The sequence below is a fragment of the Veillonella sp. CHU740 genome (genome assembly GCF_003992055.1).
GTDB lineage: Bacteria > Bacillota > Negativicutes > Veillonellales > Veillonellaceae > F0422.
In genome coordinates this window covers 57,672-115,342 of sequence record NZ_RQVD01000001.1, presented here as the reverse complement: position 1 = coordinate 115,342, position 57,671 = coordinate 57,672, and the positions used below count along the sequence as shown (strand labels likewise).

The window sequence follows — 57,671 nt, the reverse complement described above, 5'->3', positions numbered from 1 at the left end:
GTCTTGGTGGGGCCTTTCACATTCTTGCAATTAGCAGATTTCAGAGGTAGCAAGGGCATCAACGATGTGGTGGACGACGTAATCGCAGCTTATGCGGACATATTCAAGGCGGCCAAGGAGGAAGGAGTATCCTGGATTCAGCTAGACGAGCCGTATTTGGTGTACGATCTTACCGAAGCGGACGTAGCATTGTTCAGCCGTATCTATGAAAGATTACTTCCACAAAAACAAGGCTTATACGTATTATTGCAAACCTACTTCGGAGATATCCGTGATGCCTATGAAGTAGTAACAGGTCTTGACTTTGACGGTATTGGTTTAGACTTTATCGAGGGCAAGCAAACAGAATCTTTACTGAAATCTTATGGATTCCCGAAAGGTAAACAGCTCTTTGCGGGCTTAGTAAATGGTAAAAATATTTGGCGTACCGACTATAAAAAAGTGTTGGCAAAGGTAGATGCATTAAAAGGAGCTGGCATCGATGTGGTGCTTAGCACATCCTGCTCCTTGCTACATGTGCCATATACGGTGGCGAACGAGCCGAAACTTTCACAAGAGGTATTACAACATTTTTCATTCGCCTATGAAAAACTAGGGGAATTGAAAGAAATCACCGACCTAGCAGAGCTTTCAGCGTATAGGTCTGAAGAAGCATTCCAAGCGAATCAAGCATTGTTTGCAAAGTCCGAACTTCGTACGGATGAAAGCGTGCAACAAGCAGTAGCAGCCTTGGTAGAAGAAGATTTCAACCGTCCACAAAATATCAAAGAACGTCAAGCGGCGCAAAAAATTATTTTTCAATTGCCATTGTTGCCGACCACAACGATTGGCTCCTTCCCACAAACAAAGGCCGTAAAAGAAAATCGAAAATTGTATCGTCAAGGTGAGATTTCTGAAACGGAATATCGTGCGAAAGCGAAAGAGTTCATCAAAGACTGCATCAAATTGCAAGAAGACATCGGTTTAGATGTACTAGTGCATGGCGAGTTCGAGCGCAATGACATGGTGGAATTTTTCGGGGAAAACTTAGATGGTTATGTGTTTACATCCAATGCGTGGGTACAGTCCTACGGCACACGTGGCGTAAAACCGCCAATCGTGTTCGGTGATATCAAACGAAAACAAGCAATCACCACGGATTATAATGCGTATGCTAGCAGCTTGACAGATAAACAAGTAAAAGGCATGTTGACAGGCCCTGTGACAATTTTGAATTGGTCCTTCCCTCGTGAAGACATTTCTACGAAAGAAATGATGTACCAAATCGGCTTGGCTATTCGTGAAGAAGTACTTGACCTAGAAGCGGCAGGTATTCGCATCATTCAAATCGATGAAGCGGCCCTTCGTGAAAAGTTGCCATTGCGCCGTGCGGACTGGTATAGCGATTACTTAGATTTTGCCATCAAAGCATTCCGTCTATGCCATGCGAAAGTGAAAGTGGAAACGCAAATTCATACGCATATGTGCTATAGCGAGTTTGAAGATATTATTTCTGAAATCGATGCCATGGATGCAGACGTGATTACCTTTGAAGCGTCACGATCCAAGCTGACATTGCTAGATGCCTTATTGGAAAATAACTTCCAAACCGAAGTAGGCCCTGGCGTATACGATATCCACTCTCCACGAGTACCAAGCGTAGAAGAAATCAAAGATGTGATACGCTTGATCGTTTCAAAAATCCCGGTAGAACATGTATGGATAAACCCAGATTGCGGACTCAAAACACGTGGCGAAACAGAAACAGTAGCTAGCTTACAACACATGGTACAAGCAGTACAAGAAATTCGAGCAGAGTTGCGCAAGTCATAAGACTATATTTTGTCAGGCTTATTAAAGATATTGACAATTCGCACAATGAAGATTAACATAAAGATACATAATAGTCGGTATAGAGACAGTAAACCTATACAAGCGGTCATAATGGAGACTGAAAAAATATTTAATCTAAAACAGAGGAACATCGGTAGTAATGCCGATGTTCCTCTGTTATTATTTTATCTCCAATAGAACTCATTTGAGAAACTATCGAAGAATCGTAGGTTGTAGATTTGATAAAATGCCTTTTCTGCAGCTGGTAATCTTACGCGGCTAATGGATAGTGGTTGATCAGGATGGAGATATGTAATTGGATAGCCTGTATTATTATTTAATAATAAGATTTCTGGTTTGTCGATATTGTAATAAAATCTGAGTGGGATGACTCTAGAAATTGCAGTATTACCTTTATGGGCATCTGGGACTACAGCAACATTAACAGCAATTTGGTAATAAGGTGGATTATATAACATGTTAACTACAGAGGTACTGTCATAATAATAGCCAGTTCCCATATGTCCGTCAATTAGTTTTAGATTTGTATCGCCGTTTAAATACGGAGGGTATATACTGGATGCAAGGGAAATACTAAAAGTTAATAGTAGTGTGCTAATTAACAAGGCTAGAACTCGAAATACTTTCATAAAATAAATTCTCCTTTTTTTAGATATACAGAGCCGGTTTGATGCACTAGTGTCGCTATAGATACTATATAGCTTATTTAATCTCCAATCGCTCCATGATACGACGCAACTGTTCTTGTACTTGTTGCATGTCGGCTTGTTGTTGCGCGATTTGTTCTTGTTGTTGTACTAATGTAACTAGCTGAGATTTGCTGTATGTCGCATAGGGGTTACTTTCACCGAACTTAAGGCTAAGGCCGGCGTTAAATAGACGTTCGCTGCCACCTAGATTGGTACTGAAAGAAACCATAGTTTTTTCGTTTGGTCGATAGAATGCACCTAGTGCCAGGGCGTGAGAACCGTGATAATTTCCATACCCAGCGGAGATATCCCATTTATCTTCGCTGTTGTAATCTTGCGGATGCAAAGCCGCAAGGGCAGCAGCGCTAGCTCCCATAGAATCAACACGACCGCCTAGACGATCTACAGAGGATTCTATACGTTTGAAAGCCTCAGGATTGGTAGCGATAGAAGATAAGTCTACGGTGCCAGTTACAGAATGGCCTGCTGTATCTGTTACGGTCAAAGACAATGTTTTATCCTGTAGTTGCAAGCCAGTGGTAGAAGTCACCAAGGTATCGTTACCATCTTGACTGTTTGCCGCTACCGCTTTTAGCTGTGCCACATTGACTGCATCTGTATCTTGAGTGCCAGCGGCTACGCCAGTGATTTGGCGAGTAAGTTGTTTGTCTGTATCGCCTACGGACACAGCACCTAAAGTAGATACCCATGTGTGGTCTGTCAGTTTTGAAGCCATTTTCGTAGCTGGGTCATAGCCTGCTGCACCTGCGGCTGTGTTGCTCACAGATTGACTACCGATAGCAACACCACCTGCAGTGGTTACATTTGAGTCAAAACCGATAGCAGTCGCTCGTGCCACATTGGTAGTCATGTCTTTGGCAGCGCCACCGATGAGGACACTTTCATTAGCGGTGGTCAAGGTCCGATGGTCCCCAAATAAGATGGAGGACGTAGTATCAGTGACTGTGTTTTCCGCACCAATCACAGATAGATGGCTGGCATTGGTTACAGTGTTTTTGTAACCATTTACCATGTTGTACTTGCTTGGCATAGATTTAGTACCTGTTACGGTGTTACCAACCCCGATAATTTGTGTATGTGAAGTATAATCGGCTGTATTAGCGCCACCGATGGCTAAGGTTGCGCCGCCCGCGCTTTTCGCAACCCCTTCTTGTAGCGCAGTTTGCATGTCTTTCACAGAGGCATATTTAGTATTATACGCAGAGGCGCTGAAATCGCCGATGGAATTTTCGATGCGGTTTCCAGCTCCCATAGTGATGGCACCATTACTATTTTTCACAGAGTTGGCTGTACCAGTGATCACATTGGCAACGCCAGAAGTAGAAGAACGACTAGACATAGATTCATTGGAGTTCAATGATCCCACCACAGTGGCGAAGGCATTTTTTGTCGCATTCGACAGGGTATCAAAGAATCCATTGGCATTGAACGGACTAGACTGCACATTATAGCTCCCCAAGGTAGTGGTAAAACCGCCACCTGTATAGGAGTTGGTGCCTACCGTAGTAGAGGCTACGCCAAACTGTTTGAGATTGTTTGCAGAGCTATCGCCAATCTTAATATCGTTCTTTTCTAGTGTATGGTCCCCAATTTCAATAGAACCCGTGCGAGCATAGGTATTAGCCCCCACAGCTATACCGGCTGGTAGATTTTTTAAGATTTCCACTTCATTTTTAATATCTCTGCCACTGAAAGTTTCTCCAAAGGATAAGATCCCTTCTTGCTTGCCGCCACCCATCATGACGGTGGCTTTAGGGCCTACCGTAATATTCGTGCTTGTGTTTTCAGCCATAGCATCGTACAGGACGCCCGTCGCACCATGTAATTCTATGTCTTTAGCTGATCCAGTTGCTTGGGCTTGGCTCCAGGGAAAGAATAGCATAGTGGATGCTAATAGGGCAGTAGCTGCCATAGTAGCTCTCATGGAATAGTGTTTGCGAATCATTTGTTTCTCAGTAGATATTTCTTTCATCATATCTCTCCCGTTTCTTTTTCTTACTGACTTATGATGGATACAGAAAACGTTGGATATACGCACCCCCTTTTGCGAATATCTGATGATGAGTTAGGGTACCATGCTATTTGCGTGCATGCGTGCATGTGTATGTGTACAGTATATCATATAATTGGGGGATTCTATAGAACGTTTTAGTTTCTAGTTTGAAAGAAAGTCTACTTGTTATGCTTGAGGTAAGGGGATAGTAGGATATCCTTTCACAGGTGAAGGTGTAGCTACCCTATTGTAAACGAGCTAGAATAGTTGGTAGGATTGCTACTTTGTTGATGTAGAATGATTCATAATTATAAAAATGATCAGAAGGTACGTTTAAAGTGTGAAAAAAGTAACAATATAATTGCATGTGAATGTATAGATTTGATATAATGAAAGCACTACTTTGTAGAATCTAGAACAATTATTAATTAGTAAATATGTACCCTAGGAAACATATTAGTGGTTCCTAAATTTGATATAATTTCGACTTGTTTTTGGTTTAAAAATAGGTTGAAATTTTTCAAATTGTAAAAATCACCAATTAGGTATATAATCGTGATTATGTGACGTCATTTTATCAAGAATAGAATGAGGTCTATTTGTCGTTTGTTCCGACTCAATACGTATGAAAGGTATAGGAGGTTATAAGTTATGTCGTAAGTGCAGTGAATGTTTATTTATAGGATTACGTAGGATAGTGAAAGAAAGCATAATAACATACATAAGCATTCAATAGTAGGCGGACGAGAGATAGTGAGTAAGATTTGCTCTGGTCGTAGTAGGACTTTCAAGGGTGAAAGCATGTAGTAGCATAGGGTGCTGTATATAGTGGAACGTAGTTAGAACGTGTGAATAGGAGCTAAAAACATAATGAATAAGATCTTTAAAGTTATTTGGAGCAAATCAAAACAATGCTATATCGTTGTTTCTGAAATGGCAAAAAATCACTCAGGGAAAAAGAAAATCGTCGTAGCAAGTATCTTGGCGGCTATGGCTGTGGGATCGGAGACAGCCGTTGTTGAGGTACAGGCGGGAGCCTTCGACGGTGGTCAAATAGGTTCTTATTATGCCACAGCGATAGGATATAAAGCGAATGCTTTTACAGATAGCTCAATAGCAATTGGCACATATAGCTATTCTAAAGGAACGCAAGTTCCAGGCGATGCTGGCTCGACTGTAGATCCTAGTATTGCCATAGGTAATAAAGCTCGTGCAGTGGGTAATTCAGCATTAGCAGTCGGGATGAATGCCACTGCAGATAATTCGTTTGGTGTGGCTGTCGGGCGTAATACAGAAGTGACAGGTGACTATGGTGTTGGTATTGGTTTTAAATCAAAAGCTGCACTGCATGGTATTGGCATTGGTGAACAAGCTCGTGCTTTGAAAGAAGGAGCTACTACATTAGGCGTTAGTTCCCGTGGGTATGGTAAAGGTGCCATTGCTATCGGTTGGCAGTCCCTAGCCGGTGCTGATGTATATACAGTAGGTGTACCAGGTAATGATATTAATAAAGATAGTGACAGCAAGATTAATGCCTATAATAACTGGGGCGATATGTCTGTGGGCTTGCGTGCTCTCGCAACAGGTGGTAATGCTACAGCTTTAGGTCGTAATGCAGCAGCTACAGCAACAAATGCCGTAGCTATCGGTGGTGGTAATGGTAATAGCTTTGATGATAATACAGAACGTACCCAAGCCACAGCTGAAAAAGCTACTGCCATTGGATATAACGCAATCGCATCTGGTAAAAGTTCTTCTGCTTTAGGTAACAAGGCATCTGCATCTGCAGAAAATGCAGCAGCTATTGGTACCAATACATCAGCTTCTGCGAAAGATACTTTTGCAGCAGGTTCAAGTGCCGCAGCTACTGCAGAAGGTGCTACAGCTGTAGGTAAGGCAGCAAAAGCTCAAAAAACTGATGCAACTGCCTTAGGCTCTGGAGCAACAGCATCAGAGGTTAATGCTACGGCTCTTGGTAAAGGTGCTACAGCATCAAAAGGAGATGCTACAGCCGTAGGTTCTGGTGCCAAAGCAACCGAAGTAAATGCAATAGCCATCGGTAAAGGCTCTGAAGCATCAAAAGGCAATGCTATTGCTATAGGTAAAGAAGCAGAGGCGTCGGAAGTTAGTTCCACTGCCATTGGTGAAGGTGCGACTGCAGAAAAAGCAAATTCCTTAGCTATAGGAAAAACCGCTACTTCCGGTGGTGAAAATGGCGTTGCTGTTGGTAATGATGCACAAGCGCAAGCGAAGGATGCTCTTGCTGTGGGGACTTCAACACGTGCTCAAGCTGAGAATGACAGCGTCTTTGGTCATGCCTCAACAGCAAGTGGTGGTGGTTCTACGGCCATTGGTTATTTAGTAAATACATCTGGTAACCAAGCCTTTGGCGCTGGCTCTAATACCACCGTATCAAAAGCAGCTGCAGTGGGCATTGGCTATAAAGTTACAGCTTCAGGAGATCGGGCTATTAGTATTGGTAACAATAATGGTAACACGAATACAGAAGCGACTCATGAGAAAGCTATAGCTATTGGTTCTGGTGCAAGGGCTAAGGGTAATTCATCTATCGCAATGGGTACTAATATTAGCGTTGAAAAAAATAATACAATGGCTATAGGTATGAATTTAACTGCTAATGAAAGTGCTGAAGGAAGCACTCTGATTGGTAATAACTCTACAACAAAAGGTAATCAATCTGTTTCCATTGGGGCGAATAATGAAACTGAAAAAGCCGCACAATACTCTACAGCCATTGGTTATGATGTAAGAGCGAAAGGTAAAAATGCCATTGCTATCGGTTCTAGTGATGAGACTACTAAAAAAGTAATTGCTGCATCTGAAAGTTCGATTGCGATTGGTACACAAGCACAAAGTAATAATGTAGCAGCCACTGCGATTGGTAAAGAAGCGTTAGCAGGAAATGTAGATGCCATTGCTATTGGTACATCTGCAGAGGGTAATGCAATCTCTACAACAGCGATTGGTAAAGGTGCAAAAGCTAAGAAAAATAATGCCATTGCACTAGGTACTGGAGCGATGGCAGAAGAGGTCACTACAATTGCTATCGGTAATGGGTCAAAGGCAACTAAAGAAAATGATAATGCGTTTGGTAATGGCAGCACAGCCAGTGGTGGTGGTTCTACGGCTATTGGTTACTTAGTCAATACAACTGGTAATCAAGCTTTTGGCGCTGGCTCCAATACGACTGTATCAGAAGCGGCTGCAGTAGGTATTGGTTATCAAGTTACAGCATCAGGAAATCGTTCCATTAGTATTGGTGCAGACTTTCAGGGTAAAAAGACTACGGCAAGTGCAGCCAATACGGTAGCTATGGGTGCAGGCACTCAAGCTAGTGCAACTAGTGCAGTAGCGATAGGAACTAATGCAAGTGCAGGGTTAGAACATTCCGTAGCACTTGGTGAAGGTTCTACTACCACATCAGATGATGGTACAGCTACGACTGGTTATTTGACAAATGAACCGGTAAGTAATAGCGGTAATGGTGTCATTGCGATTGGTAATAAACGTAATGATAAAAATGATACAGGAACTATACTGCGTCGAATTGTCGGCTTAGCTAGTGGTACGAATGACTATGATGCGGCGAATATCAAACAATTAAAAGCATTAGAATCCAACGAGCGCCATATCAAAGCAAAAACGGGAAATGTTGCCTATAAACCAGATGCTAATGGTACAATCACTCTAAATTACGTAAACGGTAAAGGAGAAGATGTTTCTGGTGAAACAGCTGAAATTACGGACGTAGCAAAAAAATCTGATGAATGGACATTGCGTACACAAGATGGAAATGCTACAGCAGTGGCTACACCGCAAACTGTGAATGGTTTGACGAAAAAAGCTGTTACTTTAAAAGCAGGTGATAACATTGCCATCGAAAACAGTAATGGTACGGTTACTATTAAAGCTAAGGATGTAGTGACTTCTATTACGAGCGGAAATAGCACAGCATTGACGGTGAATCTAAGTAACGGTGCTGTGACCATTACCCCTAATATTGCAAGCTCTGTAGGAGCCACTGGTGAAGATGGTAAACTGGTAACTTCTGGCATCGTGAAAACTGCCCTTGATAATAAAATTGATAAAACTGCAGAGATGCATATCAAAACTGGTGAGTATACAGTTGGTGCTGATGGCAAAGCATCTTTGGTTCAACAAAATGGTAATAACCAAGACCAAAGCACTCGTGTAGTAATTAAGGACATTGCGCAAAAATCTGTAGTAGATGGTATCAATACAACAGTGAATACCCATACGACACAGATTTCTAATCTTACTACTGCTGTGGGTGGAAAAGTTAGCCAGTCTGATTTTGATACTTTCAAAGGCAAAGCAATTACTTTCACAGGCGACGATAATGCTGGCGTAGCTCGTACATTAGACACGACGTTAACGGTGAAAGGCGGCGCTAATTACACATCTACCACAGCGAATACGAACATTCGTGTTGAAAAAGATGGTACTAATGGGGCCAATGGGTTGCTTGTTAAATTATCTGACAAGTTATCTGGTATGAAAGAAATCGCTGGTAATGGTTCAGACAATTTAGTTATCAAAAATGGCACGAATACAGTGACTATTACACCAGGCAAAACTGGCGACAATGGTACCGTTAACTTTGGCGATGCAAAAGTTGTGGCATCTAATTTAGAAGCGGACATTACATACCGTGCAAATGGTGTTGGAGATACAGCTGCGAATACAGTGAAATTGAAAAAAGGCTTGAATTTCACAGCAGCTACAGACACAAACGCAACAACTGATGGTCCTAAGTCTGGTTTATCTATTACAACAGGTGCCGATGGATTAGTAACCTTTGGTCTAGATAAAGCTACTCGTAGCAAAGTAGACAATGCAGTAGATAAAAACTTAAGCAATTTATCTGATGATGGTAAAGGTAAAGTAACAGAATTAGCAAAAGCAGCTGCGAAAGAAGCTGTGAAAGTAGCCAATGGTATCAACACAACAGTGGATACAGATACAACCACAACCGCTGGAGTCACTACGTATAAAGTAAATGCAAACGATACAACAGTGGCTGTATCTGGTACTGAACTTACAATTGATGGCGGTACACCAGATGCAACTACCAAAATCCGTGCTTATACATTGGGCTTGTCTGATGCAACAAAAGGCAAATTAGCAGCCGTAGGCAACTTGGCAACTGTCATTGGTGGTACTACAATTGCAGAAAATGGTACAGTTACAGGACCAACTTTCAACATTACAAAAGCAGAGGGTGGTACTGAAACAGCTAACACGTTAAAAGATGCTATCGATAAGTTAAATGCAACTAATGCGGGTCAAAACTCAAAAATTTCTGAAACGGCTGGTAAAGTAACTACCTTAGAAGGTAAAGTAACAGATTTGGGAACAACAGTTACTAATAATTACAATGACCTATCTAACAAAATTACCCAAGCTGGAACAGCAGCTACAACAGCCGCCACAACAAAAGGGTTGAACTTCACTGGTGACGACACAACGGATACTGGTAAAGTGCACCGTGATTTAGGAGAAACCTTAACGATCAAAGGTGGAGAAAACTTCACACGAGGAGCCAATGAGAACAACATTAAAGTTGTGAAAAATGATAAAGCTCTTGATGTGAAATTAGCAGAAAACCTTGCGAACATCAAAGAAATCGCTGGTGATGGTACCCATGACTTAGTGATCAAAAATGGAGACACTAAGGTTACTGTAAAAGTTCCTAAAGATGGAAACACAGGTAGTATCGATTTTGGAGATACAAAATTAGTAGCTTCTAACTTAGATGCATCCATCAAATACCGTGCCAATGATGAAGCAGTAGCGAATGCGAAATCCGTTAAATTAGCAGATGGATTTAATTACGTAGTAAGTAACGATGCAACCACAACTGCAGAAGGTCCTAAATCTGGTTTAGCGATTACAGCAGAGGATAATGGTAAAGTTACATTCGGCTTAGATAAAGATACTCGTAGTAAAGTAGACAATGCTGCCGATAAAAACTTAAGCAATTTATCTGATGCTGGCAAAGATAAAGTAAAAGAATTAGCGAAAGATGCGGCGAAAACAGCTGTAAAAGTAGCAGATGGTATCAATACAACGGTAACTACGGATACAACAACTACAGCAGGTACAACAATTTACAAAGTGAATGCTAATGACACAACGGTAGCGGTAAATGGAGATGCATTAGCAATCTCTGGTGGCACTCCAGATGCTACTTCAAAAGTTCGTGCTTATACATTAGACTTATCCGATGCTACCAAAGGTAAATTAACTGCTGTAAGTGGTTTGGCTACTGTTATCGGTGGTACAACGATTGCTGCAAATGGTACAGTAACAGGACCAACTTTCAATATTACAAAAGCAGATGGCACTAGTGAAAATGCAACTACCTTAAAAGATGCTATCGATAAATTAAATGCAACTAATGCGGGGCAAAATACAAAAATCTCTGAAACTGCTGGTAAAGTAACTACCTTAGAAGGTAAAGTAACAGATTTGGGAACAACAGTTACTAATAATTACAATGATTTGTCTAACAAAATTACCCAAGCTGGAACAGCTGCTACAACAGCAGCGACTACAGCAGCCACAACAAAAGGGTTGAACTTCACTGGTGACGACACAACGGATACTGGTAAAGTGCACCGTGATTTAGGAGAAACCTTAACGATCAAAGGTGGAGAAAACTTCACACGAGGAGCCAATGAGAACAACATTAAAGTTGTGAAAAATGATAAAGCTCTTGATGTGAAATTAGCAGAAAACCTAGCAAACATGAAAGAAATCGCTGGGGATGGTAAAACTGATTTGGTCATCAAAAATGGTGATGCAACGATCACGTTGAAACCAGCAAAACCAGCTGTAACTGATCCTGCGACAGGTGACGTAACAACACCAGCTAAACCAGCTACAGTGGATTTCGGTGATAGCACTGTAGTAGCGAAAAACTTAGATGCATCCATCAAATACCGTGCCAATGATGAAGCAGTAGCGAATGCGAAATCCGTTAAATTAGCAGATGGATTTAATTACGTAGCAAGTAACGATGCAACCACAACTGCAGAAGGCCCAAAATCTGGTTTAGCGATTACAGCAGAGGATAATGGCAAGGTTACATTCGGTTTAGATAAAGCTACACGTACCACTCTTGATAATGCAGCAAGTAAAGAGTATGTAGAAAATGCACTAACTAACCTAAATAGCACAATTACAGGCAATGCAAATCTAAACTTTGCTGGTAATGTAACAAAAGACGCACAAGATAAAGCTGCGGATAAAATAGGCTTAGCATTAGCTACTGGCACATTACATGTTAATGGCGATAATACAAACATTGTTACCACAGCAAAAGGTGATACCATTACTGTTGAATTGGCACAAGCTGTGAAAGACCAATTGGCTAAAGTTGGCGATACAGCCTCTAATGGCCGTGATGGTGTAAATGGTACATCTGGTGCACAAGGTTTAACTGGTGCAGATGGTTTAAACAATGCCACATTAAACGATAAAGTAAACGCTCTACGTAATGGCGAAGCTGGTTCAGTGGTGTACACTAACGAAGCTGGGGACCGAGTTATAAAAGCTAAGGATGGTAAGTACTACAAAGCTGACGAAGTAAAAGCTGACGGTACTGTAAAAACTGCAGCGGAAAACAATAACAAAGAACCGCAAGCAGTAGACAACCCTCAAGCACGTGTGGTGAATGGCAATGGAGATACAAAAACAGCAACTACCTTATCTAACATTGCAGATGGCAAAGTAGGAGCCAACTCCAAAGAAGCTGTGAATGGTGGTCAATTACACACTGTGAAATCTGACCTAGCTACAGCATTGGGCGGTGATTCCAAAGTGAATACTGACGGATCCTTTACAGGTCCTACGTACAACATCACAAAAGATGATGGTACTAATGGGACTGAACCTGTTAAAAATGTAGGTGATGCGATTTCTAAATTAGATACTCGTATCAACAATGCAAATTCCACGTTATCTACAAAAGGCTTAGACTTCTACGGTAATAAAGACACTGCAGACACAGATAAAGTACACCGTAACCTTGGTGAAACTTTAAAAGTGAAAGGCGCAGAAAACTTTACCCGTGCTGAAGGCACTAAGAATAACATCGATGTAGTGAAAAATATTGCAGGTGATGGATTCGATGTGAAATTGGCAGAAAACCTTGGTAATATCAAAGAAATTGCTGGGGATGGTACACATGACTTAGTGATCAAAAACGGTGATACTAAGGTTACAGTAAAAGCGCCTAAAGATGGAAACAAAGGCAGTATCGATTTTGGAGACACGAAATTAGTAGCTTCTAACTTAGATGCGTCTATTAAATATCGTGCAAACGATGAAGCAGCAGGAAATGCAAAATCCGTAAAATTAGCAGATGGATTTAATTACGTAGCAAGTAACGATGCAACCACAACTGCAGAAGGTCCTAAATCTGGTTTAGCGATTACAGCAGAGGATAATGGTAAAGTTACATTCGGTTTAGATAAAGATACTCGTAGTAAAGTAGACAATGCAGCCGATAAAAACTTAAGCAATTTATCTGATGCTGGTAAAGAAAAGTTCAAAGAATTAGCGAAAGATGCAGCGAAAACAGCTGTACAAGTAGCACCTGGTATCAACACAACGGTAACGACAGATACAACAACTACAGAAGGTACAACAATCTACAAAGTCAATGCAATTGATACAACAGTAGCAGTTACAGGAGATGCCCTTGCCATTACTGGTGGTGATCTAGGTACAGATAAAGTACGTAAGTATTCCTTAGATTTATCCGATGCTACCAAAGGTAAATTAAAAGCTGTAGGTGGTTTGGCTACGGTTATCGGTGGCACAACAATTGCTGCAAATGGAACTGTGGCAGGACCAACTTTCAGTATTAGCAAAGCAGACGGTACTAGTGAAAACGCAACTACATTGAAAGATGCTATCGAAAAATTGGATGCAGCCAACCAAGGTCAAAATACAGCGATTACGAATCTAGGTACTAGAATTACTAACTTGGTAGATGGTGGTATGACGTTCATTGGTGATGATGCGACGGCAGATAAAGTAGCTCGTAAATTAGGAGAAACTTTAAATATTCACGGACAAAACAACATTACTGTGAAAAAAGATGGTACCGATGCGACTACATTGAATGTAAAACTAGCTAGTGATTTGAAAAATATCACATCTATCACAAATGCCGATGCAGATGGCAAACCAGGTAGCAAAATTACCTTAGGCGCAGATGGTGTATCTATTGCTAATACAGCAGCAGGTGCAGATGGCGCAGCTGGGGACACAAAAACTGTAACTATTAGCAAAGATGGTATCAATGCTGGTGGAATGAAAGTCACTAATGTAGGGAAAGCAACAGAGAATGGCGATGCAGCGAATAAAGAATATGTAGATAATGAGATTACTAAGCTACAAACAACAGTTACTAATAATGCAAATCTAAACTTTGCAGGTAATGTGACAAAAGACGCACAGAATCAAGATACAGAAAAAGTAGGCTTATCCTTAGCAAAGGGCACATTACATGTCAATGGGGATAATGCAAACATTGTAACCACAGCAAAAGGTGACACGATTACTGTGGAATTGGCGCAAGCTGTGAAAGACCAATTGGCTAAAGTTGGGGATACAGCCTCTAATGGCCGTGATGGCAAAGATGGCGTATCTGGATCGAAAGGCTTAACGGGTGCAGATGGTTTAAACAATGCCACATTAAATGACAAAGTAAACGCTTTACGTAATGGCGAAGCTGGTTCTGTGGTGTACACTAACGAAGCTGGGGACCGAGTTGTAAAAGCAAAAGATGGTAAATACTATAAAGCTGATGAAGTAAAAGCTGATGGTACTGTAAAAACTGCTGATGAAAATAATGGCAAAGCACCAGAAGCTTTGGAGACCCCACAAGCACGTGTGGTGAATGGCAATGGAGATACAAAAACAGCAACTACCTTATCTAACATTGCAGATGGCAAAGTAGCAGCTAACTCCAAAGAAGCTGTGAACGGTGGTCAATTACACACGGTGAAATCTGACCTAGCTGCAGCCCTTGGAGGTGATTCCAAAGTCAATACTGATGGATCTTTCACAGGTCCAACGTACAACATCACAAAAGATGACGGTACTAACACAACCGAAGAAGCGAAAACCGTAGGCGATGCGATTTCTAAATTAGATAGCCGTATCAACAATGCAAATTCCACGTTATCTACAAAAGGCTTAGACTTCTACGGAAATAAAGACACTGCAGACACAGATAAAGTACACCGTAATTTGGGTGAAACTTTAAAAGTGAAAGGCGCAGAAAACTTCAAACGTGAAGCAACAGCTACAAACAATATTGATGTAGTGAAAAATACTGCAGGCGATGGATTCGATGTGAAATTGGCAGAAAACCTTGCGAACATCAAAGAAATCGCTGGGGATGGCAAAACTGATTTGGTGATCAAAAATGGTGATGCAACAATTACCTTGAAGCCGGCAAAACCAGCTGTGAACGATCCTACAACAGGCGATGTAACAACACCAGAAAAACCAGCTACAGTAGATTTCAGCGACAGCAATGTAGTGGCTAAAAACTTAGATGCCTCTATTACATACCGTGCGAATAATGCTGAAGATACAGCTGCAAATACAGTAAAACTGAAAAAAGGTTTGAACTTTGTAGCAGGTACTGGTACAGTAGCGCCAAAAAATCTAGAAGCAGGTACGGCAAGTCCAAGCGCGACTACAGATTCTGTAGCTTCTAAAAAAGGTATCGTCATTTCCACAGACGTTGATGGCGTGGTAAATATCGGTTTAGACAGTGAAACACGCAGCGCTATCGACAATGCAGCAGATAAAGCTGATGTGAATACAGCGATTACTAATTTAGGTACAAGAATTACTAACTTGGTGGATGGTGGTATGACCTTCATCGGTGATGATGCGACGGCAGATAAAGTGGCTCGTAAATTAGGAGAAACTTTAAATATTCACGGCCAAAATAACATCACTGTGAAAAAAGATGCTACCGATGCGACTACATTGAATGTAAAACTAGCTAGTGATTTGAAAAATATCACATCTATCACAAATGCCGATGCAGATAACAAACTAGGTAGCAAAATTACCTTAGGTGCTGATGGCGTAACAATTACGAATACGCAAGCTCCAGCAGCAGGTGCTACAACAGGAGAAACGAAAACTGTCACTATCGGTAAAGATGGTATTAATGCTGGTAACATGAACATCACAAATGTAGGAGAAGCTAAAAATGATGGCGATGCGACGAATAAACAATATGTAGATAAGGCTATCAATAAGTTAGGTGAAACTTTAACGAATAACGCGACATTGAACTTTGCTGGTAATGTGACAAAAGACGCACAGGATCAAGATACAGAAAAAGTAGGCTTATCCTTAGCAAAGGGTACATTACATGTCAATGGGGATAATACAAACATTGTAACCACAGCAAAAGGTGATATGATTACTGTTGAATTATCGCAAGCTGTAAAAGACCAATTAGCTAAAGTAGGCGATACAGCCTCTAATGGCCGTGATGGCAAAGATGGCGTATCTGGAGCGAAAGGCTTAACGGGTGCAGATGGTTTAAACAATACCACATTAAATGACAAAGTAAACGCTCTACGTAATGGAGAAGCTGGTTCTGTGGTGTACACTAATGAGGCTGGGAACCGTGTTGTAAAAGCAAAAGATGGCAAGTACTACAAAGCTGACGAAGTAAAAGCTGATGGTACTGTAAAAACTACTGATGAAAACAATGGCAAAGCACCAGAAGCTTTGGATAATCCTCAAGCACGTGTGGTGAATGGCAATGGAGATACAAAAACTCCTACCACATTATCTAACATTGCAGATGGCAAAGTAGCGGCTAACTCCAAAGAAGCTGTGAACGGTGGTCAATTACACACGGTAAAATCTGACCTAGCTACAGCACTGGGCGGTGATTCTAAAGTGAACGCTGACGGATCCTTTACAGGTCCTACCTACAACATCACTAAAGATGATGGTAGCAATACAACTGAAGAAGCGAAAACCGTAGGCGATGCGATTTCTAAATTAGATAGCCGTATCAACAATGCAAACAACTCCTTAGCTACAAAAGGCTTAGACTTCTATGGTAATAAAGACACTGCTGACACAGATAAAGTACACCGTAATTTGGGTGAAACTTTAAAAGTGAAAGGTGCAGAAAACTTTGCTCGTGCTGAAGGCGCTAAGAATAACATCGATGTGGTGAAAAATGCTGCAGGAGATGGATTCGATGTAAAATTGGCAGAAAACCTTGCGAATATCAAGGAAATCGCTGGTGATGGTACAGATGATTTAGTGATCAAAAATGGTGATGCAACGATTACGTTGAAACCAGCAAAACCAGCTGTATCTGATCCTGCGACAGGTGACGTGACAACACCAGCAAAACCAGCTACCGTAGACTTCGGTGATAGCAATGTAGTAGCTAAAAACTTAGATGCATCCATCAAATACCGTGCGAATAATGCAGAAAAAGCAACAGCAAACTCTGTTAAATTAGCAGATGGATTCAACTTCGTAGCGGGCACTGGTACAGTAGCACCTAAAGCTCCAGCAGCAGATGGCACAAATCCAACAGGAGGCACAACTACTGCAACTAGTCCAACAGCGACGACAGATGGAGTGGCGACTAAAAAAGGTATTGCTATTTCTACAGACGTTGATGGCGTAGTAAATATTGGTTTAGACAGTGATACGCGTAGCGCTATCGACAATGCAGCAAACCAAGACTTGAGTAACTTGACTACAGCAGGTAAAAAAGTAATTACCGATGCAGCGCAAGGAGCGGTTAAGGTAGCAGCTGGCAACAATGTAACGATTAGTACAGAAACGAAAGATAATGTCACAACGTATACCGTGAATGGTCGTGATACGACTGTGAAAGCAGCTACAGGCAGTAGCGTATCTGTAACAGGTGGCGATCTAAATGCTAAAGGAGAACGAGAATACACAGTAGATTTGACGGATGCAGCGAAAGCGGAAATCAATAGAATCGCAGGTATCGATACTCGATTAACCACAGCGGAAGGAAATATCACTGCTTTACAAGGGGATATGACGAAAGCTAAAGCAGACATTGTTACGAATGCAGGCAACATCGCTACTAACGCAGGAAACATAGCAACTAACAAAGCTAATATTGCTAAAAATGCAGGAGATATCGCTACCAACGCAGGAAATATCAAAACAAATGCAACTAACATTGCAACTAATGCTGGCAATATAGCTACGAATACAAAAAATATAGCTACGAATACAAAAAATATAGCTACAAATGCAACTAATATTGCCAAAAATGCAGGAGATATCGCTACTAACGCAGGTAATATCACAACCAATGCTACTAACATTGGCAAGAATGCCCAAGCTATCCAAGAATTACAGGGTAACTCTGCTACAAAAGATTTGAGTAACTTGACCAATGCTGGTAAAGATGTGGTAACCGGTTTAGTCAATGTAGTAGGTACCAATGGTATTACTGTCACACCGGACACGGATGCAACGTCACGAGTGAAAACTTTCACAGCGAAACTAGACGATAAAGTGACCTTCGGTCAAGGTGATAAACAAATCACTGTGGATGGGACAACGGGTACTATTACAGCACCAAATGCTAAGATCAATGCAGTGAACACGAACACAATTCAAGCTGGTGATGCTAATAAAACTAATACGGCGGTAACCCCTGAAGGTGTAACGGTAACGACAAAACAACCAAATGGTACGATAACATCCACTGTGATGATTAAAGATGGTACAGTATCTGGCTTGACGAATACGAAGTGGGATCCAACGAAAGTAACGGATGCAGATCGTAGTAAGGCAGCTACGCAAGGTCAAGTGAAAGATGTATCTGATACATTACAAAAAGGCCGTGTATTTGCAGCTGATACTGGTGTAGCATCTACTACAGTGGCATTAGGAGATACCTTGGCGATTAAAGGCGGGGCGAAAGGGCCGATGACAGATAACAACATTGGTGTAGAACTTTCAGCGGGCACAGACAAAACGCCAGCGACCATGACAGTACGCTTGGCAAAAGATGTGAAAATGAAAGACGGTTCTACGTCCTACGATCATTACATGGATATCAACGGTAAGCCGGTACAAGTAGCGACTACCACAGTGGATGGTACGGGTGTTACTATTGCTCCAGTGAAAGCATTAAACAAACCAGCTGTACGCTTAACGGCAGATGGATTGGATAATGGTGGCAATGCGATTCATCATGTAGGACCAGGTACAGCAGTAGATGATGCGGCGACCCTTGGTCAAGTGGTGGCAGTAGCCAGCGCGGTGAGCCGTCAGGTGAACCAAACTGGGGCTCATGCAGCAGCACTAGCAGCGATGAATCCATTGAGTTATGATCCTCTTAAAAAATCCCAAGTTATGGCTGGATACGGCGCTTATAAAGGTAACAGTGCATTGGCACTCGGCGTGGCACACTATGCTAATGAAGATACTCTATTCAACGTAGGGGTCAGCGTAGGCAATGGTGAAAACATGGTGAATGCAGGTATGACATACCGATTCGGCGGCGAAGACAGCATGATCCCAGAACGTTACAAAGGTGGCCCAATTTCTTCTGTGTATGTAATGCAAGATGAAATTACAGCTTTGAAAGCAGAAAATGCTCGCAAAGATGCGGAGAATGCTAAAAAAGATGCAGAGAATGAGGAAATGAAAGCACAAATTAAAATGCTTATCGAACGTGTAACCATGCTGGAAGCAAAAAAATAATACATCATACTTGAGGTGAATACCTTAAGATATGACAAAAAAATGGACACTCAGTCGAAAGGCTGGGTGTCTCTTTGTATATACAATATAAAATCCATTAATGTGATATATTTGAACATTTTTTGAAATAATTTCATAGTTCTTCATCTTATCTTCATGAAGGTAGTGCATAATAGCTACATCGAAAAATATGAATAAACAATACTGCATAAAATTAACAAAACGTGCTATTCAAGTGAGAGAGGTTTAATTATTACTAAGTTGCATAAACTTTTGATAATTATCCCATTGAAAAACATCTATATAACAGATATAATTTAAATGTATAAAATACAGTGGGAATTATGTACTTGATTTTAATAGGTGTAAAAAGCGTTTGCAGGTGTTATCAAAACGTGTAAGTTGTGATAACAATAGGGGGGGGTAAACAGTTCTCTCCTATATTTATTGTAAAAAATGCATAAATCAATCAAAATAAGTATTGATAATTTTCGATATATTAGGTATAATATACTAGTCAATATGTGTGATTATGTAATGGGCTTATAACCTATATATAAGTGACACACATGAAAACATTAAGTATGTGAACAAATCAGCTGATAGGGTAGTTTGTATTAGCTGACATAACAAAAGTAATTACGTATAGTTATTTTTTAGTGATTAGTACAACAGGAGGAAGAATCACAAATGAACAAGTTATTTAAAGTTATTTGGAGCAAATCCAAGCAATGCTACATCGTAGTATCTGAAGTGGCAAAAAATACGACAGGTAAAAAGAAAATCGCTGTAGCTAGTGTATTAGCAGCGTTAACAGTGGGTGCGCAAGTAGCAACTGTTCATGCGGCGATTCAAGAAGGTACCGTATCTGGTGGTGCTACAGTAGCGCTTGGTAATACAGCTAAGGCAACTAATACTAATGCCATTGCAGTAGGTAAAAATGTTACGGCAGCTGGAAATGGTGCTATCACTATTGGTACAGATGCAACTACTTCTGCAACTAGTACTGGTGCCGTTGCGGTGGGTTCCAGTGTAACAGCTACAGGTGCTGCTTCTACTGCTATTGGTTCTACAGTAGTCGCTAGACAACATGGCTCTACAGCAATTGGTAGTGAAGTTAACGTAGACGGTTATAAATCAGTAGGTCTTGGTTTTGGTATCACTTCTAAGCAAAATGGTACGACTGCCATCGGTTACTTAACAAGAGTATTTGGTAACCAAGCAGTAGCTATTGGTTCCAATATGGTTGCTGGTGAAGAAGGTGTGGATACAGGCGGACAAGTAGCTATTGGTTACAACTCCAGTGCTACAGGTCAAAGTGGTATCGGTATCGGATCTAATGGTACGTCTGCGTCTGGACATAGTACGATTGCCCTTGGTAACACTGCAAAAGCATCCGGCTCTGCGGCTGTCGCTATCGGTAAAAGCACCAAAGCGGAGTTAGATCACTCTGTAGCATTAGGTGAAGGATCCGCTACAGCTGCAACAGATGGTACAGCAACAACAGGTTACTTAACAAATGATGCAGTAAATAACTCTGGAAATGGTATCATTGCTGTAGGTAGTAAACGTGAAAAAAATAGTATTGGTGGAGTTCTTCGTCGTGTCGCTGGTGTAGCTAGTGGTTCTGATGGATACGATGCAGTAAACGTTTTACAATTGAAAGCGTTAAGAAATGCAACGGTAAGCACAGTAACAGTGGTAGATGGAGCGACTACTACAGATTTAGCCCCTATCACTGACGAAACAAATAAAGATGCGCACAAATTAAAATTAGTAGCTGGTAAAAATATTACATTAACAGCAAATGGCAATGCCGTAACAATCGCATCCAAGAGCGAAGTGAGCTCCATTACAAGCTCCAATGCAGATGCAGTGACTGTAACAACAGGAGCAGATGGCAAAGTAAGCGTAACGCCTAATCTAGCATCTGATGTTAATGCGGCTGGTGATGCAAATAAATTAGTAACAGCTGGTAAAGTAAAAGAAGCCCTAGCTGATAAAGTAAGCACTGATAAATTAAATGAAGAGTTAGGTAAAAAAGCAAATGCTGCTGATGTAGCTAATTTGACAAATGGTAAATTAGATAAAACAGCTGAATTACATGTAGTAAAAGGTACCTATGCTGTAGCAGCAGATGGTTCTGTTACATTAAATAAAGCAGATGGAGCAGGTACTGTTAAAAATGACGAAGCAGTAAAAATCACAGGCCTTGCTACAAAAGCATCTGTTGATACATTAACTACAACTGTGGCAGGTAAAGCGGACAAATCCTATGTGGATGGTGAGTTAGGTAAAAAAGCAGATGCAGCAACAGTTACAGCTGAATTGGGTAAAAAAGCTGACGCAGCTACTGTGAATGCAGAATTAGCTAAAAAAGCAAATGCAGCTGATATTGCTAATTTAACAACTGATAAAGTTAACAAAGCTGATGAATTACATGTTAAAAAAGGCACCTATAATATCGAAGCAGATGGCCGCGTTATTTTGAAAAAAGTAGATGCTACAGGCACTGAAAAAGCAGGTGAAGATGTAATCATCGCTGGTGTTGCAAAACAATCTGACATCAATGCAGTTAAAGCTGATTTAGCGACAAAAGTAGGTAATGATACATTTGAAGCTGAGAAAAATCGTGTAAACGGCGAATTGGGTAAAAAATTAGACAAAGCTACTTTTGAAACAGAAAAAGCAAAACTTGCTAGCAAAGAAGATGTCAATGGATTAAAAGAGGTTCTTGCTGGAAAAGTTGATAAAGATACGATTGATAAATTCATCAAAGCTAATGAAAAGAAGGTTTCTGCAGATGAGTTAAATGATCGTATCAATGATGCAAAAGCAGAAAATGAACAAGCTTTAAATGCGGCCAAAGCTGAATTAGGCAATAAAATTACGGAAGCAACAAAAAATAAATTAGATAAATCTGATGAATTGCATGTAATTGCTAAAGAATATGCTGCAGATCAAGCAACTGGTACAGTAACCATAGAGCAAGAAAATGCTAACAATGAAAAACAAGCGGACAAACAATTTACAATCACTGGTTTAGCAACGAAAAAAGATGTTACTGATTTAACAACTAAAGTTGATGCAAAAGCAGAAAAAGCTTATGTAGATGAAGAATTAGGTAAAAAAGCTGATGCAACTACAGTAGCAAATTTAGGTACTGATAAAGTAGATAAAACAGCTGAATTGCATGTAGTGAAAGGTGACTATGCAGTAGCAGCTGATGGTACTGTTACATTAAATAAAGCAGATGGTACTGGTACAGTAAAAGCTGATGAAGCTGTTAAAATTACAGATGTAGCATCTAAAGCTAAATTAGAGGAAGTAAAAGCTGAAGTAACTGCGCAAGGCGAAAAAATCACAGCTGCAGAAGGTAGACTAGATACAGCAGAAGGTAAAATCACAGCTGCAGAAGGTAGATTAGATACAGCAGAAGGCAAAATCACAGCTGCAGAAGGTAGATTAGATACAGCAGAAGGCAAAATCAAAACTGCAGAAGATAAAATCGGCGCAATTGAAAAAAATATTAAAGACAATATTGCCACAAATGCATCTGTTGCAGAAAAATTAAATAACCTAAAAGATGAATTAGGCAACGATACAGCATTGTCCTTCGCAGGGGATGAGACTAAAGATGCAAATGATGCAGCAACAGAAAAAGTAGCTCTTAACTTAAAAGATGGCGTTTTAAAAGTAAAAGGCGCTGAAAACGAAATCAAAACAACAGCTAAAGGTGATACAATCACAGTTGGTTTGTCTGACGCAGTAAAAGAAAAATTGGCTAAAGTTGAAAAATTAGGTGATACAACTGCTGATGGACGTGATGGTGCGAATGGTACAGCAAAAGACACTGGTCTAACTGGTAAAGATGGCTTGAATGGCAAAACATTAACTGACAAAGTGAATGCATTGCGTAATGGTGAAGCTGGTTCTGTGGTGTATACAGATGACAAAGGTAACCGTTTAACAAAAGCTAATAATGGTAACTACTACTTGCCTACAGAGGTTGATGAACATGGTGATCCAGTTGGTACTGCGCAACCTGTGGAGGCAGAAAACTTACAAGCTAGTGTAATGAATCCAGACGGCACCAATAATCCTACTACCTTATCTAACTTGAAAGATGGAAAAATTAAAGCTGACTCCAAAGATGCTGTTACAGGTAACCAATTGCACAAAGCGAAAGATGAAATTGCTACAGCACTTGGTGGTGGTGCAGGTGTGAATGAAGATGGTTCTTTCAAAGCACCTTCTTACACAGTAAAAGATAAAACTGGTACTGATAAAACTGTAAATAATGTAGGTGATGCATTATCTACTATCAATGAACGTTTAAATGAAGCTCATACTGCGACAACCGAAGAACTTGAAAACTTGAAAAAGCTAAAAGGGCTTGACGCTGAAGGTGAAGCGAAAATCAAAGAATTAGCAGGCCAAGCTGTGGATGTTAAAGGCGATAAAAATATTACTATTACTTCTACAATGGAAAATGGTGTTAAAACATTCCATGCTACATTGAGCGAAAAAATTACATTTGGCAAACATGATGCAAATGATACTGATGCCGATCATTCTGATGATCCAGGTGTAGAAGTTGATGGACACGAAGGAACTATCGTAGCTGGTAATCCAGATGGCAATAAAGCAGTTAAAATCGATGGTAAAAACGGTAATGTGACTGTAGGTAATCCAAACGGCGATAAATTTGTTAAACTTGATGCAGAAACTGGTGGCGTACAAGCGAACAAAGTAACTGCAGGTAAAGATGATAAAGCCGTATCCTTAGATGGAGATAAAGGTACAATTACAGCAGGCACAGGTGCTAATGCTGTTGCTATTGATGGCACTAAAGCGCAAATTACAGCTGGTGAAGGCGAAAATAAAGTAGGTATCGATGGTACAAACGGCAGCGTAACAGCTAAAACTGTAAATGCTAAAACTGCTGAATTTGGTGCTCCAGTAGATAAAGATGGAAAACTAGCTAATGGCACAAGTAAAACTACTATCAATAATGATGGTATCTCCGTTAAGAGTGTAGATGCTAATGGTAAAGAATCCACTATCACTATCAAAGATGGCAAGATCACTGGTTTGCAACCTGGTACTGGTCCTAACGATGTAGCTACTGTTGGTCAAGTTCAAGAAGAGATTGCTAAAACTACGGGTCAATTAGGCCAAGTGTTAGAAAAAACTTCCCAACGTGTTGACGAAGTAGGTGCACACTCTGCAGCATTAGCAGCGTTGAACCCATTGAGCTACGATCCATTGAGAAAATCTCAAATCATGGCAGGTATTGGTTCTTACTCTGGTAACCAAGCATTAGCATTAGGTCTTGCACACTATGCGAACGAAAACTTAATGGTAACTGCTGGATTCACAATGGGATCTGGTAAGAGCATGGCAAATCTTGGCGCTACATACCGCTTCGGTAGCGGAGAGCATGATGATCTTCCAGAACGTTACAAAGGTGGTCCAATCTCCTCCGTATATGTAATGCAAGATGAAATTGCAGCGTTGAAAGCAGAAAATGCTAGAAAAGATGCAGAAAATGCAGAAATGAAAGCACAAATTAAAATGCTTATGCAACGTATGGGTATGGCATAAAACTAAATAACAATAGTTAAAACTGAATAACAATAGTTAGAAGTTAACTATGCATACCAAAAAGTGGGTACCAACGTCGAAAGACGTGGTACCCACTTTGCTTTGCTATTTTGTGTAAATTAACTTGAATAACTACTTAATATTCCATTCCTTAGTAGCATCTTCAAATGGTAAAAGCTCCATAGAAACTTTTTTTTCTAAATATTCATTGACGATAGATACATCGTATTCATCTTCGATTTCCTCTAATAGTATTGCTTTTATATATTGGGAGATAGTCATTCCTTTACTTTTGATATGCTGACTAACTAGTTTGTATTCAGTTTCAGAGAAATGTACAGATATAGTAGGCATAGAAATCACTCCTTTTCTTATAGTTATTGTAAAACAGAGCGGGGCATTGTCAAGGCTATAAAATTCAACAGGATTGAATTTATGTAGCATTAGTGTAAACTGTTTATGGGAAAAATAAAATAGAAAAATTCCCCCAAAAGTGCTAGAATGTAATCAAATGATACTTGGTATTAATGTTATATTAGAAAGGAATTTCTATGGCAATCGAGATTGGACAAGTTGGTATGGCTACGGTGATAGTGGAAGCTAACAATACAGCGGAGTACATGGGTAGTGGTACCTTACCTGTGTTTGCCACACCTGCGATGGTGGCATTGATGGAAAAAGCAGCCTATACAGGGCTTCAAGGTGATTTAGGAGACGGCGAAGGATCCGTGGGGATTCGCATGGAAACAAGTCATGAAGCAGCTAGCCCATTAGGCGCAACGATAACTGCAATGGCAACGGTGGTAGCTGTTGACGGTAGAAAAGTAACCTTTGAGGTAGTGGCTAAAGAAGGTGAAAAAGTTATCGGTCGTGGCATACATGAGCGGTTTATTATTAATAATGAGAAGTTCATGAATAAAATTGCCACTTTGTAGTTCATATATGAATTTAGAAGAATTATTATTTTTACTTAGGAGGTTGTGATGAATACAGAAGATGTAAAGGATGTTAAAATCGTCACCACCGAAAATAATAAAGAATTAGAAAAGAGACTTAAAGAACTTTCACAAGAACTGATTGAAGAAAATTATGAATTATATAAAGAATTAGAAAATTGCTGATTCAAATATAGATTCATGATAACATAAGAATAGCGCGATATATTCCTACATGAATTTGTCCTATTATGGGTTCAATTTGGAATATATCGCGCTCTTTACATCTAATGATATTCATATTAAATTTTAATCTTTATCTCTTCCTATAATAGAAGGAGGTGATACTATGACACCATTTGAAAGTTTATCTTTATTGATACAATTTCTTATGCTTGTTATAGTATTTTTAACTTACTTAAACATGTAAGTGAAAAGCCTAACGAATGAGGTCTAGCCACCTCAACACGTTAGGCCATTTCAATTCTCTAGTATCTTGAGATGAGCCTAACGCCTTCGACACGTTATTGGCTCTCTTCTATCATATCTAGTATACTATACTTTCAACGGTATGCCAAATTATTTACTAGTGATACGACGCAAGATCGGGATTAATAGCAAGGCTACTAAGATGCCGATGCCACTAGTTAGGAAGGATGCTGGTAGTCTTGTTACGGCAGCGATATAGCTGTCGAGTACGACCCACCATGCCACGAAGTAACCTGCTGCTGTCCAGATGGCACCGACTAACATGGCTAATAGGATACGAGGGGTAGATACGGAACGAGCAGGAATGGTAGGTCTCCAACCCACTGTTAATAGTCCCACGATAACGCCGGCTAATCCTTTGATTACGATGGAGAACACTGTGTATTGGGAATGGCCCATGATGAGGTCAAAGATGCCAGATCCGATGGCGCCAGCGAGCCCTGCATAGAATCCACCGAAGACAGATGCCATAGAGAATAGTGCTGCGGTTCCTAAGTGTACCATAGCGCCGGTTGGCAATGGAACTTTTATGGTCGTAAATACGATGCATAGGGCGGATAATAATCCGATATAGATAATATCTTTTGTTGTGGATTTTGAGTGAGTATTGTGTGTTGGATACTGTATATTTTGAGGAGCTGTAGGTTTGTTACTTTGAGCAGCTTCTTTTTTGATTTTGTAAGTATTCATAAAATCTCCTTATTGTGGATCTGGAATAGAAATTAAACGATCTAATAGTAGTTCAAGGGCTAAACCGTCACGCAAGGAACCGATTTCTTCGTGGGTGAATTTCACGGCTTCCGTAGTAAATTGGCCTGCAATGCGAGATGCTTCTTCCGGTGTGTAGCCACGTAATACGAGGGCTGTTAAGATAGCTGTGAAAGTATCTCCTGTGCCATGGGCTTTCACCTGTACTAATGGATTGGATACCCAAGTGATGGTGTCTGTGCTGCCACGATAGACGGCAATGAGTGCAGAATCTTCGGATGGTAAGCTAGATAGAACCACATACTCAGGTCCTTGTGCATGCAAACGACGGCACATATCATAGATCACTTCTTCTGATTGAGGCGTTGGATCATAAGGAATATCTAAGAGGAAGCAAGCTTCTGTATAGTTAGGTTTAATCATGTATGCTTTGGTGATGAGCTTGCGCATTTCTTTCACCATTTCGTCGTTATAGATAGAATAGAGTTTGCCATCATCTGCCATCGCAGGGTCTACTACGACTAGTTTATCTTTACCGAAGCGTTCGATGGCATCTTCTACGAGGCGAATTTGTTCTGGTGATGCAAGGAATCCACTTTGAATGGCATCGAAAGTGATGTCATTTTTATTCCAGCAGTTATAAAAGCTTTCAAGGTGGTCAGTAATGTCCACCAATTCAAAGTTAGGATATTCTAAATGATTGCAAAGTACTGCTGTTGGTAAAGGAATCGGTTGACACCGCAAAGCGCTCACCAAAGGAATAAATACGGTTAAGGAACAGCGGCCCACAGAGCTCATATCTTGGATGGATAAAATAGTTGGTACATGTTTCATAGTAAGGTCTCCTTTTCGATAGAGAATATTAAATTGCACATGTAAAATGACTAGTTGATAACTAGGATTACAATCAGTATAACCTGTTTTATGTCATGCGTAAATGCACAGAAAAGATAAAAATGATAGGACAGAAACTTAAAAACTAGAAATTATTTCCATGTTAACGTATAATAAAAGGATACATAACGATAGTTTGGAGAATGATTATGAGTGTTTTAACAGTAACTAATGTAACCCATGGATTTGGGGCAAGACAAATATTAGATGATGCATCCTTTCGGTTATTGAAAGGTGAACACGTAGGGCTAATCGGCGCTAACGGTGAAGGTAAGTCAACGTTTTTAAATATTATTACAGGACACTTGATGCCCGATGAAGGGAAAGTGGAATGGTCCAACCAAGTGACGGTTGGTTATTTGGATCAGCACAGTGTTCTAGAGAAAGGGATGACCATTCGCGATGTATTGCGAGGGGCATTTGATTCTCTCTATGGCATTGAACAACAATTGCAAGATGCCTATTTAGAGATGGGTGATTGTTCGGATGATAGAATGAATGAGCTCATGGAGCTTACCGGCGAATGGCAAGAGATGTTAGAGCAACGTGGTTTCTATGAAATCGATGCTACCATAGAGCGAACTGCCCAAGGCTTAGGGCTGATGGATATTGGTCTTGATCGTGATGTGATGGATTTGAGCGGCGGTCAACGGACGAAGGTATTGCTCACAAAGTTGTTATTAGAGCAACCTACTATTTTGTTGTTAGATGAACCGACGAACTATTTGGATGTGGATCATATTAAATGGTTGCAAAATTATTTGCAAAACTATGAAAATGCCTTTATCTTAATCTCTCATGATGTGGAGTTCTTAAACTCTGTTGTCAATGTGATTTATCATATCGAGCAAGCGCAGCTCACAAGATATACTGGTGATTATTACCAATTCTTAGCAGCTTACGAAGTGAAAAAGCAACAAGCTTTACGCGCTTACGAGCGTCAACAACAAGAAGTGGCAGATATGAAGGACTTCATTCAACGCAACAAAGCTCGTGTGGCTACCCGTGGTATGGCGAACTCCAGAGCGAAGCGCTTAGAAAAAATGGAAATCTTAGAGAAACCACAAGAAAAGATAAAACCATCCTTTGGGTTTAAAGAAGGACGTACCCCGAGTCGTTTCATCGTGGATGCGAAGGACCTTGTATTGGGATATGATGAACCGTTAACTCGACCTGTAGAAGTGGTCATCGAACGAGGTAAGAAAATCGCCATCCAAGGTGTGAATGGTTTAGGGAAAACGACTTTATTAAAAACTTTATTAGGCATGATTCCTGCCCTATCAGGACAGATAGAAAAAGGAGAGTTTTTACAAATTGGTTACTTTGCCCAAGAAGATAGCCGAGATAATTCGAAAACAGCCTTGGATTATATTTGGGATGCCTATCCATCCTTAACCAATTCTGAGGTGCGTGCAGCACTCGCTCGTTGTGGGCTCACCAATGAGCATATTACGAGTCAAATGCGTGTACTATCTGGTGGTGAAAATGCAAAAGTTCGTCTATGTAAATTGATGCAAGAGTCTTATAATGTACTTGTCTTGGACGAACCGACAAACCATTTAGATGTAGATGCGAAGGCAGAATTGGCGCGGGCATTGCAGGCTTTTAAAGGGACGATTGTCCTCGTTTGCCATGAACCAGAATTTTATGAATCTTGGGTGACCGATATTTGGACCATCGAAGATTGGACGACAAAAATTATTTAGGAGATGACTATGAAAGAACAAGCCGTAGCAGGGGTGCGACAGCTATTAGAGGGGCTTGATATCGATGTTGATACACAAGGAATGACAGATACGCCTAACCGCGTAGCTACCTTATTTGAAGGCTTGTTTTCTGGACGTCACAAAACCGGAAAAGAGGCCTTAGGCGATGTATATCCAACGGAGCATACAGGTCTTGTATCGGTGAATCATATCCCCTTTTATTCGATTTGCGAACATCATTTGATGCCGTTCTATGGAAAGGTGCACATTGTGTATCAACCACGGGATGGTAAAGTGTTTGGTTTAGGCCGTTTGAAAGCCTTAGTAGATGTATTTGCTAAGCGACCGCAATTACAGGAACGATTGACCCATGATATTGCTACATCTTTAGTAGAAGATGGAGATGCATTGGGAACGATGGTGATGGTGGAAGCCACACATTTATGCATGCTTATGAAAGGTGAAGTTGCACAAGAAACGGTAGCGAAAACAATCGTCGCCACCGGTATATTAGAACCCGTGGGAACAGTACGGGAAGAAGCTTTGGTGTTATTAGGAGGTAACGATCATGTTTAAGTACCGCAAGTACAATTGGCAAGATGGTAAACAGTTAGAACTAAAAGATCGCACATTGATTATGGGTATTTTGAATGGTACTCCTGATTCCTTTTCCGATGGTGGTCGTTATAACACTTCTGAAACAGCCATAGCTCATGCAAAAGAAATGATACAGCAAGGGGCAGATATCCTTGACGTAGGGGTAGAGTCCACACGTCCAGGGCATACACAAATTTCTGTAGCAGAAGAAATTCAGCGCATGCAAGACATTTTATTGCCCGTCTTAGAGGTAGCAACAGTACCTGTTTCTGTAGATACGTATCGTGCAGAAACAGCTGATTTTGCCTTGTCTCATGGGGCTCATATCTTAAACGATATTTGGGGCTTAAAATATGACAAAGATATGGCGGCAGTAGCGGCAAAATACGATGTCCCAGTGATTATTATGCACAATCAAAACACCACAAATTATGATGATATCATCGACGATATGAAAGCATTCTTTTTCTCATCTGTGGACTTAGCCTTGAAAGAAGGCGTAAAACCACAAAATATATGGCTTGACCCAGGTATTGGCTTTGGCAAAGATTATGCCCAAAATGTGGAGGTCATCCAACGGTTGGGTGAGATTACTGTCTATGAATATCCTGTGTTATTAGCGCCTAGCCGCAAGCGTTTTATCGGTACGATTTTAAATGATCTGCCAGCACAAGAGCGGGATGAAGGAACGGTAGCGACTTGTATTACGGGCATGATTCAAGGTGTTGACATGGTACGTGTACACAATGTAGAAATGCATAAACGGGCTATCACGGTGGCAGATGTGCTATTACGAGGTGAGTGATGGACAGAATTAATTTGCGTAATATGGCGTTTTATGGCTACCATGGTAATTTAGCCAGTGAAAACGAATTAGGACAACGTTTCTTCGTAGATATTTCCATGGCATTAGATCTTTCCAAAGCGGGCCAATCTGATAACTTAGAAGATTCTATTAATTATGCTGAGATTTATGAGCGTACAAAACAGATTGTGGAAGGTAAGACCCAACGTTTGATTGAGCGAGTAGGAACGCTAATTGCGGAAGCCATTTGGGGACACTATGAAGGGCTCATAGGCCTCTCTGTGACAGTGCGTAAACCCGAGGCACCGATTCCTGGTCTCTTTGACCATGTAGAAGTTGTCATTACACGAGGACACATATAATGTATACCTATTATATTGGCATTGGTTCTAATCTAGGTGATCGTGAAAGCTATTTGACATTTGCTACTTCAGAACTGACATGTACAGAAGGGGTTCACAGTGTGGCTCATTCTAGCTGGATAGAAACACCGCCTTGGGGACCAGTGGAACAAGGTCCATTTTTAAATGGTATTGTGAAAGTAGTCTCTAGTATTGAACCAGTAGATATGCTAGATACTATATTGCATATCGAGCGATTAGCAGGAAGACAGAGAGAGATTCATTGGGGACCAAGAACATTAGATTTAGATATCGTTTGGATAGAAGATGGGCAGGGGCATATGGTTCGAGTGAATGAACATAGGTTAGTAGTACCTCATCCGTATTTTTGGGAACGCCTGTTTGTGTTAGAACCTTTGCAAGAGGTATATCCAGACTTCTCGTATCAGGGGGTTCCGATTCGTGTACGATTAGAGGAATTACGAAGTGTAGAGTCCTAACTAGAAGTACTATCCTTAGTAGGGATAGCTTTTAAACGTTGTATAACTAACATTTCCTGACCATAGGAAATGCATACATAGATAAGGAGCAGAATAGATGGGTTCTTTTTTTAGAAGAGGATGGGTAAAGTTCATCCTTCTCATGTTTATATTTACAGTGGTTACATCGCCAGTAGTGGTTCTCTTTGGGCCCTTTGATAATATTAAGCGCACAGTGGTAGGAGCCATATTGCGATCTCGTCACCCACAATATATTACGTGGTTGTTTAGTCCAGAGGAAATACAAAATATCGTAGGTACCGTAGGGACTGGTGAAAGTCAGGAGTTGTTTAGCTTTGATGTGAAAGATGACAATTCCTTGAATCTACGTAAAATTGAGTCTACCCGATACACAGGATTTTTATTAGAAATTCCAGACCCTAGACGTATTCAAGTAGCTACGGCTCCCCAGTTAAATGAAAAAGGAGAAACCACTAGTAACATTGCTCGCTTGAATGGTGCTGTGGCAGCCATTAATGGCGGTGGTTTCCATGATCCGAATGGTACTGGTACAGGTCGATCTCCCTATGGTTTTATTTTGCATGATGGAGAATACGTGATCGGTAAAGATGTAGGACCTGATGAAGAAGTTGATTTTATCGGTTTTACGAAGTCCGGTAACTTGATTGCAGGAACGTATAATAAGCGGGAATTAAAAGAAATGGGAGCCAAAGAAGGCCTTACATTTGGGCCTCCATTGATTGTGAACGGCAAAAAGATGATCACTGATGGAGATGGTGGTTGGGGTATTGGACCTCGTACTGCTATTGCGCAAAAGAAAGATGGTACCGTATTATTTTTAGTCATCGATGGACGTCAAGCTTATTCTGCAGGGGCCACATTGCGTGATGTGCAGGATATTTTGTACCAAGAGGGCGCTGTGATTGCGGCTAACTTAGATGGTGGTTCCAGTACCACATTGTATTACAATGGAAAAACTGTGAATAAACCAGCAGATTTATTAGGTGAACGGATGATTCCTACTGTATTTATCGTAAAATAGGAGAGTCTATGAATACGTTTGGAAAAGTAACAACAGCCTTTTTGTTAGGCTTAGTTTTACAAGGTGGTATCTATGTATACTTAGACCAAGTATATTTGGCGCCCACCACGCACTTTCAGGTGACAAATGGAGAAGAAGTAGATAAGAATTTCCCTGACGTAAAAGAAGGGACTCGCTATTATTCTCATGACCATAAATATATGGCGGTAGTAGAGCAAAATAAAGTTGACATTTATACAGCGGGTAAAGAAGCACCTGTGACGTTAGATTTAAAAGAACGTGAAGTGTCGTATTTTGAATGGATGTCAGACCGTAATTTAGCCATTGTAGGATTATATGGCGGTCATCATAATGATATTGTACTGGCTCGTATTGATCCAGAGGCGCCAGACCATGAAATTGATACGACTATTAATTCGGTGCCAGCGGGATCTCGCATTACCGATGTGGCTTACTCTGCAGCGACCAATGTGGTGTATATGAAAGTTCGTGTCGGTGATGGGGCGTACCGTGTATACCGGACGGATGCTAACTATGATACTCGCCGTGTATATATGCAAGCCTCTGATATCGGTCGTATTGGCATGTTTTATAATGAAGATCGCTTCTTCTATGATAATGCTCGTACAGGTGATGTGTTTATGTTCAACGGCACAGAAGGCGGTTGGCGAGCTATTAACCCACCGGGTAAATTCCGCTTGATCGGTGTCACACAGGGCCAACAGATCTACATTGTAAAAGTGGATGACAAAAATAGAGCATTAGAAGCCTATGAAGGTAAGTTAGGTGTAGGGTTTAATAAAATTTATACCTACGATAACCCAAAAGAATTAACAGACATTACTGTTGAGTCTATTCTAAAGGATAAAGAAGCGGGAAATGATAGCCAATCTGGGGATAAGAAAAAACAATAGATGGATTTCTGCAATGAGAAAATTCACTGTTTTTAGGAAAAGCTATAACAATTAGTCATAATAAAAACAAAATTTTACATAATATATGAAAAGGAAGTCATACAATGGCAAAATTTAAAATTCAAAAAGGCTTAAGCGATGCAGATATGATGAAAGGGTTTCAGGAACAAGAAACATTTGAAACGGCTATATTGAAAGATGATGCCACTACAGTGCGCAAAGCGAATAACAAGCCTAACCCTACAAAAACGGATGATGATTTTTATCAAGAATTTTTAACAGAGCGGATAAAAACAGAAATTGGCAAGCTCTTACTAGCTATTAAGATGGATTACTACAAAGAAGATGTGAAAGACTTTTCTATCCAAGTCAAAAGAAATGGGAAGGATATTGTCTTAGAGACGTCTCCAAAAAAGCTTAAATAAGTCGTCGCTGTTGACAATTGATATCGTTAAAAAATACTTAAAATCCCCCTAAAATAGTGGAAAAACATGGAAGCATATCGATAAAATTCATATGACTAAAAAGCATGTAATTTGGTTGACAAATATCACGTTTAGTAGTCTAATATAGTTATGTACATTTACATGAGATAACTTAGACTCATGTATTTAATAATTCCCCTTCCATCGAGAGGAAACGTCTTGATAGGAAAGGGTCAATGTGAAGGAGAAGGATTATGAGTGCAAAAAGAGTAAGATTAGTTGAAACAGTTCTTCGTGATGGTCATCAATCTATTTTGGCTACACGTATGCGCATGAAACACATGCTTCCAGCATTACAACAATTAGATGAAATTGGTTATGATGCATTAGAGTGCTGGGGTGGTGCTACATTTGATAGCTGTATTCGTTTCTTGGACGAAAACCCTTGGGAACGTCTTCGTACTTTAAAAGCAAACTTAAAAAATACACCTCTACAAATGTTGCTTCGTGGCCAAAACTTATTGGGTTACAAACATTATGCAGATGATGTTGTAGAAGCTTTCGTTCGCAAAGCAAAAGAAAACGGCATGGACCGTATCCGTATTTTTGACGCATTGAATGATCCTCGCAACATGCGTGCAGCTATCGAAGCTGGTAACAAAGCTGGTGTTCATGTACAAGGTACAATGGTTTACACAATCAGCCCAGTTCACACAAATGAAAGTTTCGTAAAAGTAGCTCGTGAATTAAAAGAAATGGGTATCGATTCCCTTTGTATCAAAGATATGTCTGGCTTGTTAGCTCCATATGATGCAGAATCCTTAGTAAAAGACTTACGCAAAGAATTCGGCGACAAATTCGATATCGATTTACACAGCCATTTCACTTGCGGTTTAGCATCTGCTACTTACTTAAAAGCAGTAGAAGCTGGTGTTGATATCATCGACACTGCATTGAGCCCATTCGGTCATGCAACTAGCCAACCAGCAACTGAATCTATCGTAGAAATCTTCAAAGGCACTCCATATGACACTGGTTTAGACCTTGCTAAAATGCGTGAATTAGCTACATACTTCCGTGGCGTTCGTAAAGAAATCGCTGATGAATTCGGCTTAACTCCAGCTCATGAAGTATTGCCAGAAGTTCGTCATTACCAAATCCCTGGCGGTATGTTGTCCAACACTCAAAACCAATTGAAAGAAATGGGTATGGCTGATAAATTCTTCGACGTAATGGATGAAATGCCACGCGTTCGTGAAGATCTTGGCTTCCCTCCATTGGTAACTCCAACATCCCAAATCGTTGGTACAATGGCTATGATGAACGTATTGTTCCAATCTCAAGGAAACCCTCGTTATATGACTACTCCAGCTGAAGTAAAAGACTTAGTTCGTGGTAAATACGGTGCTCTTCCAGCAGCTGTAAAACCAGAAATCAAAGAATTGATCATTGGAGATGAAACTCCTATCACTCATCGTCCAGCTGATGATGTAGCTCCAGAAATGGAAAAAATGCGTGCTGACTTAGAAGCTAAAGGCTTCACTGGCGTAACTGAAGAAGACGTATTAACATACGCTATGTTCCCAGAAGTGGCACTTCAATACTTCGAAAAACATGCAACACCTGTAACTCAAAAAGTATTGAACTACAAAGGTGAATAATTAATCCTTTCATTCACATACAAAAGGCGACCTCTTCGGAGGTCGCTTTTGTTATGCCTATATTTTCCACACGAATAGAAATAGATGTGCTATAATACAAATATAAGACTTACTAGATGATAGGAGAGGTGACTATGTCTGACCTAAAAAGAACTCCCAAAAGACGTGTCAAAAAGTCCTCAAAACGAATGTGGGGAATAGTGCGTCTAGTTCTTGCCGTATTTTTCCTAATTGCTTTGATACAACAAGGGTATACATTGTATAGCCTACATCAAGAAAAGCAACAGCTAGAGCAGCAATTAGAAGATCTTAAAAAAGAGAATGAAACCTTATCGGAGCAAAAAAAACTCTTAGAGGATAATAAACATATTGAAAGTGTAGCTCGAGAAGAGTTAGGCCTTGTAAAACCAGGGGAAGTTCCTTATGTACGATAAGGGAAAGTGATACATTTGTATCACTTTTTTTGTGTCATATATAGAGCAGTGTATAGAATAGATAGGATGTGAGTGATGATGGAAACGTCAGTTACTATAGAAACAGGAACTAAGATAGGAATTGTGGATTTAGGGTCAAATTCGTTTCGCCTTTTGTTAGGTGAGTATCACAGAGGGACATGGAAGAATCAGCCGAAGCAGTTGTGGACTACACGCTTAGGACAACGTGATGATAGAGGGCAGCTGACAGAGGAAGCGATAGCTAGAGGATTAGAGGCATTACAAGAAATACATAGAGTCATGGATGAATATGGCGCTACTGTACGGATAGGTCTTGCTACGAGTGCAATTCGTGAAGCTGGAAATGGTAAGGACTTTTTAGAGCGGGCCCAACAAGTATGTCCTATGGAATATCGAATTTTGTCCGGTGAAGAAGAGGCTACCTTTGGATTTAGAGGGGCAACGGTGTATGAAGCGCCAGACTTTCATTATGCGACCATTGATGTAGGCGGTGGCAGTACAGAGATTGCTGTAGGCAATGATGGGCAAGTCTATGGAGCAAAGTCTTATCCAGCAGGAGCTGTTCGCATGCAAAGTTTGTCATTAGAAGGGCCACAAAGGGTGTGGGAAGAAACGGCTCCCATGTGGGAACCTTTACCTATTGAAGGTCAATTTGGGGAGTTTATTGCCATAGGTGGTACGGCTACAACATTAGCTGCTATAGATTTGAAGATGGAAACCTATGACCCAGCACAGATACAAGGTCACCGATTAGATCGGGGGACTATTGAAGCTATGATTTTACAACTTCGGTATATGAGTCGTGAAGAACGATTACAGGTGCCAGGATTACAACCGGGGCGTGTAGATATCATTGTGCCAGGAGCTGAGATTATTACATCACTGATGGATACGTATCAAATTGGCTCTATTGTAATCAGTGAATCGGATGGATTAGAAGGGTGGCAATCACAATATGGTGGAAGATAATTCCTATTATTCTTGGGCACCCTTAGTAGATAGCTTGCTAGATGCCTATGAAAGTCAAGGCGACTTTCAAACGGTGATAGAAGTAGAAAAAGCGAATGAAACACGGAAACATGTGAAGATGGTGGTGCCTTTACTGACGATGGAAGAATTGGCGGAGCAAGTGGATCACAGTCGTGCCGTGTTGAACCGATTTTATGGAGAGACTTGTATCAATCAGTATCATACATATCGGAAACGAATGGCTAGTGGTATCCAGCCTATGTCACGAAGCCAAGAAAAAACTCTGTATGGGGAATCTTGGAAGATAGTACAGGCGCTGCGAGCGAGTGTGACAGCCTCCATGAAAGAGGAAATTATGAAAGAAACTCCTATATTGCTAGCATGCTCTGGAGGTGTAGATTCCATTGCATTGCTGCACTTTTTGTATCTAGAAGGGTTTACGCAAGTAGGGGTCTTTACGATGGATCATGGACTTCGTCCTGAAGCGGTAGAGGAAGTATCTCTCGTGGAATGGTATGCGTTGCAATTCGGCATGCCTTGCTATTCTGTACAAGAGGCGGTAGAAGAGAAGGCAGCACACCACAAGGTATCCTTTGAAATGATGGGGCGAGAATTGCGATATCAGCATTTGCGACGTATTGCAGATGAAGAAGGCTATGAGTATATAGTGACAGCCCATCATAAGGATGATCAAGCAGAGACTGTATTAGCTCATATGCTTAGAGGAGCTGGATTAGAAGGGTTGCAGGGGATGCAAGCTGTTGCGGATGATATATGGAGACCTTGTCTGTCTGTGCCTAAGGAAATGTTAATACAGTATGCGCAATGGTTACATTGCTTTCATGGGGCAGATGCATCGAATCAAGATACTACATATGATAGAAATTGGATTCGTCAAATCCTTGTGCCTACATGTGAGGAGCGATATCCAGGTGCTGTCGATGCACTGAACAGAATGAGTCGATTAGTACAACAAGATATGTCCTATTTGCAAGGTGAAGTAGAGCGCCTAGAAAAGCAATACGTGCAACGAGAAGGAAATAGTATTGTATTAGATAAGAGAGGCTTGTTAGGCGAGCATGATGCTTTGGTAAGTCGATTGTGGAAACGTCTACTAAGTCCTTATGTACGTGGAGAACAACTGGGGCAAAAGGTAGTAGATGCACTACTTTCACTGGTGAAAGGGCCAAAAGGAAAAGAATTTCATTGGCGTCAGGTGCAAGTTTTTACGTCATATGATACAATTAAGGTTGTTCTATGTGGTGACATAGAAAATAAAGAGACCTGATTGAAAGGGAGTTACTATGATACAAGAAGTAAAAGAAATCTTACTGACAGAAGAACAAATTCAAAAACGAGTGGCCGAATTAGGCCGTCAAATTACAGAAGATTATGCAGGTAAAGAAGTGGTCCTAGTAGGTGTGTTAAAGGGAGCTATCGTGTTTTTTACTGATTTAGCACGCCAAATACAAGGGGATGTGAAGATGGATTTTATCTCCTGCTCTAGCTATGGTAGTAGTACCGTGAGCAGCGGCGTAGTTCGTATTTTAAAGGATTTGGATCGCCCTGTTGAAGGCAAACATGTGATTGTAGTAGAAGACATTGTGGACACTGGTACCACACTGTCCTATTTATTGGAAAACTTACAATCTCGTAAGGCAGCTAGTGTCCGTCTATGTTCTTTGTTGAATAAACCGGATCGTCGCAAAGTTGATGTTCATGTAGATTATGAAGGTTTTGTGATTCCAGATGAGTTCGTAATCGGTTATGGCTTGGATTTTGATGAAAAATATCGTCACTTGCCATATATTGGGATTTTAAAAGAAGAGGTATATCAATAATCGTTGATATATTCGACAAAATTTGATATGATTAATAAGTATCAATATAGTTTATATTGTTAGGAAAGGAGAAAAATTTGAAGCGAGGCTTAAAAAATGTACTCCTGTATCTGTTGATTATTGTAGCAGCTGTGGCGGCTATTAACTCGTTTTCTGAAGGCTCTAAAAGCAAATCGGAAATCACATATACATCGTTCCTACAAGAGGTACAACGAAAAAATGTAGAGAGTGTCACAATTACAGGGGATCATTCCATTACAGGTAAGTTGAAGACTGGTACAGAATTTACAACCTACGCACCAAGCGATGAAAGTATCTATAATAAATTGACTGAAGGTGGTGTGGATGTAACAGCGCAACCACCAGAGCAACCAGCATGGTGGATTAGCTTGTTGAGTTCTGCCTTACCGATTGTCTTAATTATTGGTTTCTGGTTCTTTATGATGCAGTCTACACAAGGTGGATCTGGTCGTGTGATGAACTTTGGCAAATCTCGTGCAAAAATGCAAGGAGAAGGCAAAGTGAATGTCACATTTAAAGATGTGGCTGGTGCAGATGAAGCAAAACAAGAGCTAGAGGAAGTTGTTGAATTCTTGCGTAATCCAAGTAAATTCAATGCCATTGGAGCGAAAATTCCAAAAGGTGTTTTATTATTTGGACCTCCAGGGACAGGTAAAACTTTGTTAGCTCGTGCGGTAGCTGGTGAAGCGGGTGTACCATTCTTTACGATCAGTGGTTCTGATTTCGTAGAGATGTTCGTTGGTGTCGGTGCTTCTCGTGTGCGTGATTTGTTCAGCCAAGCGAAGAAAAATGCACCATGTATCATTTTCATTGATGAAATTGATGCAGTAGGTCGTCAACGTGGTGCCGGTCTTGGTGGCGGTCATGATGAACGGGAACAAACATTGAACCAATTGTTGGTAGAAATGGATGGTTTTGGTGCCAATGAAGGGATTATTACCATTGCAGCTACTAACCGTCCAGATATTTTAGACCCAGCATTGTTGCGTCCAGGTCGTTTCGATCGTCAAGTGACAGTAGGTCGTCCAGACTTACGTGGTCGCGAGGCAATTCTGAAAGTACATGCTCGTAACAAACCGCTAGATTCTGATGTGGATTTAAAAACGATTGCGAAAAAAGTACCTGGTTTCACTGGGGCTGATTTGAGCAACTTATTGAATGAAGCGGCACTATTAGCAGCTCGTCAAAATCGCAAGTCTATTTCTATGCACGATTTAGAAGAAGCAAGTGAAAAAGTAAGCTATGGTCCAGAACGTCGTAGCCATATTGTGAGCGATAAAGAACGTGAATTGACAGCGTACCATGAATCTGGTCATGCTATCGTAGCGCACTTGTGGCCACAGGCTGACCCAGTTCATAAAGTGACGATTATTCCTCGTGGTAGCGCTGGTGGTTATACGATGATGCTTCCACAAGAAGAGAAAAACTATATGACTCGTTCCCAATTATTAGCGCAAATTCGCGTGGCCTTGGGTGGGCGTTGTGCAGAGGCTGTCGTATTGAAAGAAATCAGTAGCGGTGCTTCTGGTGACCTACAAATGGTGACGAATATTGCTCGTGAAATGATTACTCGTCTTGGTATGAGTGATGAATTAGGTCCATTGGTATTTGGCGAACATCAAGAGCAAGTCTTCTTAGGTAAAAGCTTAGGCTCTGAACGCAATTATGGCGAAGCAGTAGCCGAAAAAATCGATACAGAAATGCATCGTATCGTAGCAGAAGCCTATGGGGATGTCATGAACTTGTTGACAGAGAATATTGACTTCTTGCATGCTATGGCGAAAGCCTTGTTAGAAGAAGAAACAATTGACGCTAAACAAGTAGAAAACTTGTATCGCTATGGATCTTTATTGAGTCCAGAAGAAGAGCAAGCAAAACGAGAAGCAGAAGAGAATAGTAAAAAAACGCCTCTTGAAGCAGCTGGTATTGTGATGCCTGAAAAAATCGATACATCAAAAGAATCATAAGCGATACTATCGCTAATCATACGAAAGCACCTTTCCTGTGGAAGGGTGCTTTTTGTCATACATGAAATATATTCATCTAAGATATACGAAGAGAATAGTGAAAATCTTAGAAAAGGCTTGCAATTTGTTGGTGACCTCTGTACAATCGTATTGTAAACCTTGATGTAGGTAAGGAGGCGACAAGCCGTGAGAGATGAAATACTAGACTTTTTAAAAGATAATCGTGACCAATTTGTGTCTGGACAAGCTATGTCTGAGGCATGCCATGTATCTCGTACAGCTATATGGAAACATATTGAAGTGCTTCGTAAACGGGGATATGTGATTGAATCATTTACGAAAAAAGGATATCGGTTAATACAAGAACCTGATTTGATTAGTCCTGAAGAAATGGAAGGCGTTTTGCAGACAAAAACGTTTGGTCGATACTATGTATACGAAGAGCGTTTAGAATCTACCAATACGATTGCCAAAGCATTGGCTATGGACGGAGCACCTGAGGGCACTGTGGTGTGCGCAGAAGAGCAATCATCTGGCCGTGGTCGTCTGGCAAGAGGCTGGTATTCACCGTATGGAAAAGGTCTTTGGTTTAGCATTATTTTACGACCTAACTTTTTACCTATGGAAGCATCAAAATGTACCCTTATGGCAGGGGTAGCCTTGGTGAAAGCATTCCGTGAATTGGGGCTTTCAGAGGCGGGTATCAAATGGCCTAATGATATATTGGTAGGAAGCCGTAAATTAGTGGGGATTCTTACAGAAATGAATGGCACTATGGAAGAAATTAGCCATATCGTCATGGGCATTGGTATCAATACACATACAACGATTGAAGAAGTAAGTGATGATTTAAAAGATAAAATTATGTCATTTGCCATTGCTGGTGTTGACGTAGATCGTAAGGAAGCATTCGGGGTGATTCTAAAAGCCTTGGAGGATCAATACGAACAAGTATGTCGAGAAGGATTTGACTCCACCTTAGAGGAGTGGAAAGAATATAGTGTTACCTTACATAAAGATGTACTAGTAAAGGCGCCAGATAAAGAACTTATTGGTTATGCGAAAGACCTAGATAGAGATGGAAACCTCATTATCCAATTGGAAGATGGGCGTGAAGAAAGAGTTATTGCAGGAGATGTATCAATACGCTCTACTGGAGGAGGATATTAAAATGTTATTAGTTGTGGACGTAGGAAATACGAATATCGTATTAGGCGTGTATAAGGGTACAGACATTTTAGCTCATTGGCGCATTTCTACTGATCGAGGTAGAACCACAGATGAATATGGTATGTTGTTGAGTAACTTATTCCTACATGATCCCAAAGTTAATAAAGAAGATGTGGAAGCAGTTATCATATCTTCTGTGGTGCCTCCATTGAACCCTACCTTAGAACGTGTATGTTTACGGTATTTTCATAAGAAGCCATTATTTGTAGGCCCTGGTATTAAAACGGGTATTTCTATTAAATATGAAAATCCTCGTGAATTAGGGGCTGACTTAATTGTGGATGCCGTAGCAGCTTATGAAAAGTATGGTGGAAATTTAATTATTATTGACTTTGGTACAGCCACAACCTACTCTGCCGTGTTAGATGGTGGTATTTACCTAGGAGGGGCGATTTCTCCAGGTATCGGTATTTCTGCGGAAGCCTTATTTGGTCGTACCGCTAAATTACCACGTATAGAAATTAAAAATCCAGGACCTGTGATTGGTCGAAACACCGTGGGCGCTATGCAGGCAGGTGTTTTATTTGGATATGTAGGGCAAGTAGAGGGGATTGTAGCACGCATGAAGCGTGAGATGCCAGAAGGTACGCAAGTAGTGGCCACTGGTGGTCTAGCCCCATTAATTAGTGCGGAAACAGATGTGATCGACCACATTGATCCAATGATGACATTAGAAGGATTACGACTTATTTATGAAAGAAATCAATAATGAATCCTGGCACATAGGGCATGTCACTATTCCCGGTCGAGTTGGCTTAGCGCCGATGGCTGGATTTAGCGATGTGTCCTATCGCTTATTAGCAAAAGAAATGGGAGCCTCTTTCGTATGTACGGAGATGGTTAGTGCCATGGGGATTAAATATAATAACGAGCATACAAAAGACTTGCTCTATATGGAAGAGATAGAACAACCTGTATCGATGCAAATTTTTGGCTCCGATCCAGAGGCGATTGCGATTGGTGCTAAAGTAGTAGAAGCGGCAGGCGCACCTATTGTAGATATCAATATGGGATGCCCCGTAAAAAAGGTTGTCTCATCCGGAGATGGTTCAGCATTGATGAAAACTCCTGAACTAGCAATGAAAGTGGCTGAGGCGGCTGTACAAGCAGTACAAATTCCAGTAACAGTTAAATTGCGATTGGGCTGGGATGATAGTTCCATCAACGTAGTCGATATGGCACAGCGTATGGAATCTGTGGGCGTAGCCGCCGTGGCTGTGCATGGTCGTACTCGGGAACAAATGTATAGCGGTAAGGCCAACTGGGATTATATTAAACAAGTGAAAACAGTTTTGTCCATTCCTGTTATTGGAAATGGAGATGTACAGTCTCCTGAAAGTGCGAAAGCTATGCTAGAGTATACAGGCTGTGATGCAGTGCTAGTAGGACGGGCGGCACAAGGGAATCCTTGGTTATTTAAGCAAATTAAGGAGTACTTGGAAACAGGTACATATAGTCTTAACCCAACAGGTCCTGAACGAATTGATATGCTATTACGTCATTACAATTTGTTATGCCAGTACAAAGGAATAGAATTGGCAACGCGTGAGATTCGAACACATGCCAGTTTTTATATTAAAGGAATGCCGGAGGCGGCACGATGGAGAAATGACCTAAATGTCGCTATGGGCCGAGATTCTTTTATTAAAGTAGTAGAATCGTATCGCAATTTTTTAGAAGAACGTACAGGCTATATACTATAGAAGGTAGAATAATACGCAAGCGGATAATTGAGAGGAATGCCTATTATAGCCAATAGTGATATAACTCCCTAAAAAACATAATATTGAGAATATCTAGCAATTCTCACAAAAATGATAAAATTGACAATACATGTAGTCGTAACTATAATGAAACCAGAAATACCAATTTACTTTTTTGCATAGATCATAAGATGATATCATCTCTATTACTAGGTATTGATAGGATGTGATACATCAGACATTTAGGGGGTGTATGTATGGTCATGAATGGTATTTATTTAGTGATTGCCTCCGTTTGTATCCTAATGTTGGCATACAGATTTTATGGGGCATTTATAGCGGCGAAAGTATTGACTTTAGACCAATATCGGTTGACGCCGGCGATGAGTCATAATGATGGACATGATTATGTACCTACGAATAAATGGGTTACATTTGGTCATCATTTTGCAGCTATTGCAGGGGCGGGTCCTTTAGTCGGTCCAGTCATTGCTGCACAATTTGGGTACTTGCCAGGGACTTTATGGATTTTAATTGGCTCTGTACTTGCAGGGGCAGTCCATGATATGGTCATTTTATTTGCTTCTATTCGATATGATGGTAAGTCCATTGCGGATATCGTACGGGAAGAGATTAGCAAAATTGCTGGACTTGGTGCCATGTTGTCTACCTTGTTTTTGTTGATTATAACATTAGCTGGTATGGCTGTTGTAGTTGCCAATGCACTTCATGGTTCTGCTTGGGCATTTTTCTCCGTATTCGCAACAATTCCTATTGCTATTTTCATTGGTATTTATTTACAATGGTTGCGTCCTGGGAAAATTCAAGAAGCTACAATCATAGGGGTTGCTCTTATTTTCGCAGCTATCATTTATGGACCTAATGTAGCGGCTAGTGAATATGGTGCTTGGTTTATTTATGATTTAAAAACTATTGAAATTATGCTAGCTGTATATGGATTTTTTGCAGCAGCCTTACCTGTTTGGTTGTTATTAGCTCCACGGGATTATTTATCTACGTATTTAAAAATTGGTACTATTGGAGCTTTAGCATTAGGGATTATCATTGTTATGCCAGAAATCCAAATGCCAGCAGTCACTGATTATATTTGGGGAGGGGGCCCCGTATTAAAAGGTTCTGTATTCCCATATATTTTCATTACCATAGCCTGTGGTGCTCTATCTGGTTTCCATACAGTGATAGCAACAGGTACAACACCTAAAATGTTAACAAATGAAAGAGAAGTATTGCCTATCGGGTATGGTGGTATGTTAACAGAATCTTTCATTTCTATGATGGCAATTATTGCAGCTACTGCACTTCATCCAGATGATTACTTTGCGATCAACTCAACAGTAGAATCGTTTAAAGCTTTAGGCCTTCAAGTTCATGAATTACCCGCCTTATCAGCCTTAGTAGGGGAGGATTTGATGCATCGTCCTGGAGGGGCAGTATCTTTAGCAGTAGGTATGGCCCATATCTTCTCGCGTTTACCTAACATGGATCATTTGTTAGGATATTGGTATCATTTCTGTATTATGTTTGAAGCCTTATTCATCATGACATTAATAGATGCAGGTACACGTGTAGGCCGTTACTTATTACAAGAATTACTAGGGTTATATTGGCCTAAATTTAATGACCAACATTGGAAACCAGGTGTGTATGGTTGTGCTGCATTGATTTGTATATTGTGGGGATATTTAGTATTACAAGGTAATATCGGTACTATTTGGCCTCTATTTGGTGTATCCAATCAGTTGTTAGGCACTATGACATTGGCAGTATGTACAACCATCATTATGCGATTGGGTAGAAAACGGTATGCTTGGGTGACGGGAGTACCTTGTTTGTTAATGGCTATCGTAGCCGTAGCAGCAGACTATGAAAATGTGTTCTTCAATTATGTTCCAGAAGGTAAATGGACATTAGTAGCTTTCTCCGTAGTGATGTTCATTATGATTTTGATTGTCCTAGTGGAAGCCATTCGTAGTTGGATTCGCTTAGCAGATATACCTCAGGATTATAGGACGCAAAAAGAGGTAGAAGCGGAAAGTTATGCAAAATTAGCTAAGGAAAGCTAAATAAGTCAAAAACAAATAAAGCTCAATTACTATATACCTTACAAACCTATACTCATTTGTAAAGGGGATAGTAAACTCTGGAAATAGACATGGTTAGAAGCTTTAACTGTGTCTATTTTCATGTTTTTCTTGCATTTCAATGCGTTATGGTGTACAATAATAAGGCTTATTGATGGTAAGCATCTTCCTACCCCTATGTGAGATAGGGGCGTTAGTCCGAAAGAGGAGGTGATTTTGTATGAACAAATACGAAGTCATGGTGATTGTGAAACCAGCTGATGAAGAGACAAACAAAGCTACTTTTGACAAAATTGAGGCTTTAATTGCTCGTGTTGGCGGTACAGTTGAGAAAGTTGACGTTTGGGGTAAACGCCGTTTAGCGTATGCAGTTAATAAACATACTGATGGCGTATACGTATTGATTAACTTTGAGTCCGCTCCTGGCGAAATCAAAGAGATCGACCGCGTTCTTAAAATCGACGATAACGTTCTTAGACACCTGATTGTAAAACACGAAAAATAATAGCCTAAGGAGGTTAGGATTATGAATTCTGTACAACTGTTAGGAAATTTAGCTCGTGACCCTGAGGTGCGTTACACAAAAACTGGTCGTGCTGTTGCTACTTTTACAGTAGCTGCATCCAATTCTTATGTGGATCAAAATGGCGAGACAAAAGAACAAACTGCGTTTGTTAACTGTGTAGCTTGGGGAAAATTAGGAGAAGCTGCGGGAAATTTGCGTAAAGGTAGCCGTTGTTTCGTAGAAGGTCGTATTTCTACACGTTCTTATGAAGCACAAGATGGTACAAAACGATATGTTACTGAAGTAGTAGCAAACTTCGTTGGTCAAGCCTTAGATACGCAATCTTTTGATGCCTTTGGTGGCGACAGTTCATCAAATTTTGATGGATTTGGTGCTGGTGCAGGCGAAGAAATTCCGTTCTAAGCTAAGAACTCCACAACTAAATCAAAGGAGGTTTCTCAATGAGAAGAGATAGAGGCAGAAAACCAAGAAGAAAAGTATGTAACTTCTGTGTAGATCATGCTGATCAAATCGACTATAAAGATATTGCTAAACTTCGTCGTTTCACGACTGAACGCGGCAAAATTCTTCCTCGTCGTATTTCTGGTGTTTGTGCTAAACATCAACGTAAATTAACACTAGCAATCAAACGTGCTCGTGCAATTGCGTTGTTGCCATTCACAGCAGAATAATTCAATACAAAATGAAAACCCAGTAACTAGCCTAGTTACTGGGTTTCTTGTTTTCTAAAAGGGCGTTAAAAGGGTATAAATTGAAATCGTTGCTACCCGGTTGCAACCACTTTTCATATTTTTTGCGTGCGGTTGCAACTACTTTTTCGTCGGCCCCTCTGTTGTGTATACACGATACATGATATAATACAAATATAACCTATAGATATACGTTATATCAATACTAATATACATGCTGTTGGCATGGAGTGAGGTAGACTATGAGAAAAGAACATGATTTTTTAGGTGAATTAGAGGTTGCTGATGAGTTGTACTATGGAGTACAAACGTTACGCGGTGTTGAAAACTTTTTTATTACAGGTAAAAAGATTGATTTAGATTTTGTAAAAGCTATGGCAATGGTAAAAAAAGCATGTGCTTTAGCGAATATGAGTACTGGTCGTTTGGATGAAAAAATAGGTCAAGCTATTAGTCGTGCTGCTGATGAAGTGGTGCGTGGTAACTTCAATGATCAATTTCCAGTAGATCCGATCCAAGGTGGAGCAGGAACTTCTTTCAATATGAATATGAATGAAGTATTGGCCAATCGTGCGCTAGAAATTTTAGGGTATGAAAAAGGACAATATGATATTGTATCCCCTAATAACCATGTTAATATGGCACAATCTACGAATGATACATTCCCAACGGCTATCAAAGTATGCGCGATTATGAAGAGCAAGCCTTTATTAGCCGCTCTACGTCGCTTGGCAGATGAGTTAGATAAAAAAGCTGAAGAATATAAAGAAATCTTAAAAATGGGTCGTACTCATTTACAAGATGCTGTGCCAATTACTCTAGGACAAGAAATGAGTGCTTACGCCTCTGGTGTACGTCGTGGCATTCGTCGTATTAAGTCTGCTATGTTAGAAGCACATACTGTCAATATGGGTGCTACTGCTGTAGGTACGGGTCTAAATGCAGAGCCAACTTATATTAAATCCGTGGTAGATGAATTGTCTCGTGTTGTAGGTGAACCATTCATCACGGCAGATAACCTAATTGATGCTACAAATAATACAGATGTGTTTGCGGACATTTCTTCTGGTTTGAAAGTCACAGCACTCGTATTAATTAAGATGGCCAATGATTTCCGCTTGATGGCATCGGGCCCTCGCTGTGGTATTGGAGAGTTGAAATTGCCTCCACGCCAACCAGGTTCTTCTATCATGCCAGGTAAAGTGAACCCTGTCATTGCAGAAGTATTGAATCAAACTTGTTATCAAGTCATCGGTAATGATTTAACAATTTCTCTTGGCGTAGAAAATGGACAGTTTGAATTGAATGTTATGGAGCCAGTGATTGCCTATAACTTGTTCAACTCTATGTGCTACTTGAAAAATGCGGTGAATACATTTGTAGATAAGTTGTTGATTGATCTAGAAGTCGATAAAGAACAATGTGAGTACTGGTTAGATCGTTCTGTTGGCATTGTAACAGCTTTATTACCTCATATTGGTTATGAAAATGCATCGGCCTTGGCAAAAGAAGCATTAGAAACTGACCGCAGTGTAAAAGAAATCATTTTAGAGAAAAAACTATTAACGAAAGAAGAGATGGATCATATCTTATCTCCAAAAGAAATGACTCGTCCTGGTATCGCAGGGCAAGATTTAATTAAACATCCTGGTAATTAAAGTATATAGGGAAGAACTGTCTAGAAATGGGCAGTTCTTTTTTGTACTCCTTTGATGTGAACCATTACTAGTGCCCAATAGTATATAGTATTTGATATATCCATGTTGTATAAGAAATACATAGACAGTGTATACCTAAGAGAAAACGTATATGGGGTATATAAAAATGCTTGTTATAATTTATATATGATATAGTTTATAACTATTATGACTTATATATAAATTGAAAGTAATGTGTTACTAATTTTGTATATAAACAGTAGGGTGTAGTGTATAATAAAAGAATAAAGGAGTTTAGTAATGAATACATATATAGCAGTGGCCATCGGTGGAGCCATAGGTGCTCTTACTAGGTATGGTATTGGTCAATATATGCTCTATAAAGGGGCTCTTTATCCATGGGGGACGATCATCGTCAATGTAGCAGGTTCGTTACTCATAGGACTTGGTATGGCCTATATAGAAGGGCATCCTCATCTATCCCCGATAATCAAGTTACTGTGTGTGACTGGATTTTTAGGAGGGCTCACCACATTTTCCACATTTATCTTTGAAAGCTATATACTAGCTGAAAAAGGTATATGGTATATGTTGGGATATATGGGTGGACAAATTTTGGTAGGGTTCAGCTTATGTGGCTTGGCTTTTACCATAGGAAAACGAATTTGGAGTTAATATAATCATGAAAGAAATACATGTAAAAGATGCAGTGGGACAAGCGCTGTGCCACGATATTGTGCGCATTGTTATTGGTGAAGTAAAAGATACACCTTTTAAACGAGGCCATGTGATTCGTGAAGAAGATATTGAGTTATTATTGCAATTGGGAAAAGAACATATTTATGTGATGGAAGAAGGGGATTATGAACTCATCCATGAGGAAACGGTAGCGGAAGAGTTATACCGTTTTTGCGAGCATCCCTCACTTTCACCGACGCCTGTACAACAGGGGAAAATTGAAGCAATTGCCAATCATGATGGAGTGTTGACAGTTGATATAGAGGCTCTGCATGCAATCAATGGGATAGGGGACTTGACGATTGTTACACGATTTCATGGTACTCCAGTGAAAGCAAGAGATCCAGTGGCAGGCATGCGATGCATTCCGTTGTTACTAGAAGCGTGGCAACTGGAAGAAGCCAAGCGTTTACAAACTGATAAAGAACCGATTATCCAAGTACACCCTTTTGTGCGAAAACGTATGGCTATTGTGACGACTGGCAGCGAAGTTTATGAAGGGCGCATTCAAGATGCATTTACGGCAGTGATTCAAGATCGTGTAGCGTCATTTGGAGTAGAATTAGTGGCACATGAGATTGTGCCTGATGATACAGATAGAATCGTGGCTGCTATTCGGTCTGTGAAAGACCAAGGAGCAGATATCATTTTCTGCACCGGAGGTATGAGTGTAGATCCAGATGATTTGACGCCAGGTGCTATTGCTCGTGTAGCTAGTGAAGTGGTCACCTATGGATTACCAGTATTGCCTGGCTCTATGGTTTGCATTGCTTATTTAGAGGATCATACGCCAATTATGGGCGTTCCAGGTGGAGTGTTATATAGCTCTCCTAGCGCATTTGATGTGATAGTGCCAAGATTGTTAGCCGATATCCGCATTACAAAACAAGACTGTATTCATATGGGACATGGTGGCTTTCAATCAAAATAGTGGTAATTTTGAGAAAATGTAGTTGACAAAAACAAATCCCACCCTTAAAATAGGAATTAATTTGAAGTATAATTCATTTAAGTCTAAGTAGAGGAGAATTAGTATGGCTGTTATAAAAAATGCAATTGATTTAATTGGAAATACGCCAATCTATCGTATTCCTGACACGAATGTGTATGTTAAATTAGAAAAGTATAATGCGGGTGGCAGTGTGAAGGATCGCGCTGTGTTAGGTATGTTACAAGATGCAAAAGAAAAAGGATTGATTAAGGAAGATACGATTATCGTAGAAGCTACTAGTGGTAACACTGGTATTGCCTTAGCAATGCTAGGCGCTATGTTATCGATTAAAACAATCATCATTATGCCAGAAAGCATGAGTCAAGAACGCCGTGAATTAATTAAAGCTTATGGAGCGCAATTGATTTTAACACCGAAAGAAGTGGGCATGAAAGGTGCACTAGGAAAAGCACAAGAAATTCTTGATAACTATCCAAATGCTGTGACACTAGGACAATTCGTTAATCCAGCTAACCCAACATCTCACTATGAAACAACGGCAAAAGAAATTTTACGTGATGTACCGAATATAGGCGTGTTTGTAGCGGGAATTGGTACTGGTGGCACATTTACAGGTGTTACTAAATCCTTGAAAGAACAACATCCGTACATTAAAGCAGTAGCTGTAGAACCAGAAGGATCTCCAGTGATTTCTCGTGGTGTTGGTGGGGTACATAAAATCCAAGGCTTGGGGGCTGGTTTTATTCCAGAAAACTTTGATGCTGAGCTTATGGATGAGGTACAAACAGTAACTGATGAAGATGCGATTGCAGAAGTTGGAAACTTCATGCGTGAAACAGGTATCGGCATCGGAATTTCTTCAGCGGCAGCTATTTTAGTAGCTCGCCAATATGGTAAAAAATTCCCTGATGTAGATGTAGTCGTAGTAGCTCCAGATGGAGTTGAAAAATATCTATCTATGATTCAATTTGATAGCGTGGATTGGATTCATTCATAATTGATAGATAAGGAGTATAGCATGGTTTCGGCCATGCTATCTCTATATAGGGAGGTAACAATGGGAGAGGTTTGGAAGTCAATCCAGTATAATATTCAGCGAGTGTTGCAGTCAGATCCAGCAGCTACATCATGGTTTATGGTGGTGTGGACATATCCGCATATTACAGCTTTATTTTGGCATTTCTTTGCACATCGTCTGTATAAAAAAGGATGGTTTACTTTGGCGAGACGCATAGCCTTGCATGCACGGCGTGTGACAGGTATAGAAATTCATCCAGGAGCGCAGATAGGAAAGGGTTTGTTTATTGATCATGGTATGGGTGTTGTTATTGGGGAAACAGCCATAGTGGGAGATAATGTAACCCTATTCCATGGTGTTACATTAGGAGGGATGGACTCACGGAAAGTAAAGCGACATCCTACGATTGAAGACGATGTGTTAATTGGTGCTGGTACTAAGGTACTAGGAGACATTACGGTGGGAAAAGGATCCAAGATGGGCTGTAATCTTGTCATCAAACGAGATGTACCGCCCAATGTTATTATTTTTGAAACGGAACCAGAGCATATTATTTATCGCCAGCCTAAGCAAGATCGCTTTGCTACCGATACATATATACCACGTCGTCATGCCTTGCCACTAGCGCCTAATGAATTTTCGGACCACATGGCGTGGCACATTTAGGAGGGGCTATGAAAGAAGTACGATTAGGGATAGTACAAAGTGCTATACAAATTGGACAGGTGAAAGAGAACCTTCAAATGATGGATGCGATGATACACCAAGTAGCACAGGATGCGCCAGATATTATTGTATTGCCGGAAACATGGAATACAGGCTTTATGACGGGCCATGACTTGATAGCCTTAGCAGACCCTAATGGAAGTCAAATGCAAGAACTCCTTAGTGGGTGGGCTAAGAAGTTACATGTCAATATTGTTGGAGGATCTGTGGACATCGAAGAACATGGTAAGATTTACAATCGTACCTATGTGTATAATCGAGAAGGTGAGTTAGTATCTACCTATGATAAAATGCACGGATTTAGTCCTGCAAAAGAAGACCTCTATTTCACTGGCGGAACACAAGTGCATCATTTCACATTGGATGGTATTCTCTGCTCCAGTGCGACTTGTTATGATATTCGATTCCCAGAATTAATTCGTAAAGCTGCATTAGAGGGTGTAGAACTATTCTTTTTACCGGCTCAGTGGCCATTACTGCGATTGTCCCATTGGAAAATATTGAATCAAGCTAGAGCCATTGAAAATCAGATGTTCTTCTGTGGTGTTAACGGATGTGGACGCATTGGGAAGTTGCCGATGGCTGGACACTCCTTAGTGGTGGATCCATGGGGTGAGATCCAATTAGAATTAGACGAGACTGCCGCTGTACAAACTGTAACTATCGATTTGGAAGTGGTAGCAGATATTCGCGCAAAGATTAACGTGTTTCGTGATCGAAAACCAACTTTGTACTAAGTGCAAGATATATGCATTTTAGGAATATATAAAATTGTCCATAGGTATTGCCAAGATGCAATACCTATGGTATATTATATGAGTACTAAGTACACGGCCCCGTGGTGTAGCGGTTAACATGTCGCCCTGTCACGGCGAAGATCGTCGGTTCAAATCCGATCGGGGTCGCCATTTTTTTTACCTATTTTTAGATGATTAGATCTATTTATATATTTTTGCCTCGGTAGCTCAGTCGGTAGAGCAACGGACTGAAAATCCGTGTGTCGGCAGTTCGATTCTGCCCTGAGGCACCATATACATATCCTCATGCGGATGTGGTGGAATGGCAGACACGCCATCTTGAGGGGGTGGTGAGCGTACGCTCGTATGGGTTCAAGTCCCATCATCCGCACCAAACGAGGGCCTATAGCTCAGGGGTAGAGCAACCGGCTCATAACCGGTCGGTCCCTGGTTCAAATCCAGGTGGGCCCACCATATGAAACCATCTCACAATGTGAGGTGGTTTTTTGTTATCTATACAGGTTCATTGTATAATGAATTGAGAGCTTTTATGCTGCATATTTGTGGTATGGAAGTCATGTATGTAGTGTAGTAAATGGATATATTAGATGTTCTATGTGATATATGCCAGTTATGATAGATTAGAAACGTGAGAACAAATATGGCACTTTCAAAGCGATTAGAGCAAGTAGCAACGATGATTCCCCCGTGTCAAACTGTGGCTGATGTAGGGACAGACCATGGTTTTTTGGCGGTGACCTTAATTGAAAAAGAAATAGCTGGGCGAGTAATTGCCATCGATGTTAATCATGGTCCCCTAGAGTCTGCGAAGAGGTTTGTGAAAGAACGGAGATTAGAGGATCATATTACATGTCGATTAGGAGATGGATTGGCTGTTACAACAGCGGGAGAAATTGACTGCGCCGTTATTTGCGGCATGGGCGGAGAATTGATGCAACATATTATATCCGTAGGTCCAGAGTTGTTGCAGACCTATGTGGTACAACCACAGAGCCATCGAGAGGAATTCAAGAAGTTTCTCGTCGCACAAGGATATGGTATTACGGATGAGCAGTGCTTACAAGAAGGCAAGCAATATTATGATATATGGGTCGTAGAGCGAGGAGTTACATCCGTATACAATAGCTTATCTTCAGATTCTATATTGTGGGAATATGGGGCTATATTACAAGAGCATCGCAGCCCAATTTGGTTGCAACATATACAGCGTAGAATAGAAACATTAGAATCCATTGCATCTCATATGCGCGATGTCTCGAAAGGAAGCCATGACTTAGGTGCGATTCAAAAGGAAATAGAGGCATTGCGCTCTATTGTATGATAGGAGGTATATATGGTTACTATGAAAGACATTGCTGGCGCCATTGAGCGTCATGCACCATTATCATTACAAGAATCTTGGGATAATTGCGGTTTGCAAGTTGGATGTATGTCAGGTACAGTGAGTCGAGTATTGACCGCATTAGATGTGACAGCTGAAGTGGTAGCAGAAGCTATTGAAAAACAGGTACAGAGTATAGTGTCTCATCACCCTATGATTTTTAAAGGATTAAAATCTATCAATCTAGGAACGATGCAAGGAAAGATGATAGGAGATTTGTTGCAACATGGTATCCATGTATATAGTGCTCACACTAATTTAGATGTAACTCGTGGTGGTTTGAATGATGAGGTAGCAAATCGGTTAGGCTTGCAAGGTATCAAAGGGTTAGTAGAAACTAGCAGAGAGCCAGCCTACAAGGTGGCCGTGTACGTACCAGCATCACATAGTGAGGAAGTGCGTAAAGCCATGGGTGATGCCGGTGCAGGTCACATTGGAGAGTACAGTCATTGTAGCTTTTCCGTCACAGGTGAAGGGCGCTTTTTGCCATTAGAGGGAACGAATCCATATATTGGTCATGTGGGAGCTGTAGAAACGGTACAAGAAGACCGAGTGGAGACGGTGGTTCCAAAGAAACTACTAGGAAAGGTGCTGTCCGCCATGGAGCAGGTTCATCCCTACGAAGAAATTGCCTATGATGTGGTGGCATTGGAACATATATATGAAGCGCAACATATTGGTCGCATTGGTCGTGTAAGGGAACCTCTTTCTTTAGAGGCCACCAAAATGCTATTGCAAAGGGTATTTCCTCATAGTCAATTGCGATGGGGCGGTGCAAAGGTGGAACACATCGAACGGATTGCGCTGTGTACGGGTAGTGGAGCTGAATTTATTAAGGCAGCAGCGAAGCAGAAGGCGGACCTATATATTACTGGCGATGTGAAATACCATGATATGCAACTGGCAAAAGAGTTAGGCATTCTTGTCGTAGATGCAGGCCATTATGGCACGGAATATATGAGTCAAACGATTCTGAAACAGTACCTAACAGATGCTTTTACAGAGGAAGAAGTAGAAGTCATAGAAAGTAATGTACAAAGAGATTTTTTCTTTGAAGTCTAAGCACTTTCGGTTATAATAAAAAGAAGAGCTATTGACCACACGAGTGGTCTATGCTAGACTTAAACAGTAAGTATGAAAGGCGATTGCAAGTCCTATGACTTGAGGAAAGTCCGAGCTCCATAGGGCAGGATGCCGGCTAACGGCCGGCGTGGGTGACCATAGGGAATAGTGCCACAGAAAAGTAAACCGCCACCTTCGGGTGGTAAGGGTGGAACGGTCGCGGTAAGAGCGCACCAGGTACATGGTAACATGTATGCTCGGTAAACCCCATCCGGAGCAAGGCCGAATAGGAAAGGGTTAAGGGTTGCCCGCCTACCTTTCGGGTTGTGCCGCTTGAGCGTATAGGCAACTATGCGCCTAGAAAGATAATCGCCACTGCGTAAGCAGGACAGAACTCGGCTTATTGATTGCTTGCTCAAAACCGCTCTTCGGAGCGGTTTTGTTATTGTAGGAGGTATCGTTATGAAATTAGAATCTATTAAAACTTATGAAGAGTTTAAATCTATTGTGAAAGGTGATGACGAAATCGTATTAGCCTGTTTCACTGCAGAATGGTGTGAGCCATGCAAGGCAATGAAAGAAGAATTAGATGTGTTACACGATGAACTACAAGGTGTGGCTCGTATGATTGCTATCGACATTGATGAAGCGAAAGAAATTGTATTAAAAGAAGATGTACAAGGGGTACCAACAATTATTTCTTATAAAAAAGGCAAGGAAAAAGATCGTATCGGTGGCTATAAAAAAGCAGCCTCTGTGCGTAAGTTATTAAAACTATAAATAAGGGTTATAAAAAGTTTTTTGCTATAGTGTGTCATATTCTATAGAACACAACGTATTTTATGATATACTATATGTATTACACTATTTTGTATAGACGCTATAAAGTTATTGCAAGAAAGGGGCTTTTTTGTGAAAGATAGATTAAATAGTCTTTGGAACTTATTCCAAGAACGTAAATTAAGCCGACGTACATTTATGAAATCCTGTGTAGCTTTAACAGCTATTTTAGGATTACCACCAGCACTGACGAATAAAGTCGTGGCAGCAGCGGAGAAAAAGGAATTACCTACGGTGATTTGGCTGCATGGTCATGAATGTACAGGATGTGACGAATCCTTTATTCGTTCTACATCACCTTTCGCATCTGATGTGATTCTAAATATGATTGCCTTAGAGTATGATGATACTTTGGCTGCCGCAGCAGGGGAACCATTTGAACATCATTTACATCATTTGTTAGAAGAGAAAAAAGGTAAATATGTATTGGCCGTTGAAGGTGGCGTTCCATTGGATGAAAATGGTTCCTACTGCCAAGTGGGCGGTCGACCATTTGTAGATGTATTGAAAGAATGCGCCGAAGGGGCTGCTTTCATCATTGAATATGGATCTTGTGCAGCATGGGGCGGTATTCAAGCAGCGAAACCGAATCCAACCAATACAGTATCTGTATCCTCTATTGTAAAAGGCAAAAAAATCATTAAAGTACCAGGATGCCCTCCAATCCCAGAGGTTATGACTGGTGTCATTATGCACTATGCTTTATTTGGTGAAATTCCACCGCTAGATGTAGAAGGAAGACCAAAGCAATTCTACGGTAATCGTATTCACGATACTTGTTATCGTCGTCCGTTCTTTGATTCTGGATTGTTTGTGGAACACTTCGATGATGATGCGTCCAAAGCAGGTTGGTGCCTATACAAAGTAGGTTGTCGTGGACCAGAAACATATAACTCTTGTGGCAACTTGCGTTGGTGGAATGGTTTATCCTATCCAATTCAGTCTGGTCATGGTTGTATTGGTTGCTCTGAAAAAGGGTTCTGGGACAATGACAACTTTTATCAACGATTGCCTCATATTCATACCCCAAATACTATTACCGATGTGGATACATTAGGTAC

At 40.6% G+C, this 57,671-nt stretch carries 42 protein-coding genes, 4 tRNA genes and 1 other RNA gene (2 of these 47 cut by a window edge); 42 read left to right on the top strand and 5 right to left on the bottom strand.

Annotation, left to right across the window (positions count from 1 at the left end):
* Positions 1–1,812, top strand: the 3' portion of a protein-coding gene (gene metE / locus EO115_RS00490; RefSeq protein WP_126937039.1) for a 5-methyltetrahydropteroyltriglutamate--homocysteine S-methyltransferase. 468 nt of this gene lie to the left of the window's left edge; 1,812 of the gene's 2,280 nt are visible here — the last part of the coding sequence; the start codon falls outside the window, past its left edge; its stop codon occupies positions 1,810–1,812.
* Positions 1,813–1,997: 185 nt separating this feature from the next.
* Here the strand turns inward: metE and EO115_RS00485 are convergent, their stop codons facing one another.
* Positions 1,998–2,462 (bottom strand): hypothetical protein, encoded by a 465-nt coding sequence (locus EO115_RS00485; protein WP_126937038.1) that lies wholly within the window; start codon positions 2,460–2,462, stop codon positions 1,998–2,000.
* Between the two features lie 73 nt (positions 2,463–2,535).
* The gene (locus EO115_RS00480; RefSeq protein ID WP_126937037.1) at positions 2,536–4,518 is read right to left on the bottom strand and encodes a YadA-like family protein; all 1,983 of its coding nucleotides are present in this window, start codon (positions 4,516–4,518) and stop codon (positions 2,536–2,538) included.
* Between the two features lie 888 nt (positions 4,519–5,406).
* On the opposite strand from EO115_RS00480, the gene EO115_RS00475 reads away from it, so the two are divergent.
* The gene (locus EO115_RS00475; RefSeq protein ID WP_126937036.1) at positions 5,407–19,350 is read left to right on the top strand and encodes a YadA-like family protein; all 13,944 of its coding nucleotides are present in this window, start codon (positions 5,407–5,409) and stop codon (positions 19,348–19,350) included.
* A gap of 690 nt (positions 19,351–20,040) precedes the next feature.
* Positions 20,041–24,957: a YadA-like family protein gene (locus EO115_RS00470; RefSeq protein WP_126937035.1), complete on the top strand. Its 4,917-nt coding sequence runs from the start codon at positions 20,041–20,043 to the stop codon at positions 24,955–24,957.
* 132 nt (positions 24,958–25,089) lie between these two features.
* On the opposite strand, the gene relB is transcribed toward EO115_RS00470, so the two are convergent.
* Positions 25,090–25,311, bottom strand: a complete 222-nt coding sequence (gene relB, locus EO115_RS00465; RefSeq protein ID WP_126937034.1) for a type II toxin-antitoxin system RelB family antitoxin — start codon at positions 25,309–25,311, stop codon at positions 25,090–25,092.
* A gap of 197 nt (positions 25,312–25,508) precedes the next feature.
* On the opposite strand from relB, the gene EO115_RS00460 reads away from it, so the two are divergent.
* The 3 genes from EO115_RS00460 (at position 25,509) to EO115_RS08535 (ending at position 26,322) form a co-directional block, all read left to right on the top strand.
* Positions 25,509–25,892 carry a thioesterase family protein gene (locus tag EO115_RS00460; RefSeq protein ID WP_126937033.1) on the top strand — a complete coding sequence of 128 codons (384 nt, stop codon included), beginning with the start codon at positions 25,509–25,511 and terminating at the stop codon, positions 25,890–25,892.
* Between the two features lie 48 nt (positions 25,893–25,940).
* Positions 25,941–26,078 carry a hypothetical protein gene (locus tag EO115_RS08345; RefSeq protein WP_164724009.1) on the top strand — a complete coding sequence of 46 codons (138 nt, stop codon included), beginning with the start codon at positions 25,941–25,943 and terminating at the stop codon, positions 26,076–26,078.
* A 163-nt stretch (positions 26,079–26,241) separates the two neighbouring features.
* On the top strand, positions 26,242–26,322 hold the full coding sequence (locus tag EO115_RS08535; protein WP_371413233.1) for a putative holin-like toxin: 81 nt from the start codon (positions 26,242–26,244) through the stop codon (positions 26,320–26,322).
* A gap of 149 nt (positions 26,323–26,471) precedes the next feature.
* Here EO115_RS08535 and EO115_RS00455 read toward each other — a convergent pair whose 3' ends face one another.
* Complete coding sequence (locus EO115_RS00455) at positions 26,472–27,071, bottom strand: ECF transporter S component (protein WP_126937032.1); 600 nt, start codon at positions 27,069–27,071, stop codon at positions 26,472–26,474.
* Between the two features lie 9 nt (positions 27,072–27,080).
* On the bottom strand, positions 27,081–27,923 hold the full coding sequence (locus EO115_RS00450) for a pyridoxamine kinase (protein ID WP_126937031.1): 843 nt from the start codon (positions 27,921–27,923) through the stop codon (positions 27,081–27,083).
* 209 nt (positions 27,924–28,132) lie between these two features.
* On the opposite strand from EO115_RS00450, the gene EO115_RS00445 reads away from it, so the two are divergent.
* From EO115_RS00445 to EO115_RS00270, 36 genes are all read left to right on the top strand, one after another.
* The gene (locus EO115_RS00445) at positions 28,133–29,689 is read left to right on the top strand and encodes an ABC-F family ATP-binding cassette domain-containing protein (protein WP_126937030.1); all 1,557 of its coding nucleotides are present in this window, start codon (positions 28,133–28,135) and stop codon (positions 29,687–29,689) included.
* 9 nt (positions 29,690–29,698) lie between these two features.
* Positions 29,699–30,265 carry a GTP cyclohydrolase I gene (gene folE, locus EO115_RS00440; RefSeq protein ID WP_126937029.1) on the top strand — a complete coding sequence of 189 codons (567 nt, stop codon included), beginning with the start codon at positions 29,699–29,701 and terminating at the stop codon, positions 30,263–30,265.
* Positions 30,258–31,091, top strand: coding sequence for a dihydropteroate synthase (folP, locus tag EO115_RS00435; RefSeq protein ID WP_126937028.1), 834 nt, complete (start codon positions 30,258–30,260; stop codon positions 31,089–31,091). Before folE ends, folP begins: the two co-directional genes overlap by 8 nt.
* Positions 31,091–31,453, top strand: coding sequence for a dihydroneopterin aldolase (folB, locus tag EO115_RS00430; protein ID WP_126937027.1), 363 nt, complete (start codon positions 31,091–31,093; stop codon positions 31,451–31,453). Before folP ends, folB begins: the two co-directional genes overlap by 1 nt.
* Positions 31,453–31,932: a 2-amino-4-hydroxy-6-hydroxymethyldihydropteridine diphosphokinase gene (folK, locus tag EO115_RS00425; RefSeq protein ID WP_126937026.1), complete on the top strand. Its 480-nt coding sequence runs from the start codon at positions 31,453–31,455 to the stop codon at positions 31,930–31,932. The genes folB and folK overlap by 1 nt, the downstream gene beginning before the upstream one ends.
* 97 nt (positions 31,933–32,029) lie before the next feature.
* Positions 32,030–32,974, top strand: a complete 945-nt coding sequence (locus EO115_RS00420) for a phosphodiester glycosidase family protein (protein WP_126937025.1) — start codon at positions 32,030–32,032, stop codon at positions 32,972–32,974.
* Positions 32,975–32,982: 8 nt separating this feature from the next.
* Positions 32,983–33,888, top strand: coding sequence for a hypothetical protein (locus EO115_RS00415; RefSeq protein ID WP_126937024.1), 906 nt, complete (start codon positions 32,983–32,985; stop codon positions 33,886–33,888).
* A 104-nt stretch (positions 33,889–33,992) separates the two neighbouring features.
* Entirely contained in the window at positions 33,993–34,313 is a 321-nt protein-coding gene (locus EO115_RS00410) for a hypothetical protein (RefSeq protein ID WP_126937023.1), read from the top strand.
* Between the two features lie 254 nt (positions 34,314–34,567).
* Positions 34,568–35,974 (top strand): pyruvate carboxylase subunit B, encoded by a 1,407-nt coding sequence (locus EO115_RS00405; RefSeq protein ID WP_126937022.1) that lies wholly within the window; start codon positions 34,568–34,570, stop codon positions 35,972–35,974.
* Between the two features lie 134 nt (positions 35,975–36,108).
* The gene (locus EO115_RS00400) at positions 36,109–36,408 is read left to right on the top strand and encodes a septum formation initiator family protein (protein ID WP_126937021.1); all 300 of its coding nucleotides are present in this window, start codon (positions 36,109–36,111) and stop codon (positions 36,406–36,408) included.
* A 75-nt stretch (positions 36,409–36,483) separates the two neighbouring features.
* Complete coding sequence (locus tag EO115_RS00395) at positions 36,484–37,398, top strand: phosphatase (RefSeq protein WP_371413230.1); 915 nt, start codon at positions 36,484–36,486, stop codon at positions 37,396–37,398.
* Positions 37,385–38,686 carry a tRNA lysidine(34) synthetase TilS gene (tilS, locus tag EO115_RS00390; protein WP_126937020.1) on the top strand — a complete coding sequence of 434 codons (1,302 nt, stop codon included), beginning with the start codon at positions 37,385–37,387 and terminating at the stop codon, positions 38,684–38,686. The genes EO115_RS00395 and tilS overlap by 14 nt, the downstream gene beginning before the upstream one ends.
* 16 nt (positions 38,687–38,702) lie before the next feature.
* Positions 38,703–39,239, top strand: a complete 537-nt coding sequence (gene hpt, locus EO115_RS00385) for a hypoxanthine phosphoribosyltransferase (protein ID WP_126937019.1) — start codon at positions 38,703–38,705, stop codon at positions 39,237–39,239.
* Positions 39,240–39,316: 77 nt separating this feature from the next.
* Complete coding sequence (ftsH, locus tag EO115_RS00380) at positions 39,317–41,227, top strand: ATP-dependent zinc metalloprotease FtsH (protein WP_126937018.1); 1,911 nt, start codon at positions 39,317–39,319, stop codon at positions 41,225–41,227.
* Positions 41,228–41,413: 186 nt separating this feature from the next.
* Positions 41,414–42,397: a biotin--[acetyl-CoA-carboxylase] ligase gene (locus EO115_RS00375; protein WP_126937017.1), complete on the top strand. Its 984-nt coding sequence runs from the start codon at positions 41,414–41,416 to the stop codon at positions 42,395–42,397.
* Between the two features lies 1 nt (position 42,398).
* Positions 42,399–43,166, top strand: coding sequence for a type III pantothenate kinase (locus EO115_RS00370; protein ID WP_126937016.1), 768 nt, complete (start codon positions 42,399–42,401; stop codon positions 43,164–43,166).
* Positions 43,150–44,160: a tRNA dihydrouridine synthase DusB gene (gene dusB, locus EO115_RS00365; RefSeq protein WP_126937015.1), complete on the top strand. Its 1,011-nt coding sequence runs from the start codon at positions 43,150–43,152 to the stop codon at positions 44,158–44,160. The genes EO115_RS00370 and dusB overlap by 17 nt, the downstream gene beginning before the upstream one ends.
* 257 nt (positions 44,161–44,417) lie before the next feature.
* On the top strand, positions 44,418–46,244 hold the full coding sequence (locus EO115_RS00360) for a carbon starvation protein A (RefSeq protein WP_126937014.1): 1,827 nt from the start codon (positions 44,418–44,420) through the stop codon (positions 46,242–46,244).
* A 238-nt stretch (positions 46,245–46,482) separates the two neighbouring features.
* The gene (gene rpsF, locus EO115_RS00355) at positions 46,483–46,767 is read left to right on the top strand and encodes a 30S ribosomal protein S6 (RefSeq protein WP_126937013.1); all 285 of its coding nucleotides are present in this window, start codon (positions 46,483–46,485) and stop codon (positions 46,765–46,767) included.
* A gap of 21 nt (positions 46,768–46,788) precedes the next feature.
* Positions 46,789–47,190 (top strand): single-stranded DNA-binding protein, encoded by a 402-nt coding sequence (locus EO115_RS00350; protein ID WP_126937012.1) that lies wholly within the window; start codon positions 46,789–46,791, stop codon positions 47,188–47,190.
* 38 nt (positions 47,191–47,228) lie between these two features.
* On the top strand, positions 47,229–47,459 hold the full coding sequence (gene rpsR, locus EO115_RS00345) for a 30S ribosomal protein S18 (RefSeq protein WP_009353119.1): 231 nt from the start codon (positions 47,229–47,231) through the stop codon (positions 47,457–47,459).
* Positions 47,460–47,719: 260 nt separating this feature from the next.
* Positions 47,720–49,135, top strand: coding sequence for an aspartate ammonia-lyase (locus EO115_RS00340; protein WP_126937011.1), 1,416 nt, complete (start codon positions 47,720–47,722; stop codon positions 49,133–49,135).
* 300 nt (positions 49,136–49,435) lie between these two features.
* The gene (locus EO115_RS00335) at positions 49,436–49,810 is read left to right on the top strand and encodes a CrcB family protein (protein ID WP_126937010.1); all 375 of its coding nucleotides are present in this window, start codon (positions 49,436–49,438) and stop codon (positions 49,808–49,810) included.
* 7 nt (positions 49,811–49,817) lie between these two features.
* Entirely contained in the window at positions 49,818–50,804 is a 987-nt protein-coding gene (locus tag EO115_RS00330) for a molybdopterin-binding protein (protein ID WP_126937009.1), read from the top strand.
* 103 nt (positions 50,805–50,907) lie between these two features.
* Positions 50,908–51,822, top strand: a complete 915-nt coding sequence (locus EO115_RS00325) for a PLP-dependent cysteine synthase family protein (protein WP_126937008.1) — start codon at positions 50,908–50,910, stop codon at positions 51,820–51,822.
* Between the two features lie 60 nt (positions 51,823–51,882).
* Positions 51,883–52,509, top strand: coding sequence for a serine O-acetyltransferase EpsC (gene epsC / locus EO115_RS00320; RefSeq protein ID WP_126937007.1), 627 nt, complete (start codon positions 51,883–51,885; stop codon positions 52,507–52,509).
* Positions 52,510–52,517: 8 nt separating this feature from the next.
* A complete protein-coding gene (locus EO115_RS00315) occupies positions 52,518–53,306 on the top strand; it encodes a carbon-nitrogen family hydrolase (RefSeq protein WP_126937006.1) in 789 nt (262 codons plus the stop codon).
* Between the two features lie 95 nt (positions 53,307–53,401).
* Positions 53,402–53,477 (top strand) — tRNA-Asp (locus tag EO115_RS00310).
* Between the two features lie 46 nt (positions 53,478–53,523).
* Positions 53,524–53,599 (top strand) — tRNA-Phe (locus EO115_RS00305).
* Positions 53,600–53,614: 15 nt separating this feature from the next.
* Positions 53,615–53,700 (top strand) — tRNA-Leu (locus EO115_RS00300).
* Positions 53,701–53,705: 5 nt separating this feature from the next.
* Positions 53,706–53,780: transfer RNA gene (locus EO115_RS00295), tRNA-Ile, on the top strand.
* Between the two features lie 187 nt (positions 53,781–53,967).
* On the top strand, positions 53,968–54,648 hold the full coding sequence (locus EO115_RS00290) for a class I SAM-dependent methyltransferase (RefSeq protein WP_126937005.1): 681 nt from the start codon (positions 53,968–53,970) through the stop codon (positions 54,646–54,648).
* A 12-nt stretch (positions 54,649–54,660) separates the two neighbouring features.
* Complete coding sequence (locus EO115_RS00285; protein WP_126937004.1) at positions 54,661–55,770, top strand: Nif3-like dinuclear metal center hexameric protein; 1,110 nt, start codon at positions 54,661–54,663, stop codon at positions 55,768–55,770.
* A gap of 66 nt (positions 55,771–55,836) precedes the next feature.
* Positions 55,837–56,189, top strand: an RNA gene (rnpB, locus tag EO115_RS00280) — RNase P RNA component class A.
* Positions 56,190–56,232: 43 nt separating this feature from the next.
* Positions 56,233–56,550, top strand: a complete 318-nt coding sequence (locus EO115_RS00275; protein ID WP_126937003.1) for a co-chaperone YbbN — start codon at positions 56,233–56,235, stop codon at positions 56,548–56,550.
* Positions 56,551–56,682: 132 nt separating this feature from the next.
* Positions 56,683–57,671 carry the 5' portion of a hydrogenase small subunit gene (locus tag EO115_RS00270; RefSeq protein WP_126937002.1) on the top strand. The gene runs 154 nt beyond the window's last position, so 989 of the gene's 1,143 nt are visible here — the first part of the coding sequence; its start codon is at positions 56,683–56,685; its stop codon lies beyond the right edge, outside the window.

Excerpts from the sequence above, each read along its gene's own strand:
- EO115_RS00485 (WP_126937038.1), bottom strand. The coding sequence starts at position 2,462 with ATGAAAGTATTTCGAGTTCTAGCCTTGTTAATTAGCACACTACTATTA.
- EO115_RS00480 (WP_126937037.1), bottom strand. The coding sequence starts at position 4,518 with ATGATGAAAGAAATATCTACTGAGAAACAAATGATTCGCAAACACTAT.
- EO115_RS00475 (WP_126937036.1), top strand. The coding sequence starts at position 5,407 with ATGAATAAGATCTTTAAAGTTATTTGGAGCAAATCAAAACAATGCTAT.
- EO115_RS00470 (WP_126937035.1), top strand. The coding sequence starts at position 20,041 with ATGAACAAGTTATTTAAAGTTATTTGGAGCAAATCCAAGCAATGCTAC.
- relB (WP_126937034.1), bottom strand. The coding sequence starts at position 25,311 with ATGCCTACTATATCTGTACATTTCTCTGAAACTGAATACAAACTAGTT.
- EO115_RS00460 (WP_126937033.1), top strand. The coding sequence starts at position 25,509 with ATGGCAATCGAGATTGGACAAGTTGGTATGGCTACGGTGATAGTGGAA.
- EO115_RS08345 (WP_164724009.1), top strand. The coding sequence starts at position 25,941 with ATGAATACAGAAGATGTAAAGGATGTTAAAATCGTCACCACCGAAAAT.
- EO115_RS08535 (WP_371413233.1), top strand. The coding sequence starts at position 26,242 with ATGACACCATTTGAAAGTTTATCTTTATTGATACAATTTCTTATGCTT.
- EO115_RS00455 (WP_126937032.1), bottom strand. The coding sequence starts at position 27,071 with ATGAATACTTACAAAATCAAAAAAGAAGCTGCTCAAAGTAACAAACCT.
- EO115_RS00450 (WP_126937031.1), bottom strand. The coding sequence starts at position 27,923 with ATGAAACATGTACCAACTATTTTATCCATCCAAGATATGAGCTCTGTG.
- EO115_RS00445 (WP_126937030.1), top strand. The coding sequence starts at position 28,133 with ATGAGTGTTTTAACAGTAACTAATGTAACCCATGGATTTGGGGCAAGA.
- folE (WP_126937029.1), top strand. The coding sequence starts at position 29,699 with ATGAAAGAACAAGCCGTAGCAGGGGTGCGACAGCTATTAGAGGGGCTT.
- folP (WP_126937028.1), top strand. The coding sequence starts at position 30,258 with ATGTTTAAGTACCGCAAGTACAATTGGCAAGATGGTAAACAGTTAGAA.
- folB (WP_126937027.1), top strand. The coding sequence starts at position 31,091 with ATGGACAGAATTAATTTGCGTAATATGGCGTTTTATGGCTACCATGGT.
- folK (WP_126937026.1), top strand. The coding sequence starts at position 31,453 with ATGTATACCTATTATATTGGCATTGGTTCTAATCTAGGTGATCGTGAA.
- EO115_RS00420 (WP_126937025.1), top strand. The coding sequence starts at position 32,030 with ATGGGTTCTTTTTTTAGAAGAGGATGGGTAAAGTTCATCCTTCTCATG.
- EO115_RS00415 (WP_126937024.1), top strand. The coding sequence starts at position 32,983 with ATGAATACGTTTGGAAAAGTAACAACAGCCTTTTTGTTAGGCTTAGTT.
- EO115_RS00410 (WP_126937023.1), top strand. The coding sequence starts at position 33,993 with ATGGCAAAATTTAAAATTCAAAAAGGCTTAAGCGATGCAGATATGATG.
- EO115_RS00405 (WP_126937022.1), top strand. The coding sequence starts at position 34,568 with ATGAGTGCAAAAAGAGTAAGATTAGTTGAAACAGTTCTTCGTGATGGT.
- EO115_RS00400 (WP_126937021.1), top strand. The coding sequence starts at position 36,109 with ATGTCTGACCTAAAAAGAACTCCCAAAAGACGTGTCAAAAAGTCCTCA.
- EO115_RS00395 (WP_371413230.1), top strand. The coding sequence starts at position 36,484 with ATGATGGAAACGTCAGTTACTATAGAAACAGGAACTAAGATAGGAATT.
- tilS (WP_126937020.1), top strand. The coding sequence starts at position 37,385 with ATGGTGGAAGATAATTCCTATTATTCTTGGGCACCCTTAGTAGATAGC.
- hpt (WP_126937019.1), top strand. The coding sequence starts at position 38,703 with ATGATACAAGAAGTAAAAGAAATCTTACTGACAGAAGAACAAATTCAA.
- EO115_RS00370 (WP_126937016.1), top strand. The coding sequence starts at position 42,399 with ATGTTATTAGTTGTGGACGTAGGAAATACGAATATCGTATTAGGCGTG.
- dusB (WP_126937015.1), top strand. The coding sequence starts at position 43,150 with ATGAAAGAAATCAATAATGAATCCTGGCACATAGGGCATGTCACTATT.
- EO115_RS00360 (WP_126937014.1), top strand. The coding sequence starts at position 44,418 with ATGGTCATGAATGGTATTTATTTAGTGATTGCCTCCGTTTGTATCCTA.
- rpsF (WP_126937013.1), top strand. The coding sequence starts at position 46,483 with ATGAACAAATACGAAGTCATGGTGATTGTGAAACCAGCTGATGAAGAG.
- EO115_RS00350 (WP_126937012.1), top strand. The coding sequence starts at position 46,789 with ATGAATTCTGTACAACTGTTAGGAAATTTAGCTCGTGACCCTGAGGTG.
- rpsR (WP_009353119.1), top strand. The coding sequence starts at position 47,229 with ATGAGAAGAGATAGAGGCAGAAAACCAAGAAGAAAAGTATGTAACTTC.
- EO115_RS00340 (WP_126937011.1), top strand. The coding sequence starts at position 47,720 with ATGAGAAAAGAACATGATTTTTTAGGTGAATTAGAGGTTGCTGATGAG.
- EO115_RS00335 (WP_126937010.1), top strand. The coding sequence starts at position 49,436 with ATGAATACATATATAGCAGTGGCCATCGGTGGAGCCATAGGTGCTCTT.
- EO115_RS00330 (WP_126937009.1), top strand. The coding sequence starts at position 49,818 with ATGAAAGAAATACATGTAAAAGATGCAGTGGGACAAGCGCTGTGCCAC.
- EO115_RS00325 (WP_126937008.1), top strand. The coding sequence starts at position 50,908 with ATGGCTGTTATAAAAAATGCAATTGATTTAATTGGAAATACGCCAATC.
- epsC (WP_126937007.1), top strand. The coding sequence starts at position 51,883 with ATGGGAGAGGTTTGGAAGTCAATCCAGTATAATATTCAGCGAGTGTTG.
- EO115_RS00315 (WP_126937006.1), top strand. The coding sequence starts at position 52,518 with ATGAAAGAAGTACGATTAGGGATAGTACAAAGTGCTATACAAATTGGA.
- EO115_RS00290 (WP_126937005.1), top strand. The coding sequence starts at position 53,968 with ATGGCACTTTCAAAGCGATTAGAGCAAGTAGCAACGATGATTCCCCCG.
- EO115_RS00285 (WP_126937004.1), top strand. The coding sequence starts at position 54,661 with ATGGTTACTATGAAAGACATTGCTGGCGCCATTGAGCGTCATGCACCA.
- EO115_RS00275 (WP_126937003.1), top strand. The coding sequence starts at position 56,233 with ATGAAATTAGAATCTATTAAAACTTATGAAGAGTTTAAATCTATTGTG.